Origin of the sequence: Actinomadura sp. NPDC048955, from assembly GCF_040649435.1 — a bacterium.
In the GTDB taxonomy this organism is placed as follows: Bacteria; Actinomycetota; Actinomycetes; order Streptosporangiales; family Streptosporangiaceae; genus Spirillospora; species Spirillospora luteofluorescens.
On sequence record NZ_JBEZJI010000073.1, the window covers coordinates 1 to 43,534 of the forward strand.

General features: G+C 72.4%; 40 protein-coding genes. 30 read left to right on the forward strand and 10 right to left on the reverse strand.

Annotated features, from left to right (window positions below; translation table 11 throughout):
• Nucleotides 1-1,384: 1,384 nt before the first annotated feature.
• Complete coding sequence (locus AB0C84_RS39890; protein WP_361076459.1) at nt 1,385-2,017, forward strand: hypothetical protein; 633 nt, start codon at nt 1,385-1,387, stop codon at nt 2,015-2,017.
• Nucleotides 2,018-2,645: 628 nt separating this feature from the next.
• Complete coding sequence (locus tag AB0C84_RS39895; protein ID WP_361076462.1) at nt 2,646-3,392, forward strand: phosphotransferase; 747 nt, start codon at nt 2,646-2,648, stop codon at nt 3,390-3,392.
• 319 nt (nt 3,393-3,711) lie between these two features.
• On the opposite strand, the gene add is transcribed toward AB0C84_RS39895, so the two are convergent.
• Nucleotides 3,712-4,692 carry an adenosine deaminase gene (gene add / locus AB0C84_RS39900; RefSeq protein WP_361076465.1) on the reverse strand — a complete coding sequence of 327 codons (981 nt, stop codon included), beginning with the start codon at nt 4,690-4,692 and terminating at the stop codon, nt 3,712-3,714.
• Nucleotides 4,693-4,850: 158 nt separating this feature from the next.
• Here add and AB0C84_RS39905 point away from each other — a divergent pair, with 158 nt between their 5' ends.
• Nucleotides 4,851-5,969 carry an NADAR family protein gene (locus tag AB0C84_RS39905; protein ID WP_361076468.1) on the forward strand — a complete coding sequence of 373 codons (1,119 nt, stop codon included), beginning with the start codon at nt 4,851-4,853 and terminating at the stop codon, nt 5,967-5,969.
• Nucleotides 5,970-6,180: 211 nt separating this feature from the next.
• Here the strand turns inward: AB0C84_RS39905 and AB0C84_RS39910 are convergent, their stop codons facing one another.
• Nucleotides 6,181-7,059 carry an A/G-specific adenine glycosylase gene (locus tag AB0C84_RS39910; RefSeq protein ID WP_361076471.1) on the reverse strand — a complete coding sequence of 293 codons (879 nt, stop codon included), beginning with the start codon at nt 7,057-7,059 and terminating at the stop codon, nt 6,181-6,183.
• Between the two features lie 269 nt (nt 7,060-7,328).
• On the opposite strand from AB0C84_RS39910, the gene AB0C84_RS39915 reads away from it, so the two are divergent.
• Nucleotides 7,329-7,745, forward strand: coding sequence for a hypothetical protein (locus AB0C84_RS39915; protein ID WP_361076474.1), 417 nt, complete (start codon nt 7,329-7,331; stop codon nt 7,743-7,745).
• A gap of 25 nt (nt 7,746-7,770) precedes the next feature.
• On the opposite strand, the gene disA is transcribed toward AB0C84_RS39915, so the two are convergent.
• The 4 genes from disA to AB0C84_RS39935 form a co-directional block, all read right to left on the reverse strand.
• Nucleotides 7,771-8,853, reverse strand: coding sequence for a DNA integrity scanning diadenylate cyclase DisA (gene disA, locus AB0C84_RS39920; protein ID WP_179845771.1), 1,083 nt, complete (start codon nt 8,851-8,853; stop codon nt 7,771-7,773).
• Nucleotides 8,854-8,967: 114 nt separating this feature from the next.
• Entirely contained in the window at nt 8,968-10,425 is a 1,458-nt protein-coding gene (gene radA, locus AB0C84_RS39925) for a DNA repair protein RadA (RefSeq protein ID WP_179845772.1), read from the reverse strand.
• A 61-nt stretch (nt 10,426-10,486) separates the two neighbouring features.
• Nucleotides 10,487-11,563 carry an alpha/beta hydrolase gene (locus tag AB0C84_RS39930; RefSeq protein ID WP_258944591.1) on the reverse strand — a complete coding sequence of 359 codons (1,077 nt, stop codon included), beginning with the start codon at nt 11,561-11,563 and terminating at the stop codon, nt 10,487-10,489.
• A gap of 36 nt (nt 11,564-11,599) precedes the next feature.
• A complete protein-coding gene (locus tag AB0C84_RS39935) occupies nt 11,600-12,298 on the reverse strand; it encodes a class I SAM-dependent methyltransferase (RefSeq protein ID WP_361076478.1) in 699 nt (232 codons plus the stop codon).
• A 129-nt stretch (nt 12,299-12,427) separates the two neighbouring features.
• On the opposite strand from AB0C84_RS39935, the gene AB0C84_RS39940 reads away from it, so the two are divergent.
• The 9 genes from AB0C84_RS39940 to AB0C84_RS39980 all read left to right on the forward strand — a co-directional run bounded on the left by AB0C84_RS39940 (nt 12,428) and on the right by AB0C84_RS39980 (nt 19,540).
• Nucleotides 12,428-13,315, forward strand: coding sequence for a sugar phosphate isomerase/epimerase (locus tag AB0C84_RS39940; RefSeq protein ID WP_258944589.1), 888 nt, complete (start codon nt 12,428-12,430; stop codon nt 13,313-13,315).
• A complete protein-coding gene (locus AB0C84_RS39945; protein ID WP_361076481.1) occupies nt 13,312-13,911 on the forward strand; it encodes a TetR family transcriptional regulator in 600 nt (199 codons plus the stop codon). Before AB0C84_RS39940 ends, AB0C84_RS39945 begins: the two co-directional genes overlap by 4 nt.
• Nucleotides 13,912-14,033: 122 nt before the next feature.
• A complete protein-coding gene (locus tag AB0C84_RS39950) occupies nt 14,034-14,783 on the forward strand; it encodes an ABC transporter ATP-binding protein (RefSeq protein WP_361076483.1) in 750 nt (249 codons plus the stop codon).
• The gene (locus tag AB0C84_RS39955) at nt 14,780-15,514 is read left to right on the forward strand and encodes an ABC transporter permease (RefSeq protein WP_361076485.1); all 735 of its coding nucleotides are present in this window, start codon (nt 14,780-14,782) and stop codon (nt 15,512-15,514) included. Before AB0C84_RS39950 ends, AB0C84_RS39955 begins: the two co-directional genes overlap by 4 nt.
• A 121-nt stretch (nt 15,515-15,635) precedes the next feature.
• Nucleotides 15,636-16,805, forward strand: a complete 1,170-nt coding sequence (locus AB0C84_RS39960) for an LCP family protein (protein WP_179845778.1) — start codon at nt 15,636-15,638, stop codon at nt 16,803-16,805.
• A 60-nt stretch (nt 16,806-16,865) separates the two neighbouring features.
• On the forward strand, nt 16,866-17,786 hold the full coding sequence (locus AB0C84_RS39965) for a proline dehydrogenase family protein (protein ID WP_258944584.1): 921 nt from the start codon (nt 16,866-16,868) through the stop codon (nt 17,784-17,786).
• 99 nt (nt 17,787-17,885) lie between these two features.
• Complete coding sequence (proC, locus tag AB0C84_RS39970) at nt 17,886-18,680, forward strand: pyrroline-5-carboxylate reductase (RefSeq protein WP_361076489.1); 795 nt, start codon at nt 17,886-17,888, stop codon at nt 18,678-18,680.
• A 73-nt stretch (nt 18,681-18,753) separates the two neighbouring features.
• The gene (locus AB0C84_RS39975; RefSeq protein ID WP_361076491.1) at nt 18,754-19,188 is read left to right on the forward strand and encodes a hypothetical protein; all 435 of its coding nucleotides are present in this window, start codon (nt 18,754-18,756) and stop codon (nt 19,186-19,188) included.
• A gap of 196 nt (nt 19,189-19,384) precedes the next feature.
• Nucleotides 19,385-19,540 (forward strand): hypothetical protein, encoded by a 156-nt coding sequence (locus AB0C84_RS39980; protein ID WP_361076493.1) that lies wholly within the window; start codon nt 19,385-19,387, stop codon nt 19,538-19,540.
• Here the strand turns inward: AB0C84_RS39980 and AB0C84_RS39985 are convergent.
• On the reverse strand, nt 19,537-20,535 hold the full coding sequence (locus AB0C84_RS39985; protein WP_361076496.1) for an alpha/beta hydrolase: 999 nt from the start codon (nt 20,533-20,535) through the stop codon (nt 19,537-19,539). The genes AB0C84_RS39980 and AB0C84_RS39985 overlap by 4 nt on opposite strands.
• 169 nt (nt 20,536-20,704) lie before the next feature.
• On the opposite strand from AB0C84_RS39985, the gene AB0C84_RS39990 reads away from it, so the two are divergent.
• From AB0C84_RS39990 to AB0C84_RS40035, 10 genes are all read left to right on the forward strand, one after another.
• Nucleotides 20,705-21,919 (forward strand): acetoin utilization protein AcuC, encoded by a 1,215-nt coding sequence (locus AB0C84_RS39990; protein ID WP_258944579.1) that lies wholly within the window; start codon nt 20,705-20,707, stop codon nt 21,917-21,919.
• Between the two features lie 22 nt (nt 21,920-21,941).
• Nucleotides 21,942-22,811, forward strand: coding sequence for a phosphatase (locus tag AB0C84_RS39995; RefSeq protein ID WP_361076500.1), 870 nt, complete (start codon nt 21,942-21,944; stop codon nt 22,809-22,811).
• Nucleotides 22,812-23,184: 373 nt separating this feature from the next.
• The gene (locus tag AB0C84_RS40000) at nt 23,185-23,388 is read left to right on the forward strand and encodes a helix-turn-helix domain-containing protein (RefSeq protein ID WP_021591693.1); all 204 of its coding nucleotides are present in this window, start codon (nt 23,185-23,187) and stop codon (nt 23,386-23,388) included.
• A 371-nt stretch (nt 23,389-23,759) separates the two neighbouring features.
• Nucleotides 23,760-23,858 carry an AURKAIP1/COX24 domain-containing protein gene (locus AB0C84_RS40005; protein WP_018654693.1) on the forward strand — a complete coding sequence of 33 codons (99 nt, stop codon included), beginning with the start codon at nt 23,760-23,762 and terminating at the stop codon, nt 23,856-23,858.
• Between the two features lie 49 nt (nt 23,859-23,907).
• Entirely contained in the window at nt 23,908-24,903 is a 996-nt protein-coding gene (locus AB0C84_RS40010; protein WP_361076528.1) for an NAD-dependent epimerase/dehydratase family protein, read from the forward strand.
• 32 nt (nt 24,904-24,935) lie between these two features.
• Nucleotides 24,936-25,883: a lysophospholipid acyltransferase family protein gene (locus AB0C84_RS40015; RefSeq protein WP_258944577.1), complete on the forward strand. Its 948-nt coding sequence runs from the start codon at nt 24,936-24,938 to the stop codon at nt 25,881-25,883.
• A 30-nt stretch (nt 25,884-25,913) separates the two neighbouring features.
• Complete coding sequence (locus AB0C84_RS40020; RefSeq protein ID WP_361076503.1) at nt 25,914-27,095, forward strand: low temperature requirement protein A; 1,182 nt, start codon at nt 25,914-25,916, stop codon at nt 27,093-27,095.
• Nucleotides 27,096-27,162: 67 nt separating this feature from the next.
• The gene (locus tag AB0C84_RS40025; protein WP_361076506.1) at nt 27,163-28,350 is read left to right on the forward strand and encodes a cytochrome P450; all 1,188 of its coding nucleotides are present in this window, start codon (nt 27,163-27,165) and stop codon (nt 28,348-28,350) included.
• A gap of 72 nt (nt 28,351-28,422) precedes the next feature.
• Complete coding sequence (locus tag AB0C84_RS40030) at nt 28,423-29,397, forward strand: ATP-binding cassette domain-containing protein (protein ID WP_361076509.1); 975 nt, start codon at nt 28,423-28,425, stop codon at nt 29,395-29,397.
• Complete coding sequence (locus AB0C84_RS40035; RefSeq protein WP_361076511.1) at nt 29,394-30,179, forward strand: ABC transporter permease; 786 nt, start codon at nt 29,394-29,396, stop codon at nt 30,177-30,179. Before AB0C84_RS40030 ends, AB0C84_RS40035 begins: the two co-directional genes overlap by 4 nt.
• Here AB0C84_RS40035 and AB0C84_RS40040 read toward each other — a convergent pair.
• From AB0C84_RS40040 to AB0C84_RS40050, 3 genes are all read right to left on the reverse strand, one after another.
• Nucleotides 30,176-33,346 carry a BTAD domain-containing putative transcriptional regulator gene (locus AB0C84_RS40040; RefSeq protein WP_361076514.1) on the reverse strand — a complete coding sequence of 1,057 codons (3,171 nt, stop codon included), beginning with the start codon at nt 33,344-33,346 and terminating at the stop codon, nt 30,176-30,178. The two genes, AB0C84_RS40035 and AB0C84_RS40040, sit on opposite strands and share 4 nt — an antisense overlap.
• Nucleotides 33,347-33,418: 72 nt before the next feature.
• Complete coding sequence (locus AB0C84_RS40045; protein WP_179845796.1) at nt 33,419-34,309, reverse strand: HAD-IB family hydrolase; 891 nt, start codon at nt 34,307-34,309, stop codon at nt 33,419-33,421.
• A 382-nt stretch (nt 34,310-34,691) separates the two neighbouring features.
• Entirely contained in the window at nt 34,692-35,369 is a 678-nt protein-coding gene (locus tag AB0C84_RS40050; protein ID WP_179845797.1) for a sigma-70 family RNA polymerase sigma factor, read from the reverse strand.
• A 134-nt stretch (nt 35,370-35,503) separates the two neighbouring features.
• Between AB0C84_RS40050 and AB0C84_RS40055 the strand changes: the two genes are divergently transcribed.
• From AB0C84_RS40055 to hemB, 7 genes are all read left to right on the forward strand, one after another.
• Complete coding sequence (locus AB0C84_RS40055; protein ID WP_361076518.1) at nt 35,504-36,853, forward strand: antibiotic biosynthesis monooxygenase; 1,350 nt, start codon at nt 35,504-35,506, stop codon at nt 36,851-36,853.
• A 1-nt stretch (nt 36,854) separates the two neighbouring features.
• A complete protein-coding gene (locus AB0C84_RS40060) occupies nt 36,855-37,106 on the forward strand; it encodes a glutaredoxin family protein (protein WP_258944570.1) in 252 nt (83 codons plus the stop codon).
• A gap of 230 nt (nt 37,107-37,336) precedes the next feature.
• Nucleotides 37,337-38,077 (forward strand): redox-sensing transcriptional repressor Rex, encoded by a 741-nt coding sequence (locus AB0C84_RS40065; RefSeq protein ID WP_361076522.1) that lies wholly within the window; start codon nt 37,337-37,339, stop codon nt 38,075-38,077.
• A 145-nt stretch (nt 38,078-38,222) separates the two neighbouring features.
• A complete protein-coding gene (locus tag AB0C84_RS40070) occupies nt 38,223-39,767 on the forward strand; it encodes a glutamyl-tRNA reductase (protein ID WP_361076525.1) in 1,545 nt (514 codons plus the stop codon).
• The gene (hemC, locus tag AB0C84_RS40075; protein ID WP_179845801.1) at nt 39,764-40,684 is read left to right on the forward strand and encodes a hydroxymethylbilane synthase; all 921 of its coding nucleotides are present in this window, start codon (nt 39,764-39,766) and stop codon (nt 40,682-40,684) included. The genes AB0C84_RS40070 and hemC overlap by 4 nt, the downstream gene beginning before the upstream one ends.
• Before the next feature lie 203 nt (nt 40,685-40,887).
• Entirely contained in the window at nt 40,888-42,417 is a 1,530-nt protein-coding gene (locus AB0C84_RS40080; protein ID WP_258944602.1) for a bifunctional uroporphyrinogen-III C-methyltransferase/uroporphyrinogen-III synthase, read from the forward strand.
• A 28-nt stretch (nt 42,418-42,445) separates the two neighbouring features.
• A complete protein-coding gene (hemB, locus tag AB0C84_RS40085) occupies nt 42,446-43,429 on the forward strand; it encodes a porphobilinogen synthase (protein WP_179845802.1) in 984 nt (327 codons plus the stop codon).
• The last annotated feature ends 105 nt before the right edge of the window (nt 43,430-43,534 follow it).

The following is a 43,534-nucleotide window of genomic DNA, read 5'->3' on the forward strand; positions in this document are numbered from 1 at the left end:
CCGGCCAGATCGTCATCGTCGGCACCGAGGGCTTCGACCCCGACAACACCGACACCGCCGAAAACGCCAAGTTCACCTTCAAGGGCGTGCCGAAGCCGTCGACCGTCCCCGACAGCCCGCCCCCCATCGAGGGCGCGGTGAACTTCAACAAGGACTGAGCAAGGCCCACGACACAGCGCTGCTCCTTCTGACCAAGAAGGAGCAGCGCTGTGTTTGTTTGCAGTGCTCTCCTCCTTCGGGCCTGGCGGCCCTCCATCGTCGGGCACTGCGTGCGATCGCTGGCATCGCTCCGGCTCGCCTGGCGGCTCGCTGCGCGATCAGGTTCTCGCTCCGCTTGAACCTGCCTTCGGACGCGATCGCGAGCGTCGAGGCTGTTGCGTGGTTGCGGTGCCGGCTGAGGTGGGTGTCTTGTAGTGCACTGCTCTTTGGGGCGCTGAGCGCCCCCTGCCGTCGGCCACTGCGGGCGATCGTTGGCATCGTTCTGGCTCGCCTTGCGGCTTGCTGCGCGATCGCGCTCTCAAGCTCGAACCTGCCTTCGGACGTGATCGCGGGTGTTGGGATCGTTGGGTGGTTGCGGCGTCGTCGGCTGAGATGGGCGTTGAAGTGCTCTCCTTCTTCGGACGTTGAGCGCTCTCTGTCGACGGCTCCGGGGCGGTCGTTGGCATCGCTCCGGTTCGCTGCGCGATCAGGTTCTCAAGCTCGAACCTGCCTTCGGACGTGATCGCGGCCCCCAGGCTGCTGCGTGTTGCTGCGGTGGCTGAGTTGGATGCCGATGGTCCCCGCATGGCCACCGTGAAGCACAACGGGTCTTAGGTGTTGTCGTCTTGGTGGGCCTTGTAGCCGGCCGTCAAGGTTTGGATCTCCCTGGAGGCTGTGGGCCAACCGTTCCGCCTCTTCGGACGGCAGTGTTAACTAGGCCCGTCGTTTCCGGCAGAGTCGCTCTACAAGTCCCGCCTGGCTGCTGCCGTGAAGCGCGGCGAGGGCGTGGGTGTTGTCTTGGCGGGCAGGCCCTCGCCTTGCCCGCTATTGAGGGAGCCCGGGTGTGGGGCCGCCTGGATTTTGGGTGGGCGGCTTCGCTGCCGTTGTGGAGCCGGTGGGGGCGTGGGTGCCGTTCTGGCTGTCTTGTGGCCGGACGGCGACGTTCGGGGCCGTCTGGACGTTGTAGGCGAGCCGCTCGCCTCTTCAGGCCCAGACCGGAGGGGCCGGCGGGGTTATCCACAGAACGTCGTTCGGCCTCTGATATCCGCCGTCCTCGCGGACCCTGTAGGTGACTCAGGGAGGACCAGCGTGCAAGTGAACCGCCGCATCCGTCACTGTCCGAACACTCCGTCCGCTCAACTCGGCGACATCCCCAACTGTCAGAGCCCGGCTCTATTGTTCGAACATGTATTCGATTACGGCGGGCTTCAGGCGGCGTGGCCGGGCCGTCCTCGGAGACGCGCGGGCACGGTCACCGGCCCAGCCTCCGATCTTTCGCTCGCGCCTGCAGGGCGAACTGCTCGCCCGGCTCCTGCTCGGACCCGAGCGCGAGGCCTCGATGCTGGATCTTGCAGTGATGCTCCGGACCGATCTGGCGTCCGTCATGCGCGAGGTGGAGCGGCTGGCCCATGCCGACGTCCTCACCCTGCGCCGCACCCTGGCCGGACGCATGGTGAGCCGCAATGCCGAGAGCCCCCTCTACGAGCCGCTGGCTCGGCTCATGATGCTCACGTTCGGCCCTGCCGTCGTGGTGGCCGAAGAGTTCGGCCGCCTGCCCGCAGTCCGTGAGCTCTACCTATTCGGCGCCTGGGCGGAACGCTACGAAGAGATCCCCGGTCCCCCACCCGTAGACGTCGAGGTCCTGGTGATCGGGGACCTCCCGCTGGACGCGGCCTTCGACACCGCCCAGGAGGCGGCAGCCCGCCTAGGCCTTCCGGTCCACGCGGTAGTCCGCCCCTTGGCCCAGTGGCGAGACGACACAGACCCCTTCCTACGAGAGATCCGTGAAGGCGAGGTGCTGATTGGGGTGCTCTGTTAATGGCAGTGTTCTCCTCCTGCGTGCCCTGACGGCCCTCCATAATCGAGCCCTGTGTGATCGCTGGCCTCGCTTAAGCTCGCTCGGCGGCTCGCTGCGCGGTCAGGCTCTCGCGAGCTTGAACCTGCTTTCGGACGTGATCGCGGCCCGGAGGTTGTCGCGTGGTTGGTGCGGGGGCTGAGGTTGCCGCCCTAGTGAACACGCCGCGGCCGTTGCGTTGTTCTGCCTCTCTGGCTGCCTAGGTGGCACGTGACTGAGGGCGCTTGCCTCCGCGATCCGCGCTGCTCGATGGCGAGCGGTGGCGGCAGTCGCCGGTGGACGGCCAAGGCTTCTCAGAGTCGCATCTAGCGCCTGACGGGATTCGTCCCGTGTGTGGCTTTGGGGTCGTAGCCAGTCTGGCTGGGGCAGTCACGGACAGGCCTTGAAGGCTGGCTCGTGTGGGCTGGGTGTGTCGACGGTGTGTGGGGTTGGTCGGCGGCGACATTGGTGAGTCGGGCAGCGTGGTGGGCTTGGCCTGGTCAGAGGGCAGTGTCTTACACGAGGCCGTCGGGTGGCGGTACGCGGTCAGCCGCGTAGTCGCAAGCGAATAACCAGGCGACTTCGGTGGGTGTCCCCGAGATAGTGGTCGCCCATGGATGAGGTCGAGGTCGTCGTCGCCCATTCCGAGCGTGCGACTCTGCGCGTCGGTGACGTGTTCCTGAAGGTGGACGCTGATCAGGCGCGCATCGATGTGGAGGTCGAGGCGATGTCCCTCGCGCCGGTCCCAACGCCGGAGGTGCTGTGGCACAAGCCGCCCGCGCTCGCGATCGCCGCACTTCCGGGGACGACGCTAGGTCGGCTCGGCGGGCCGTCGACCGGGTCGCCGGCGGCGTGGGCCGCGGCGGGCGCCACCATCCGGAAGCTGCACGACGCGCCGCTGCCGTCCAGGCCCGGCCGGGCGGGACGGAGCATCACCGCGCTGGCTGCGGAACTCGACGAGGAGTGCGAGCTACTCGTGACCAGCGGCACTTTGCCCGCCGACCTGGTCACCCGCAACCGCCAGGTCGCCGAGGCCGCGCTCCGGCCGTGGACTCCGGCCTTCACGCACGGCGACCTGCAGATCGCGCACGTCTTCGTCGACGGCGACGAGGTCACGGGCATCATCGACTGGTCCGAGGCAGGCCAGGGCGATGCCCTGTACGACCTCGCGACCTTCACGCTCGGACACGAGGAGCACCTCGGTGACGTCATCGCCGGCTATGGCATCGATGTCGACCTCGACGTGATCTACGCGTGGTGGTCGTTGCGGAGCCTGCTGGCGGTTCGCTGGCTGATCGAGCACGGCTTCGACCCCTTCGCGCCCGGCTGTGAGGTCGATGTGCTGGGAGCCTGGATGTGAGGCTGTGCGGGGGGGGTGACTGCCACGTGTGCGTTTTGACGCCTCGAACGGCGGCGACAGGTGCCCGTTCTCCGGCTGAGGCGCCGGAAGCACCACCGGCAAGCCGCCCTCGCGCTCGCCTAAGGCCGCGGCGGGCGTCCTGGCCCGCGTCGCCGCGCTGGCATGCGGCCTTGGCGGCGGGCGTCGCCGTCGGCGGGTCGCCGTGCGCGGTCGTTGGGACCGCGGCGGCGGCCGTTCGCCGTCGCCGTCTGCTCGGGCTGTGTGCGGTTGTTGTTCGGTGGTGGCGGGGGTGTTTCGGGACGCCGGGGTGCGGCGGGGGCTACGGCGGTGGGGTTGTTAGCCAGGTTTGGATTGCGTCTTGGAGGGTCTTCTTTGTTTGGGCTGGGGCGAAGGAGGCGGTCACGGCGGCTTGGGCCAGGGCGGCCAGGGTGGGGTCGTCGTAGGCGAAGGTGGTGCGGACGTGGGCGTACTCGGTGGCCAGAGGGGTGTTGATCAGGGCGGGGATGTCGGTGTTGAGGGTGACCAGCAGACCGGCTTCGCGGAGGCGGGGGAGGGGGTGCGCGTCCAGGGACGGGACGAAGCCCAGCGCGACGTTGGAGGACGGGCAGACCTCCAGGGGGATGCCGCGCTCGCGGACCTCGGCCACCAGGTCGGGGTCGTCCAGGACCCGGATGCCGTGGCCCAGGCGCTCGGTGCGGCCGGGGCCGAGAGCCTGCCGGATGCTGGCCGGGCCCTCGCCCTCGCCCGCGTGGTGGACGATGTGGAGTCCGGCGTCGTGGGCGGCGTCGAAGACCTCGGTGAACGGGTCGCCGGGGTGGGCCTCGTCGCCGGCGAGGCCGACGGCGACCACGCGGTCGTGGCGGCGGGCCAGGTCGAGGGTCCGCCAGGCGCGCTCGACGGAACGGCGGCGGGAGTGGTCGAGGATCAGGCGGCACTCGATGCCGAAGGCTTCCTGGCCCGCCTCAAGGCCCTCCAGGACGGCTGCCAGGGGCATGTCGAGGTCGCCGAGGCGTTCGCCGTGGGCGGCTGCCGTGAACGAGGCCTCGGCGTACCGGACGCCTTGGGCCGATTCGTCCTGGCAGAACTCGTAGGCGATGCGGCGGAAGTCATCGGGCCTCTGCAGGCAGTCGCGGACGAGGCCGTTCTGCGCGAAGAAGGAGGCGAAGTCGCCGAACGCGCCGACGTCGTCGGGGACCGGCACGCCGTTGGCGGCGCCGATCTCGCGGAGGGTGGCTCGGCGAACGGTGCTTTCGAGGTGGACGTGCAGGTGTGCTTTGGGCAGGGTCAGGAGATCGCGCACTGGCGTACGGTACGAGCCCGCGGCTTGAGTTGACGAACGAATTTTCGTTGACCGGTGTGGGGAGATCGGCCCATGATCGGCCGGATGTGCGGTCGTGTCGCACCTGGGTGGGGCGGCGGTCGTACGGCTGCGCTGGACGAGATTGAGGAGTTCTCGTATTGCTACGGATCCACCGGATCGAGGACGGGCGGCGCATCGAGGGAGTGGCGCGGCCCATCTTCATCCACAACGTCTCGTACCACCTCACGAACCTTCTGGTGTTCGCGGACGGCGCCATCAGCTGCTGGGAGTGGGTCGACCTGGAGGGCCTCCGCGAGAAGCTCGAATGCGGGTGGGTGGTGACGGAGGTACCCGATGGTGGTGAGATCAGCGCGTTCGAGCTGGGCCGGTGGAAGGCCGCCGAGCCGATGTTCGGCCTCACCCCGGAGATGCTGCTGGGGGAGGTGGCCGACGACATCGAGCGGCTGAACGAGCGTCCGGACTCCACCGACCGGTGCTTGGCGCTGCTGGACCGGTACCTGGAGTCGCGGGACGAGGCCGACCGGCTGGCGCTGCGCGAGGCGTACCTGGCGATCCCCGCGCACAAACGCCATTACTCGCTCGGCGACATGGACAACAAAGACCGCCCGCTGGTCTTCCTGTGCACCGATGTCGGTGAGCGCCCGATCGGTGGCTGGTTCGACGATGATGTGGTCACCGAAGCCATGCGGGAATGGGCGCTGGGCTACTTCGCCGAGGAGAAGCGCGCTCGCGCGGAATACGAGTCGAAGCGGTGGGTGGACGATCCGCAGGAACCTTCGAGCGGGACGATTCACCTTGGCGGGCGCGTGTTTCCGCGGGGGTGGCCGGAGGACCCGGGAATCGACGCGTTGCAGAACGACTTCCCGGCCCCGATCGAGGTCGGCGGCGTCCTCTACCCGTCGGTCACGCACGCCTACTGGGCTCTGTCCGCTGAGGATCCCCAGGTCCGGGAGCGGATCCGCGCGGCCGAACGGCCCTACGACGCCCAGAAGATCGCAGAGGAGGCGTCCCGCGTCCAGGGATGGCCGCAGGGCAGGACGGCGGTGATGGCCGGACTCATGCGTGCGAAATACGCGCAGCATCCGGAATTGGCGGAGATCCTGCTCGGTACGGGCGACGCGCCGATCGGGTACGGCGGGATCGACTCCGACCACTGGATCACGCGCGGAGATAGAGGCCGCAACTGGGTGGGGCGCCTGCTGGAGCTCGTCCGTTCTGACATTTGCGCCCAGAGGTCCGGCCTCCCGCTTTCTTAAAGGGCGGGTGTAAGTGCGCTCCGGTCGGACGGTAGCGTCCGGGGGCCCGCCCTTATATCTCGTCTACGCGGAAGTTTGTGTGTAGAGGGCTGTTTTTTGTGAAGGCAGGTGCGAGTGCGATCGGCCTGTGGCTGCGCTCGGTCGTCAGCTCCTCTGAGTCCCCTGGGGGTGGCTCGATCGAGCTGTTCATGGGGCCGTCTGGACCGGAGGGTCAGCCTGGGAGGGCGTAGCGGCCGTCTTCCAGGGGGTCGACCAGGCCGTCGGCGATGAGGGCGTCGAGGGCGCGTTCGCGTTGGACGGCGTCCGACCAGACGATGTCGAGGGCCGGTTTCTCGACGGGTTCGTCGGCGTCTCGCAGGACGGCCAGGAGGCGGCCACGGCATTGCCGGTCGGTGCCGGCGTAGGTCTGGCCCCTTCGCGGTGGCCCGTCGTAGGCGGGTCGGCCGTTCAGTTGCCACGCGCACTTGTCGATGACGGGGCAGTCGACGCAGCGGGGCGAGCGGGCGGTGCAGACCAGCGCGCCCAGTTCCATGACGGCGACGGCCCAGCGGGCGGCGGTCGGCGGGTCGAGCGGGAGGAGACTCTCGGCGAGCCTGACCTCGGCCTTGGTCTGCGTCTTCGGCGGGTACTCGGCGCCGGAGAGCAGCCGGGCCAGGACGCGGCGGACGTTGGTGTCGAGGACGGCGTGCCGCTGCCGGAACGCGAAGCTGGCGACGGCGGCGGCGGTGTAGGCGCCGATTCCGGGGAGCGCCAGGAGGTCCTCGTGGGAGGAGGGGACGTCGCCGCCGTGCCGTTCGGTGATCGCGCGGGCGGCCTGGTGGAGGCGCAGCGCGCGGCGCGGGTAGCCGAGCCGGCCCCATGCGCGGACGGCCTCGCCGGACGGTTCTGCGGCGAGCGCGGCGGGCGTCGGCCAGCGGGTCGTCCAGACGTCCCAGACGGGCAGGACGCGGGAGACCGGTGTCTGCTGAAGCATGATCTCGCTGACGAGGACGCCCCAGGGGGTCGCGTCCGGCGCCCGCCACGGGAGGTCCCGCGCGTTCGCGTCGTACCAGGCGAGGATCGGTGCGGTGTAGGCGGATTCGGTGTTCATGCGCGCCGCCATTGTGGCATGCGGCGGGTCGCCCGCTCTTCCCGGTTCGCTGAATGCATACTGCCCGCATGGGGGCGAACACTGAGCGCGACCGGGATGGCTCTGGGCTCGATCGATACTGGCGGCGGCGCGTGTGGGCGCTGGGGGGCGTTCTTGGGGCCGTCGGCCTGCTGGCCTGGACATGCCAGGGAGGAGGCGGGGCGGACGAGCCGCGCCGTGCCGCGGGTGCGGCCGAGGCCACGCGCCCTCCTCCTCCGCCGCCGAGCGCGATGCCGACGGTCACCGTCACGACGACGACCACGCCCGCGCCGGAGCAGGCCGACGGCGGCCCCTGCGACCGCGGTGACCTCGTGGTCAACATGTCCGCCGCGAAGAACGTCTACGCCGGGGCCGAGCGGCCGGAGTTCCGGGTCACGGTCGTCAGCACGGGTGAGGGCTCCTGCGCGTTCGACACGGGGGCGCTGGACGTCCGCGTCACTTCCGGCGCGGACCGGGTCTGGTCGTCGACCAAGTGCCGCAGGGGCGACGCGCCCAAGGCGACGCTCCGGCGCGGCATCCCCTACGTCGACGACGTCGTCTGGGACCGCCGGCGCGACTGCAAGGGCGCCGTCCGTGCTCGTCCCGGCACCTACGTGGCCACCCTGAAAGGCGTGAAGGCCAAGAAGCTGGTCTTCAGCCTTCGCTGACGCCTCCCGAGAGCCCCGCACAGGGTCAGACGTAGCGCTCCAGGATGGACGATTCGGCCAGGCGGGAGAGGCCCTCGCGGACGCTGCGGGCGCGGGATTCGCCCACGCCGCCGACGGCCTGGAGGTCGTCGATGCTGGCCGCGAGGAGTTTCTGCAGGCCGCCGAAGTGTTCGACGAGGCGCTCGACGACCATGCTCGGCAGCCGGGGGACCTTGGCGAGCAGCCGGAAGCCCTTGGGGCTGACGGGCAGGTCGAGGGCGTCGGGGCCGGCGAAGCCCATCACCTCGGCGACCGTGGACAGGTCGAGCAGTTCGTTGGCCGACAGGGTGTCGAGGGAGGACAGGATGGCGTCCACGCCGCGGGTGCGGGTGTCGTCGGACGGGTAGTCGCGGACGATCAGCTGCCGGTCGACGTCGACGCCGGAGACCAGCTCGTCGAGCTGGAGGGACAGCAGGCGGCCGTCGGTGCCGAGTTCGACGACGTAGCCCTCGATCTCGTCGGCGATGCGGCGCACCATCTCCAGGCGCTGGACGACGGCGCTGACGTCCCGGACGGTGACGAGGTCCTCGATCTCCAGTGCCGACAGCGTGCCGGACACCTCGTCGAGGCGCAGCTTGTAGCGTTCGAGGGTGGCCAGGGCCTGGTTGGCCTTGGAGAGGATGGCCGCCGAGTCTTCCAGGACGTAGCGGATGCCGTCGAGGTAGAGCGCGATGATGTGCATGGACTGGCTCACCGAGATGACCGGCAGGCCGGTCTGGCGGGCGACGCGCTCCGCGGTGCGGTGGCGGGTTCCCGACTCCTCGGTGGGGAGGGTGGAGTCCGGCACGAGGTGGACGGCGGCGCGGACGATGCGAGTGTGGCTGTCGTCGAGGACGATCGCGCCGTCCATCTTGGCGAGCTCGCGCAGCCGGGTGGCGGAGAACTCGACGTCGAGTTCGAAGCCGCCCGTGCACAGTTCCGCGACGGGCTTGTCGTAGCCGAGCACGATCAGGCCGCCGGTGTGGCCCCGCAGGATGCGCTCCAGTCCGTCCCGGATCTGGGTGCCGGGAGCCACCGCGGCCAGTGTGGCGCGGCGTCGTTCGTCATGACCCTTGTCGTGTGATGGCACCTGGCCCCCGGAGGTCGCTGGACGGGCGCCAGTTTACCGAGGCGGGCCGCGCACTGGTTCCTCCCCAGGTCGCAAGCGTGCGTTGTGTGGAGTAATACTCTGGCGGGACGCCCGTCAGGGCGCGGTAAACGCGACCTGCAGCGCTTGCTGGAGGCTGTCGACCTCCATCACTTTCATGCCTTCGTAGCTGCTGAGCTGCGGATCCGCGCGTTTGAGGGGCCCGTCGGCGAGTTCGAGGGAACCGCGCGGGATGACGGCGTACTTGAACCCGAGCCGGGCCGCCTCGGCCAGCCGCCGCTGGACGCCGGGCACGATGCGGACCTCTCCGGCGAGGCCCACCTCGCCGAGCGCGATGAGGCTGGTGGAGAGGGCCTGCTCGACGGTGGAGCCCGCCACGGCGAGGCCGAGGGCCAGGTCGACGGAGGTCTCGGCGAGCCGGACGCCGCCGACGGTGGAGACGTACACGTCCTGCTCGTGCATGGAGATCTTGCAGCGCTGCGCGAGGACGGCGAGGACCATCGCGACGCGGGAGGTGTCGAGGCCGGAGGTGGCGCGCCGCGGCGCGGGCAGGTGCGACTTGGCGACGAGCGACTGCACCTCGGCGACGAGGGGGCGGCGCCCTTCGAGGGTGACGGTGACGCAGGTACCGGGGACGGCCTCCTCGCGGCGGGTGAGGAACAGGCCGCTCGGGTCGGGCAGCCCGACGATGCCGACCTCGGACAGGTCGAAGCAGCCGAGTTCGTCGGTGGGGCCGTACCGGTTCTTCATCGCGCGGATCATGCGGAGCCGGGAGTGCCGGTCGCCCTCGAAGTACAGGACGACGTCGACCAGGTGCTCCAGCAGGCGCGGCCCGGCGATCGAGCCCTCCTTGGTGACGTGGCCGACCAGCACGACGGTCATGCCGCGCTCCTTGGCGACCCTGATCAGGTTGGCGGCGACCTCGCGGACCTGGGTGACGCCGCCGGGCGCGCCGTCGGCCTCGGAGGTGCCGATCGTCTGGATGGAGTCGACGACGAGCAGCCCGGGATCGACCGACTCGATGTGGCCGAGGATGGCCGACAGCTCCGTCTCGGCCGCGAGGTACAGCCGGTCGGTGATCGCGCCGACGCGGTCGGCGCGCAGCCGGACCTGCTCGGCCGACTCCTCGCCCGTCACGTACAGGACGTTCCCGCTGGGCGAGCCCTCGGAGCCCGCCGGGCCCCCGGAGCCTTCGGAGCCGCCGGACGCCGTCGAGGCCAGGGCGGCGACCTCCAGCAGCAGCGTCGACTTGCCGATGCCGGGCTCGCCCGCCAGCAGCAGGACGGCCCCGGGCACGATGCCGCCGCCGAGGACGCGGTCGAGCTCGTCGAGGCCGGTGGAGCGCGTCTGCGCGGAGCGCACGTCGACCTGCCCGATCGGGCGGGCCGGCGAGCTGACCGGCCCGGCCGACACGACCCGGGCCGGGGTCGCCGACGCGGCTTCGGTGACCGTTCCCCATGTCTGGCACTCGCCGCAGCGCCCGACCCACTTGGAGGTCTGCCACCCGCACTCCGAGCACCGGTAGGCGGCCTTGGCCGTCTTCGCCTTCGCCATGCGCGGAAGCGTAGGGCCGGGCACCGACAGTATTCATCCCGCGCCCGGGCGCGGCGGGGGGTCAGCTCTCCTTGCGGGCCCGTTCGATCAGGTCGCCGAGGTGGTCGGACACGACGCCGGGACGTTCGAGCATGGCCATGTGCCCGGCGCCGGGCACGACCTCCAGCCGCCCCGACGGCGCGCAGGAGGCGATCTTCAGGCTGTGCTCGACCGGGGTGAGCAGGTCGTTCTCCGCGCCGATGACCAGGGTGTCGGCGCCGCCGAGGGACGCGCACTCGCTGATCACCTCGGTGGTGATCATGGAGCGGAAGAAGTCGACGAAGGCGTCCATGCGGGTGTCGGCCATCATCTGCTCGGCGAAGGCGACCGCGGCGGGGCTGGCGTCCGGGCCGAAGGCGACCATGTCCTCGACGAGGGCGGCGGCGTCGCGGCCGAGGTGGCGGACGCGCTCGATGACGCCCGAGCCGGCGCCGAGCGCGCCGAGGGCGGCGGGCACGAGGCGGTGGGTGGTGCGCGCGATGAGCGCGGGCATGCCGAGCGTGACCTCGCCGAGGCCGCCGGACGAGGTGCACAGCAGCCCGGCCGCGAGGATCTTGCGTCCGACCAGGCCGGGGTTCTCGTCGGCGTACCGCATGATGGTCATGCCGCCCATCGAGTGGCCGACCAGGACGACGGGCGTCTCGGCGGGGACGGTCGCCTCGATGACGGCGCCGAGGTCGCGGGCCAGCCGGGGGACGGCGTAGCCGTCGCGGGCGCCGCCGTCGGAGCGGCCGTGGCCGCGGTGGTCCCAGAAGACGAGGCGGCCGAGGCCGCGCAGGGCCTTGCGCTGGAAGTGCCAGGAGTCCTGGGTGAGCGTCCAGCCGTGGCAGAACACGACCGCGAGGTCGGTGCGGTCCTCGCCGTCGATCTCGGCGTAGAGGCGGGTGCCGTCGTCGGCGCGGACGGGCAGGGGGCGGCCGCGCAGCGACCCGAACGGCTCGCCCGCGAACGGGTCGGGACGCAGTTGCAGGCGGCGCATGGCGCGGCGCTGGGCGACCAGCCCGGCGCCGGCGCCGGCCGCGCCGAGGGCGGTGGCGGCGAGGAGACCGCCGAGCGCCCTCCCGGCGGTGGCTCGGCTCGTGGCGGCGGCGCGACCCATGGTGCGTTCCTCCCGGATGGCCAACTGACTGGTAACTCAGGGGCAACGCCACCACAAATTCACGGCATAGTCCACCTCAAGGCCGGGGTGTTCGCGCAGGCAGGCGTCCGCGAGTTCGCGGGGGAACTCGATCCGCAGGACGGCGGCCAGGTCGTCGCGGCTCTGGAACGCCCACCGGATCGTCAGCGGCTCCCGGTGGAAGCCGCGCCGCGTCCAGAAACGCTCGACGGCGGCGGGGTCGTACTTCGGCAGGCTCCGCTGGAACCAGCGGCCGAACGTGGAGCGGGTGGCGTCGTTGTCGATGATGAGGATCGCGCCGCCGCGCCTGACGACGCGGTCCAGTTCGGCGAGGCCCGGCTCGCATCCGGGGCCGAAGAAGTAGGCCCATCGCGCGTGGGCGACGTCGATGGACGCGTCCGGGATCGGCAGTGCCTGCGCGGTGCCGGTGCGCACGGTGACGTTGGGAAGGTCCCGCGTCCGGCGCGCGGCGGCGGAGGCGAGCCCGGCGTGCGGCTCCACGCCGATCACGCGCCGCGCGTCCTCGGCGAAGAACGGCAGGTGGAAGCCGGTGCCGCAGCCGACGTCGAGGACGTCGGCGCCGTCCCAGGGACGGATGGCGCGCATCGCGGCGGCCAGCACGCCGTCGGGGTCGACGGCGCGGTTCTCCAGTTCGTAGACCTGGGGGGAGTTCCAGATGTTGGGGCTGGGCACGGCGCCCCGCGCGATCTCGGCCACGGAGACAGAGGGTAGCGGCGGCTCCGGTGGAGCAAGCGAGATCACTCCCGGCGAGTGTCTCATCACGCCCGTCGCGGCATAGGCTCTCTTCTACGACACAGCCGAGCGATCATTCATGGCGAGGAAGCCTTGGCACCGCAGCACAACGGCGCCCCTTCACCGGCGCTCCGCGTACCGGACGCGCCGATCACGCTGTCCACGGCGTCGGTGTACCCGGAGAAGGTCCCGAGCGCCTTCGAGATCGCCTCGCTGCTGGGCTACGACGGCATCGAGGTGATGGTCTCGACGGACGCCTCGTCCCAGGACCTGAACGTCCTGCGCCGGCTGTCGGACTACCACCAGGTCCCCATCAAGTCGATCCACGCGCCGTGCCTGCTGCTCACCCAGCGGGTCTGGGGACGCGACCCCTGGGGCAAGTTGGTGCGCTCCAAGGACGTCGCGGAGGAGCTGGGCGCGGAGGTCGTCGTCGTGCACCCGCCGTTCCGGTGGCAGCGCGACTACGCGAAGGAGTTCGTCGAGGGCCTCGCCCGCATGCAGGACGAGACGGACGTGCTGTTCGCGGTGGAGAACATGTTCCCGCTCAAGGCGCGCGGCGCCGAGGCGGGCATGTACCTGCCCGACTGGAATCCCGTCGACCAGGACTACCCGCACGTGACCCTCGACCTGTCGCACACCGCCGTCTCGGGTTCGGACGCCATCGACATGGCGGGGAGCCTGGGCGACCGCCTGCGCCACATCCACCTCGCCGACGGGGTCGGGATCACGAACAAGGATGAGCACCTCGTCCCGGGCCGGGGCAACCAGCCGTGCGGGACGATGCTGGAGAACCTCGCCGAGGGCGGCTTCAAGGGCCATGTCGTCCTGGAGGTCAACACGCGGCGCGCGTCCAGCCGGATCGAGCGGATGGAGGACCTTGCCGAGGCCCTCGCGTTCGCGCGCCTGCACCTGGCCGCCGCCGCCCACACGTGGGAGGTCACCTCGGCCGGGGAGATCACCCGCCGGGGCGTCCGCCGGTGAGCGAGGCGGGGGCCGGGACGCGCGGCCGGGGCCCGGGCCGCAGGCCGGGCCCGACCGAGACGCGCGAGAAGATCCTGGCCGCCGCGCGGGACCTGTTCGCCGAGAAGGGCTACGACGGCGCGTCGCTGCGCGCCATCGCCCGCGCCGCGCAGGTCGACCCCGCGCTGGTGCACCACTTCTTCGGCAACAAGGAGGGCGTGTTCGTCGAGGCGATGCGCTTCCCGGTGGATCCGAGCGTGCTGCTGCCGCACATCATGTCGTTCCCCCGCGACCGCATCGGCGAGGCGATGGTCCGCACGTTCCTCCAGGTCTGGGGGGACGAGGACCGCCGCGCCCCGATGCTCGCGATGCTCCGCTCGGCGATGACGAACGAGCGGGCGGTGGTGCTGCTGCGCGAGTTCGTCACGTCGGCGCTGTTCGGGCGGGCCTCGCAGGCGACGGAGGCGGCGCCGCTGGCGATCCAGGCGGCCGCCGGCCAGATGATCGGGCTGATGATCCTGCGCTACGTGCTGCGCGTCGAGCCCCTGGCCTCCGCCTCCGAGGACGAGCTGGTCGAGCTGGTGGCCCCCACCCTCCAGCGCTACCTCGCCTCCTGAGCCCGCGCGCTCCGCCGCCCCTCGACGTTCTTTGCGCTTCTGACGGGCCTCCTTGGCACGCCCCCTTCCGATGGGCCCTTCGGCCTCTTGACCGTGGCCCCGTGTCGGCCTAAATTCAACACATGATGAGTTCTAGTCCGGCGGATGCGTCCGCCCCCGCGGTGGAGGTGCGCGACCTGCGGATCGACCGCGGGGGCCGGGAGGTGCTGCACGGGCTCACCTTCGACGTCCCGCGCGGCTCGATCGTGGGGCTGCTCGGCCCGAGCGGCTGCGGGAAGACGACCCTGATGCGGGCCATCGTCGGCGTCCAGATCGTGCGGAGCGGCGCGGTGACCGTGCTCGGCGAGCCCGCCGGGTCGCCCGGCCTGCGGCGCCGCATCGGGTACGCGACGCAGACGCCGGCCGTTTACGCCGACCTGACCGTCGCCGAGAACCTGCGCTACTTCGCCTCCGTCCTCCGCGCGCCGCGCTCGGACGTCGCCCGCGTCATCGACGAGGTCGGCCTCGGACGCAGCCGCGACCAGACGGCGGCGACGCTGTCGGGCGGGCAGCTCAGCCGCGCCAACCTCGCCGTGGCCCTGCTCGGCGCGCCCGAACTGCTCGTCCTGGACGAGCCGACCGTGGGGCTCGACCCGGTGCTGCGGCAGGAGCTGTGGGAGCTGTTCCGCGAGCTGGCCGAACGGGGCGCCACCCTGGTCGTGTCCAGCCACGTCATGGACGAGGCGGGACGCACCGACCGGCTGCTGCTGATGCGCGAGGGCGACGTCCTCGCCGACGGCACGCCGGCCGGCCTGCGCTCGCGCACCGGCGCCCCCGACCTCGAAGGGGCGTTCCTCCACCTGATCCACGAGAAGGCCGGGAGCCCGTCATGAGCGCCGCCGTCACGTTCGCCACGATGCGGCGCATCCTGGCGCAGCTGAAGCACGACCACCGCACGCTCGCCCTGCTCATCGGCGTGCCGACGCTGCTGATGATCCTGCTGCGGTACGTGTTCGACCAGCCGGCGGCCTTCGACCGGATCGGGCCGATGCTGCTCGGCCTGTTCCCGTTCACCGTCATGTTCGTGGTGGCCAGCGTCGCCACCCTCCGCGAGCGCACGAGCGGCACCCTCGAACGGCTGATGACGATGCCGCTCGGCAAGCTCGACCTGCTGCTCGGCTACGCGCTGGCCTTCGGCCTGCTCGCGCTCGTCCAGGTAGCCGTCGTGCTGGCCGTGTCGCTGACCTGGCTCGGCCTCGACCTGAACGGCTCGCTGGCGTCCCTCGTCCTGGTCTCGCTGCTGGACGCGCTGCTCGGCATGGCCCTCGGGCTGTTCGCCAGCGCGTTCGCCCGGACCGAGTTCCAGGCCGTCCAGTTCATGCCCGCGTTCGTCCTGCCGCAGCTGCTGCTCTGCGGCCTGATCGTCCCGCGCGGGGAGATGGCGTCCTGGCTCCAGGCGATCGCGGACGTCCTGCCGCTGTCCTACGCGGTCGAGGGCATGCAGGAGATCAGCGCCAGTCCGGACTTCACCGGCACCCTGGCCCTGGACGTCTCCGTGATAGCCGCGTTCGTGGTGGTCGCGCTCCTGCTGGGCGCGGTGACCCTCCGCCGCCGGAGCGGGTGAGCGCCCGGCGAGCGACCCGCGAACGGGGGGCCGGGTTTACACGGACGCCCGGTTACGCCGCAACCGGACAGGTGGGCCGAAGTCGGCCATCCCTGCCCGGTGCTGCTGGTAGCTTCGCGCCATGACCTCCCCTGATCTTCACGGCTCCCAGGTGCCGCCGAGGCCCGACGAGGGGGCGCCCGCGCCCGCGGGGCCCGAGGCTCCGGGCGCTCCGGGCGCCCCGGGAGGGGACGCCGACGCCGCGTTCTGGGGCGGCTCGGACGGCGGCGGCGAGACGCGGCGCAAGCGGCGCTGGCCCCGCGTCCTGATCGCCGTGGGGGTGTTCGTGGCGCTGGTCGTGGCCGGTCTCGGCGGGCTGGCGTGGCAGCGGCAGTCGTCCTACAACGGCAACATCGACCGGATCAAGGGCGTGATGCCGGACGACGCCCAGAAGCGTCCGGGCGCCAACGTCGAGGGGACGGAGAACTGGCTGCTCGTCGGCTCGGACTCGCGGGCCGACGCGACGACCGGCGAGGGCAACCAGGTCTGGAAGCCGGGGCAGCAGCGCACCGACACGATCATGCTGCTGCACCTGCCGGCGGACCGGAAGAAGGCCTACATCATCTCGTTCCCGCGCGACTCGTGGGTGGAGATCCCCGGCTACGGGCAGCAGAAGATCAACGCGGCGTTCTCGTTCGGCGGGCCGAAGCTGCTGATCGAGACGTTGGAGAGCCTCACCGGCATCCGCATCGACCACTACGGCGCGATCGACTTCGAGGGCTTCAAGTCGATGACGGACGCGCTCGGCGGTGTCACCGTCAACATCAGGCAGGGCGTGTACGACCCGGCGCGCAAGAAGCGCTGGGAGGCGGGACGGCAGAAGCTGAACGGCGAGGACGCCCTGCTGTTCGTCCGGCAGCGCTACAACCTGCCGAACGGCGACTTCGACCGGATCAAACGGCAGCAGGCGTTCCTCGGCGCGCTCGCCAAGCAGGCCGCAGACCGGGGCACGCTCACCAACCCGCTCAAACTCGACCGGTTCCTGTCGGCGCTCACCAAGTCGATCAGCGTGGACGAGGGGGTGTCGGCGGGCGACCTGCGCTCGCTGGCGCTCGGCATGCGCAGCGTCCGCCCGTCCGACGTGATGTTCATGACGCTGCCGCACAAGGGCACCGGCATGCGCAAGCGGCAGAGCGTCGTGTTCCTGGACGGCGGGAAGGCGAAGGCCCTCTTCGAGGCGGTCAAGACCGCGCGGATGAAGGAGTACGTCCAGCAGTACGGCGCCGGTAACAGCCTCGGCACCGTGTCGTGAGCGCCCGGCCCCGGCGGCATAACCTGGGACGGTAGGTCCAGGGGACGAGGGGTTCGCACAGTGCTTCGTCAGGCGTTGCTGGTCGCGTCGCGCAGCGGCGGCGCGCGCAGGGTGGTGGAGACCGCGCCGTTCACCGGCGACGTGGTCCGCCGCTTCGTGGCCGGGGAGACGATCGACGACGCCCTGCGCGTCACCGGCGGGCTGACCGACGAGGGCCTGCTCGTCAGCCTGGACGTCCTGGGCGAGGACACCCACGACGAGGGGCGCGCAGAGGCGAACGTCGCCCACTATGTCGAGCTTCTGGGACGGCTGGGCGCCTCCGGGCTCGGGAGGCGCGCCGAGGTGTCACTCAAGCTGTCGGCCATCGGCCAGACCTTCGACGAAGACCTCGCTCTGGAGAACGCGCGGCGCGTGTGCGCCGCCGCCCGCTCGGCCAGCACGACGGTCACCATCGACATGGAAGAGCACACGACGGTCGACTCGACGCTGGCTACCGTCCACGAACTGCGGCGTGACTACCCGGACGTGGGCGCGGTCGTCCAGGCGTACCTGCGTCGCGCAGAGGAGCACTGCGCGGACTTGGCCTACGAGGGCTCGCGGGTGAGGCTGTGCAAGGGCGCCTATGGAGCGCCCGCGGCGGTCGCCTTCACTGACAAGGAGGAGGTCGACAGGTCGTACGTGCGGTGCATGAAGGTGCTGATGGCAGGCAAGGGCTATCCGATGCTCGCCACGCACGACCCCCGGCTGATCGAGATCGCCGGCGCGCTGTCGGTGCTGAACGAGCGCGACGACGACACCTTCGAGTACCAGATGCTCTACGGGATCCGCCCGCAGGAGCAGCGCCGCCTCGCCGCGGAGGGCGCGCAGGTCCGCGTCTACGTCGCCTACGGGCGCGAGTGGTACCAGTACTTCATGCGCCGGCTCGCCGAGCGGCCCGCCAACCTGCGCTTCTTCATGCGCTCCCTCGTCGGGCGCTCCTAGGGGGCTCCGAGAGCGGCCCGAGCGGCGGTCGCCGGGCGGCGCGGCCCGGCCCGGCGATAGGCTGGACGGGTCTTTGGAACCCCACGTCAAGGTATGTCGATGATCGCGATTCTGGGTGCCGGGAAGATGGGCGAGGCGCTGCTGTCCGGGGTGCTCCGGGCCGGCCGCCGTCCGTCCGAGCTGATCGCCACCGCGCGCCGGGAGGAGCGGGGCGCGCTGCTGGGGGAGCGCTACGGCGTGCAGATCGTGTCGAACGCGGAGGCCGCCGCGACGGCCGAGACGCTCGTCCTCGCGGTGAAGCCGCAGGACATGGGGGCCCTGCTGGAGGAGGTCGGCCCGCACGTGCCGGCCGACCGGCTGGTGATCTCTATGGCTGCGGGCATCACGACGGGGTTCGTCGAGGAGCGGCTGCCGGACGGGGTGCCCGTCGTCCGCGTCATGTCGAACACGCCCGTCCACGTCGACGAGGCGATGAGCGTCATCTCGCCCGGGTCGCACGCGGGCGAGGAGCACCTGAAGCTGGCCGAGGAGCTGCTGTCGCCGGTCGGCAAGGTGCTGCGCATCCCCGAGTCGCTGCAGGACGGCGCCACGGCCCTGTCCGGCAGCGGACCGGCGTACTTCTACTACCTCGTCGAGGCGATGGTGGACGCGGGCATCCTGCTCGGCATGCCGCGCGCCGCCGCGCTGGAGATGGTCATCCAGTCGGCCGTCGGCGCGGCGGTCATGCTCCGTGACTCCGGGGAGCATCCGGTGCTGCTGCGCGAGGCCGTGACGTCCCCGGGCGGGACGACGATCTCGGCGATCCGCGAGCTGGAGCGGCACGGCGTCAGAGCCGCCGTCCTGGAGGCGATCGAGGCGGCCCGCAACCGGGGGCGCGAGCTCGCGAGCGGCTGACCCGGGACGGGTGCCCCGGGGATGTCCGCCTCCGACCATTGAGCCGGGCCGGAGCCGCGTCCGTGTAGTAGGTATGGGACTCATACTCCGCCTGATCGTCGCCGCCGGACTGGCGGCCGACGCGATCGTGCACTGGAAGTTCGCGCCCGACATGGCCTTCGTGCAGGGCGGCTCCATCGACGGAGACCTGCTGTTCCGCGTCCAGGCCGCGGTCGCCGGGGTGGTCGCGGTGATCGTCCTCACCTACGCGACGCGCTGGGCGTACGCGCTCGCCTTCGTCGTCGCGGCCAGTGCGGCGGGCGCCGTCGTGCTCTACTACTACGTCGACGTGGGCGCGCTCGGCCCGCTGCCGGACATGCACGAACCCGTCTGGTACGCCGAGAAGACGATCAGCCTCGCCAGCGAGGGCGGCGCCGCGCTGGCCGCGCTGGTCGGCGTCTTCGCCGCCGGACGCGGCCGCCGCGCGAGCGACGAGATCCCCGACCCCGAACCCGCCGGCCGCTTCTGACCCGGGCCGCTGCGGCGATCATCTGACGGTCCCCTCCCAGGGCGCGGCACGCGAGAAGCCCGCGGGGCGACGCCCCGCGGTGGGGACCGAGCGTGACAAGGTCCGTGCGGGGCGTAGGAAAAGATCACGATTTCGGCGGTGTGTCCGGGTCCGCCGGGCTACCATCGAATTGATCTTGGAAGTCTGGGGGCCCCGGATGGAAGAACGGCGCGAGTGTCCGACCGGCATGCCGTTCCCGGCGTCCGCCCTGCACAGGGCGTTGCTCAAGGCGCGGGTCCCGCGGTTCATGGCCGACCACGCGGCCGCACTTCTGGCCGGGCTCCTGGAGAAACGGCCGGATCGCCGGGACTAGGCGGCCTTGGAGCGCTTCCTCGCCCTGGGGTGCTTGCCCGTCCCGCCCGTCACGGTCCGGACGAAGCGGGCGGCGTCGCGCATGGCGGCGTTCGCCTCCGGGAGCACGCGGTTCAGGATCTGGAAGACGTGCATCTGCCCCTTCCAGATCTGCAGGTCGCAGTGGGCCCCGGTGCGGCGCAGGGCGTCGGCGAACGCCTCGGCCTCGGTGCGCAGCACCTCGGCGCCGCCCACCTGGATGAGGACGGGCGGCATGTCGTTCCAGGCGCACGTGAGCAGGGCCAGCCGCGGGTCCTCGAACCCGGTCGGCCCCACGACGAGGCGGGCGATCCGGCGCGCCGAGGACGCGCTGATGTAGGGGTCGCGGGCTCGGCTCTGCGCGTCCATGGACAGCTCGCAGGTCAGGTCGACCCACGGGGAGAACAGCATGAGCCCGGCCGGGCCCGGCAGGCCCTGGCGGCACAGTTCGCCGGTCAGCGCGGCGGACAGGTGCCCGCCCGCCGAGTCGCCCGCGAGGACGATGCCGGACGCCGGAACGCCCCGATCGAGCAGCCAGCGGTAGGCGGCGACGGCGTCCTCCAGCGGGGCCGGGAACGGGTGCTCGGGCGCGAGCCGGTATCGCGGGGCGAGGATGGGCAGGCCCGTGTCGAGCGCGAGCCGCGAGGTGATGGGGCGGTGGGTGCGCGGCGAGCAGAAGACGTAGCCGCCGCCGTGCAGGTAGAGGACGGCGCCGGGGGCGTTCTCCTCGACCGCGTCGCGCGGAACGATCCACTCGCCCCTGACCGGGAGGCCGCCGTCGCCCCCGGGCGCCGGGTCGTTCAGCGACTCGACCCGCACGTGGGGGCTGTGCCGCAGCAGCAGGGACGCGGCGTCCACCGTCGAGCGCGCGGTGCGGATGCTGGTCGCGTGGCCGGGGAGGTAGTGCAGGAACGGACGGACGCCCAGACGGAGCGCGTTGCTGATCGCTCGGCTGCGAACGCTGGGGTCGCCGTCCAATTTGCACCCCCCGTAGGAGATATCTGCCTGGTGGATGTATGCCCGTTTCCGGCATGTAACTCACGTCACAAGTGTGTTGCGGGCGGCGGCCTCCGGGCGGGTGCCCCGCCGCGTCCGCGGGCCGGGAGCTGTGGGCCGGGTCACGTGCCCTGCGCGATACCGTGAGGTCATGAGCAGTCCCGATTCGTCCCAGTCCGCCGGTCCCGAGAACTGCGAACTGGAGATCTTCTGGGACGAGCGGCTCATCTCCTACGACTTCGGTCCCGGCCACCCCATGAACCCCGTGCGGGTCGAGCTGACGATGGCGCTCGCCCGCGGGCTCGGCGTCCTGGACCGCCCGAACGTGCGGGTCTCGGCGTTCGAGGCCGCCGACGACAAGCTGCTCCGGCTCGTCCACGAGGAGTCCTACATCGCGGCGGTCAAGCACTCCGGCGCCACCGGGCTGCCCGAGCTCGGGCACGGCCTCGGTACCCCCGACAACCCGGTCTTCCTCGGCATGCACGATGCGTCCGCCCTGGTCACGGGCGCGTCGGTGGCCGCCGCCGAGGCGGTGTGGACGGGCCGCGCCGAGCACGCCGCGAACATCTCCGGCGGCCTGCACCACGCGCTGAGCGACGCCGCCAGCGGGTTCTGCGTCTACAACGACCCGGCCGTCGCGATCGCGTGGCTCCTGGAGAACGGCGCCGAGCGCGTCGCCTACGTCGACATCGACGTCCACCATGGCGACGGCGTCCAGGCGGCCTTCTACGACGATCCGCGCGTGCTGACGATCAGCCTGCACGAGTCCCCGCGGACGCTGTTCCCCGGCACCGGCTTCCCGGACGAGACCGGCGCGGACGGCACCTCGGTCAACATCTCGCTGCCGCCCGGCACCGGCGACCGGCCGTGGCTGCGCGCGTTCGAGGCGATCGTCCCGCCGCTGCTGCGCCGGTTCCGCCCGGACGTCCTCGTCACCCAGCAGGGCGCCGACGGCCACGCGCTCGACCCGCTCGCCCACCTGATCCTCAGCGTGGACGGCCAGCGGACGGCGTACGCGATGCTGCACCGGCTGGCGCACGAGACCGCGGGCGGCCGGTGGGTCCTCACCGGCGGCGGCGGATACGAGCTGGTCCAGGTCGTTCCGCGCGCGTGGACGCACCTGCTCGCCGAGGCGGCGGGCGGCCCCGTCCCGCCGGGGACGGCCACCCCGGACGACTGGCGCGAGTTCGTCCGGCAGCGGACCGAGGAGATCGCCCCGCGCCGCATGACGGACGGGACGGAGACGGTGGAGGTCAGCAGGTGGGGGGACGGCTACGACCCGGGCAGCCCCGTGGACCAGGCGGTGCTGGCGACGCGCCGCGCGGTGTTCCCCGAGCACGGCCTCGACCCGATGACCGACGAGTGAAGGCCCCGGAGACCCGCCGCCCATGAACCAGACGACCCCCGCGTCCGGAGGCCCCGTGCCCACCAGGGACGAGCTGCGCGCCCACCTCGTGCGGACGATGATCGCCGGCGACGTGGCCACGCCGCGGCAGAACAACCTGCTGCACTTCCGGCGGATGGCGGGCGGCGACCCGTACTACCAGTTCGGCCTGGATCTGAAGCCGTCGTGGTCGGAGCGGTCGGTGCTGGAGATGATGGTCGAGCGGTGCGGCGTCGACCCCGATCCGATGCATCTGTACGGGGACGACACCATCGATCCCGAGATCACGCTCGACACGCTGGAGGCGATGGGGGAGCGCATCGGCCTCGCGGCGCGGCGCCGGGAGCGCGTGGTCCTCGCGACCGGGCATCCGTCCACGCTGACGCCGCTGTACCAGGCGGTCGCGGGGGCGCTGCGGGAGGCGGGCTGCCGGGTGCTGACGCCCGCGGCCGGCTGGACCTACGAGGTCGACGCCGGGTACGGCGCCTCGGAACTGCGCCGCATCGTCTACGCCGCGCCGGGCGTCGCGATGCTGGAGGGCGACGATCTCCGCACGCACCACACGCACGACCCGCATCCGATGGAGGCCATGCTCAGGGAGCTCGCCGCTAGCGGGTCCGGCGAAAATTCGGAAGCTAAACCAGATATCTGGCCGGATCTGGCCATCGCCGACCACGGGTGGGCCGGAGCCGCAGGGCAGGCGGGCATCGACACCGTGGGGTTCGCGGACTGTAACGACCCGGCGCTGTTCGCCGGGGCCGCCGAGGGCAAGATCGACGTGGTCGTCCCGCTCGACGACGGCGTCTCCGCGCACCACTACGCGCCCCTGACCGCGTACATCCTCGATCGCGCGGGCCTGCGGCCGGCCGGCTGACCGGGCCGCCGGGCCGCCCGTCCGGAGGCTTACTCCGGGGGGACTCCTGGGTGGCGGCTTCTCGCCTGTCACGCCCTGTGACAGGGCTGCCGTAACGAGGCGCATGAGCGTGCGGAGAGGCGTCTGGCGCAGCGGAACCGCCGGTCATCTCGGGGTTCTGGTTAACAAATGTTCGTCAGGACACGCGCGGTACCGTCGCGTCCACCCTCCGTAGGGAATCAGCACTGTATCCCCACGGTCAGGTCGGATACGGAAATGTGCGGAACTCCCCTCTTGCGACTGCCGGTACGCGATTTACGCTGGAGGAAGTACACGTGCGTGATCAAAGTCACCCGAAGGGCCGGTGCGCGGCACGTGTGGAAGAGGGCGTCCGATGACCTCAGGCGAGCGACCTCTGAGCGAGGTCAGGTTCCTGACCGTCGCCGAAGTGGCGGCGGTGATGCGGGTGTCCAAGATGACCGTCTACCGCCTCGTCCACTCGGGCGAACTGCCCGCGATCCGCGTGGGCCGCTCGTTCCGGGTTCCCGAGCAGGCCGTCCACGATTACCTGCGCGACGCGTACATCGAAGCCGGATAACGGGTAGGGGCGGGGCATGACCCCGCCGCGAACTCAGTACCCGGCCGTGCAGGGGGCGTCGGGAAGGTCCCGAGGGGCCGTCCCGAAGCTGGGGAAGCAGGACGAGGACCGGCAGAACGGTCCGGACACCGGACGGACGGGCGATGGCCGCAGGCCACGCCCGCCCGGAAGGGACGGTGCCCGGCGCCGTGCGACGCGCGGTGCCGGCCGCCGTCCGTGCCGGTCGTCCCCGGGCCGCGGGGCAGGCCGCGGCATGATCTCCACCCACGCAGCGGTACCCTGGGGCCTCGGACCGTGCGCGCTTGCCGAGACTCGCTCTCCAGCGGCACGCCCGTCTCCTGCACATCACCCGAGACTCCGAGCGAGGTTCCGTGGGCTCTGTCATCAAGAAGCGCCGCAAGAGGATGGCCAAGAAGAAGCACCGCAAGCTTCTGAAGAAGACGCGCATCCAGCGCCGCAACAAGAAGTAGCGACCACACCGGCCGTCCAGCCGTGAAGGGGTAGGGCCCAGTGTCGTCCATGCCCGCCGCCGCGGCCCGTGTCGTCCTCGTCACGGGCGTCTCCCGTTTCCTGGGGGCGCGGGTCGCGAACACCCTGCAAGCCGACCCGGGCATCGAGCGTGTCATCGGGGTGGACACGGTGCCGCCGGACGCGTCGCTCGGCCGCACCGAGTTCGTCCGGGTCGACATCCGCACGCCCGGCATCGCGAAGATCATCGCGTCGGCGGCGGTGGACACGGTGGTGCACCTCAACCTGGTGACGTCCTCCTCGGTTCCGCGGGCGAAGGTCAAGGAGCTGAACGTCATCGGGACTATGCAGCTGCTCGCGGCCTGCCAGCGCTCGCCCGACATGCGCAAGCTGGTCGTTCGGTCGTCGGCGGCCGTGTACGGCTCCTCCCCGATGGACCCGGCCGTGTTCTCCGAGCGGGACGAGCCCGTCGAGGCGCCCAGGTCCGGCTACGCCAAGGACGCCGTCGAGGTCGAGGGGTACGTCCGCGGGCTGATGCGGCGGCGCTCCGACCTGGCCGTGTCGGTGCTGCGGTTCGCGAACTTCCTCGGCCCGGGCGTCGACTCGCCCCTCACCCGGTACCTGCGCCTGCCGGTCGTCCCGACCGTGCTCGGGTTCGACCCGCGGTTGCAGTTCGTCCACGAGGACGACGGCGTCGAGGTGCTGCGCCGCATGACGGTCGAGGACCACCCCGGCTGCTACAACGTCGCCGGGGACGGCGTGCTGCTGCTGTCGCAGGCCCTGCGGCGCGCCGGGCGGCCCTACCTGCCCGTCCCGTCGCCGTCCATCTCGGTCCTCGGCGACATGGGGCGCCGCTTCGCGGGCCTGTCGGGGTTCTCGCCGGAGCTGCTGCGCTGGCTGACCTACGGCCGGGTCCTCGACACCACCGCGCTGGAACGCGAGCTGGCGTGGCACCCGAAGTACAGCTCCGAGGCCGCCTTCGCCGACTTCGCCGCCGCCCGGGGCTTCGTCCGCGGCGGCCTGGCGTCCCTGCTGGGACGGGCCTGAGCCGTTTGGACCCGCCTGAGAGGAGAGCCGAGATGATGAACGACGCGCACCCCGGGGACGATGAGGGCGCGCAGGTCATCCGGCTCGCCGCGGTCCGCGAGGACCCTCCGGGCGACGACGCGCCCGGCGACGGCCGTCCGGGCGAGCGCGGCCAGTTCGAACGGACCCTGGCCTCCGGACTGGCGTTCCTGCGGCGCCGGCTGACGGGCGAGTACGAGGTCGACGAGTTCGGCTTCGACCCCGAGTTCAACTCCACCGTCCTCCTTCCGCTGGCCCGCGCCCTCTACGAGCACTGGTTCCGCGTCGAACTCGACGGCCTGGAGAACATCCCCGAGGGCGGCGCCCTCCTCGTCGCCAACCACTCCGGCACGATCCCGCTCGACGCGCTCATGCTGTCGGTCGCCCTGCACGACCACGCCGACCGGCAGGTCCGCCTGCTCGGCGCCGACCTCGTCTACCAGATCCCCCTGCTCGGGCATCTGTCGCGCAAGGCCGGCCACACGCTCGCCTGCCAGGCCGACGCCGCCCGGCTGCTCGGCAAGGGCGAGCTGGTCGGCGTCTTCCCCGAGGGCTTCAAGGGCGTCGGCAAGCCCTTCTCCGAGCGCTACAAGCTGCAGCGCTTCGGCCGCGGCGGTTTCGTCGGCACCGCGCTGCGCGCCGGCGTGCCGATCGTGCCGTGCGCCATCGTCGGCGCCGAGGAGATCTACCCCAAGATCGCCGAGCTGCGCCCGCTGGCCCGCCTCCTCGGCCTCCCCTACTTCCCGGTCACGCCGACGTTCCCGCTGCTCGGCCCCGCCGGGCTCGTCCCGCTCCCGTCCAAGTGGGTGATCCGGTTCGGCGAGCCGATGACGCTGGACGGCTACGACGCGGACGCCGCCGACGACCCCATGACGGTCTTCGAGATCACCGACCACGTGCGCGAGAACGTCCAGCACATGCTCTACGAGACGCTGCTGCGCCGGGGCCCCGCCTTCCTCTGACCGGCCGGGAACGGCCCTAGAGTGTGCGCCATGGCGCCGCTCCGCACCCCCATGGTCGCTCGCGACCTGGGTGAACCCCACCGCGTCTCCAGCCCCCTGGAGCTGCTGTTCGACCTGACGTTCGTCGCCGCGGTGTCCCAGGTCGCCGGGCGGCTCGCCCACGCCATCGAGGGCGGCCACGTGGAGGACTCGCTCGCGCCGTTCCTCATGACGTTCTTCGCGATCTGGTGGGCGTGGATGAACTTCACGTGGTTCGCCTCCGCCTACGACACCGACGACGTCGCGTACCGGCTCATGACGTTCGTGCAGATGGCGGGCGTCCTCATCCTCGCGGCCGGGGTGCCCGACGCGTTCGACGGCGACTTCACCACCGTGACGATCGGCTACCTCGTCATGCGCGTCGGCCTGGTCGCCCTCTGGCTGCGGGCGGCCGCCGCGCATCCCGAGGGCCGCGCCACGGCCCTGCGGTACGCGATCGGGCTGTCGGTCGTCCAGGTGTTCTGGGTGGCGCGGCTCGCCCTGCCGGACCAGGGCCCGATGTGGGTGTTCTTCGTCTGCGCGGCGCTCGACCTGGCCGTCCCGCCGATCGCGGAGCGGCCCGGCATGACGACCTGGCATCCGCACCACATCGCCGAACGGTACGGGCTGTTCACGATCATCCTGCTGGGGGAGAGCGTGCTCGCCTCCACGAACGCGGTGCAGGACGCCGTGGAGCACGGGATCGGCGGCGCCCTCGTCACGATCGCCCTCGCCGGGCTCGCCATCCTGTTCGCGCTCTGGTGGATCTACTTCTCCGAGCCGGCGGGCGAGGGCCTTGAGCGCCGCCGCGACCGGTCCTTCCTCTGGGGGTACGGCCACTACTTCGTGTTCGCCGCGCTCGCCGCCATCGGCGCCGGCCTGGAGACGGCGGTGGCCTCCTCCGGCCGCCACATCGAGGCGGGGACGCTGCTGGTGGCCGGCTCCGTCACCGTGCCGGTCGCCGTCGTCCTGGTCATGCTGTGGGTGCTGCACACTCCGATGCGGCGCATGAACGCGTATCCGGGGTCACTCGTCGCCGCGGCCGTCCTGGTCCTCCTCGCGACCTTCGCCGCCCCCGCCGTGGGCATCCCGGGGACCCTCCTCCTGACGGCCGCGCTCCTGGCGCTCCTCCTCACCACCACGCTCGCCCGTCCGGCGTCGAGGCCCCGGACCGCCGAGCTGCCCCCCGCCTGAGGGCGGGACGTCCCCGACGGCTCGTGTCATCCTGGCCAACGGAACACACCCTGTGCGGGGAGGCCGCGTGGAGGACGGGACGGAACGCAGCGAGGCAGGCGGACCGCAGGTGGGCTTCGATCCGTTCGCCGGACCGCGGCCCGCCGGGACGGCCCATGAGCGGATGGACGAGTTACGCGAGACGCATCCGGCGTTCCGCAGCACCGCGGGGCCTGGCTTCTGGGTGCTGACGCGGTACGACGACATCCTCGCCGCCTTCCAGGACCCGGAGACGTTCTCCAGCCGCGCGATCGCCGTCATCGACCCCGACCCGGCGCACCAGTGGATCCCGGTCATGCTCGACCCGCCGCTGCACACGACGTGGCGGCGGTTGCTCCGGCCGTTCTTCACCCCCGTGGCCGCCGCCGTGCTCCAGGACCGGATCACCCGGCACTGCGCCGCCCTGATCGACGGTTTCGCCTCCCGCGGCTCGTGCGACTTCGTCGCCGAATTCGCCCGCCTGTACCCCACCGCCATTTTCCTGGAGCTGGTCGGCCTGCCCACCGAGAGGCTGGAGGAGTTCCTCGCGTGGGAGCGCGCCATCCTGCACTCGCAGCCCTCCACCGGCGGGCGGGCCGAGGCCATGGCGGCGCTGACGGACTGCCTCACCGAACTCGTCCGGGACCGCCGCGCCCGTCCGCGCGAAGACCTGGTCAGCGCCGCGACCAGGTTCGCCGTCGACGGGCGGCCCGTCACCGACGACGAGCTGCTCCAGCTGTTCATCCTGCTCTTCCTGGCCGGCCTCGACACCGTCGCCGCCCAGCTCTCCTACACGTTCTGGCACCTGGCGAGGCAGGACGCCGACCGAGCCCGCATCGCCTCCGACCCCGACGTCATCCCGGACGCGATCGAGGAGTTCCTCCGCGTCTACGCGCCCGTCCTGCCCGCCCGCAAACTCACCCGCGACGTCGAGCTGCGCGGCTGCCCGATGAAGGCGGGAGAGATGGTGATGCTCCCGACCGCCATGGCGAACCGCGACCCACGGGCCGTCCCCGCCGCCTCCACCGTCGACATCGACCGCCCGCCGGCCCGCCACTTGGCCTTCGGCGCGGGGCCGCACCGCTGCCTCGGCGCGCACCTGGCCCGGCTCGAACTCCAGATCGCGCTGCGCGAATGGCACGCCCGCATACCGGACTACCGCATCGCCCCCGGCGCCGCGCCCGTGGAGCACGCAAGCCTCGTCCTGGGCCTGGACACACTGCCCCTGACCTGGTGACTTTCAGGCGCGCGGGCTGGTTGAAGCCGGTGTGAAAGCGGGCTGAAGGCGGGGGCGCGCACGCTTCGGGGCATGAACATCGAGGCACGGCAGACGGCCATCAAGGTGGTCGGCCTGCGCAAGGCGTTCGGGGACAAGACCGTCCTGGACGGGATCGACTTCGAGGTGTCGCGCGGCACCGTCTTCTCGCTGCTCGGGCCCAACGGGGCGGGGAAGACGACGGCGGTGCGCATCCTGTCCACGCTGATCCGCGCGGACGGCGGCGAGATCAGCGTCGCTGGGCGGGACCTGCGCGCGGACCCCGACGGGGTGCGCCGGACGATCGGCGTGACCGGGCAGTACTCGGCGGTGGACGGGCTGCTGACCGGGCGGGAGAACCTGATCCTCATGGCGGACCTGCACCGGCTCGGCAAGGCCGCCGGGCGCCGGGCCGCCGACGCGATGCTGGAGCGGTTCGACCTGGTGGAGGCGGCGGGCAAGAAGGCCGCCGACTACTCGGGCGGGATGCGGCGGCGGCTCGACATCGCGATGACGCTGATCGGCGGCCCGCAGATCATCTTTCTGGACGAGCCGACGACCGGGCTCGACCCGCGCAGCCGCCGGACCATGTGGGAGATCATCCGGGGCCTGGTCAGGGACGGTGTGACCATCTTCCTGACGACGCAGTACCTGGAGGAGGCCGACCGGCTCGCCGACCGGATCGCGGTGCTGGACGGCGGCCGGCTGGTCGCCGAGGGCGCCCCGGACGAGTTGAAGCGGCTCGTCCCGGGCGGGCACGTCCGGCTGCGGTTCGCCGACCTGGCGGCGCTCGACGCGGCGGCGCGCACGCTCGGCTCGGTGACGCGGGACGACGACGCGCTCGCCCTCCAGGTGCCCGGGGACGGCGGCGTCGCCTCCCTGCGGACGCTGCTCGGACGGCTGGAGGCGGCGTCGGTCGAGGTCGCCGAGCTGTCGCTGCACACCCCCGATCTGGACGACGTCTTCCTCGCCCTCACCGCCAAGCCCGGCGAGTCCGGCACGACCCACGAGAAGGTGACCTCGCGATGACCACGCTCACGCATGCGGCGGCCGACTCCGCGACGATGCTGCGCCGCAACCTGCGGCACGCGCTGCGCTACCCGTCGCTGACGATGGCCGGGATGATGATGCCGATCATGATCATGCTGCTGTTCGTCGGCGTGTTCGGCAACGCGCTCGGCGACGGCGTCGGCGGCGCGGCCAAGGGCGACTACATCCAGTACGTCGCACCGGGGATCATCCTGATGGCGGTCGCGTCCGGCTGCATGGCGACGGCGGTGTCGGTCTGCGTGGACATGACCGAGGGCATCGTCGACCGGTTCCGGACGATGTCGATCTCACGGTCGTCGCTGCTCACCGGGCACGTCGCGGGCAGCATGATCCAGACGCTGCTGAGCACCGCCGCGGTCGTCGCCGTCGCGGTCGCGATGGGCTTCCGGACGAGCGGCGGCGCGCTGGACTGGCTCGCGGCCGGCGGCCTGCTGGTGCTGCTCACGTTCGCGCTGACCTGGCTCGCGGTCATGCTCGGGCTGCTGGCCAAGAACCCGGAGGGCGCGAGCAACACGCCGATGATCATCCAGTTCCTGCCGTTCGTCGGCAGCACGATCGTGCCGCCGGAGTCGATGCCGGCCGGGGTGCGGTGGTTCGCGCAGTACCAGCCGTTCACCCCGATGATCGAGACGCTGCGGGGGCTGCTGGCCGGGACGCCGAGCGGCCGGGACGCGGCCGTGTCCGTCGCCTGGTGCGTCGGCCTCGCCGTCGTCGGCTACGCGTTCTCCAAGCTGCTGTTCGACCGGAAGGCGCCCCGCTAGCCCTGTCCGAACTCGCGCGCGAGCCCCGCGGCGGCGGCCCGCAGCTCCTCCCGGCCCAGGCCGGCGTACTCCGACACCGCGTCGGAGTACGCCGGCCCGTCGGCGTCCTCGGCGGCGCGGGTGATCGCCGCCGTGGACATGGTCGGCCGGAACGACCGGACGTGGTGGAGGCGCTGCGCCAGCGCGATGGCCCGGGCCGCCCGTGCCCGCACGTCCGGCGCGGCGCCGGGATCGGCGAGGTCGACCATGGCGAGCGCGAGCAGCAGCCCGCCGCCGACGGGCAGGTCCATGTAGAAGGAGGGCATCGGGAACGGCGGGCCGTCGACCAGCGCCGCCAGCTTGGCGGGGAGCCCGGCGACGATGTCCTCGACGAGCGCCGTGCGCCCGTGCCGGGCGTGCGCGACGACGGTGACGCAGTGGGCCTCCACCGTCCACGGATCGAGGCCGGTGAGCGGCATCGGGCCGTCCTCGGTGGCGAGCCGCGCCACCGCCTCCCGCCAGAGGCGCAGGCCGGTGTCGACGTCACCGCGGCCGAGGGCGATCTCCGCGCGCGCTCCGAGGTTGAAGGCGGCCGTGCCGAAGGACTCGTCAGGCCCGTCGACCAGCGACTGGTCGAGCCGCCGCTCGGCCTCGTCGTACTCGCCGACCGCCATGTGGCCCGACGCGAGCGCCCACATCAGCCCGAACATGTCGGGCCACCTGTACCGCTCCAGCAGCTCCAGCGATATCCGCAGGTGGTGCAGGGCCCGCTCGGCCTGGTCGAGCTGCATCAGCAGTTCGCTGAGGCGCGAGTGGGCGAGCAGGCGGCACCACGGGATGTCCGGCGCGCCGGACATCCCGATCATCGCCTCGGTCGCCGCGAGCGCCCCCGCCACGTCGCCGTCGCGCTCGCGCAGGTAGCCAGCGGCGCAGTTCGCGATGGCGGCGACGAGCGGCTCGTCCCGGGCGCACATCTCGTCCAGGGCGGAGCCACCGGGGGCGAGGATCTCCGGCAGGGCGGCCAGCACCGTCGCGATCGCGGGGATGAGACCGTCCGGCGGCGGGGGCGGGAGGCGGCGCAGCGCGACGAGCGTGCGGGTCGCCTGCGGTCCCTTGAACAGGCTCGTGGCGAGCACGCTCACGGTCAGCGCCGTCCGCGTGATCTCGACGTCCCCGGGGCCGGGACGGTGGCGGCTGAGGAGCCCGGCGGTCTCCTCGGCAAGGACGAGCAGCCGGCTGTAGGCCGCCTCCAGCGTCCACACCCCGCCGAGGGCGGCGGTCACCGCCGCGACGGCCGCGCCGTCCCGGCGGGCCAGGCCGTGGCGGAGGGCCTGCTGGAGGTTGTCCTGCTCGACCCGCACGCGTTCCACGGGCCCGAACGGCTCGGCGCCGAACAGCGCCTCGTGGTGCGCCGCGCCGAACTCCCGCGCCCAGGCGAGCATGCCGCCGACCGCGGGGTCCGTCTCGCCTGCGGCCTCCCGGTGGGCCGCGCTGAACTCGCGGACGCTCTCCAGCATCCGGAAGCGGGTCTCGGGGCCGCCTTCCACGGGTTCCAGGAGGGACTGGCCGACGAGGTCCTCCAGGATCTCCAGCGCCCCGCTGCCCAGGACGCCGCCGCCGAGCACGTGCCGTGCCGCGTCCGCGGTGAAACCTGCGGGGAAGATCGACAGTGACCGCATGGCGGCCCGGCCGGACGGGGAGAGCAGGTTCCAGCTCCAGTCCACGACCGCGTGCATGGTCCGGTGCCGGGACGGCGCGTCGCGGGCGTGGCCGCGCAGCAGGGCGAACCGGTCGTCCAGACCGCGGGCGATCTCGGCCACGGACATGACGCGGACGCGCGCCGCCGCCAGCTCGATCGCTAGCGGCAGCCCGTCCAGGTGGCGGCACAGCTCCTCCACCGCACCGGAGGGCAGGCCCGCGCCGGGACGCGCCGCGTGCGCCCGCTGCCGGAACAGCTCCGCCGACGTCGGCGGGTCCAGCGCGGGCAGCGGGTACACCGACTCCGACGACAGCCCGAGCGGCGCGCGGCTCGTGGTCAGGATCCGCAGGTCCCGGGTCATCGACACCAGCGCGCCGGCGAGGCCGGCGGCGCCCTCGACGACGTGCTCGCAGTTGTCCAGGACGAGCAGGCCGGAGCCGGGCCCGAGCACCTCGGCGATCGCCGAGACGAGGTCGGCGGGCCCGCCGGCGCGCCCGCGGACCCGCGGCGACTCGCCGACCCCGAGGACGGACGCGACCTCGCCCGCCACGTCCTCGTCCCGGGCGACGCCGGCGAGGGGGACGTAGTGCACCGCCCGCTGCGGCGCCTCCCGCGCGACGGTGTTCGCCAGCCGCGTCTTGCCCAGCCCGCCCGCACCGACGATCGAGGTGACGCGGGACGCGCGCAGCAGGTCCAGGACGGCGGCGAGATCCCCGGCCCGGCCGAGCAGCGGGTTCGGCTCGTGCGCCACGCCGCGCCGCACGGCGGGCGCCTCGTCCTGGAGCAGCTCCTGCTGGACGCGCTGGAGCGCGCCTCCCGGATCGGTGCCCAGCTCGTCGCGCAGGGAGCGCCGGTAGGACTCGTACCGTGCCAGCGCCGCCGGCGGCCCGGCCGTCGCGGCCTCGCACCGCAGCAGCTCCGCGAGCACCTCCTCGTCGCGCGGGTACTCCCCGGCGGCGCGGGCGAGCGCCTCGAAGCCCTCCGCGTGCCGGCCGAGCCGCGCGAGGGCCAGCGCGCGGGCCCGCGTCAGCGTCCAGTAGGTCGGGATCCGTGCCGAGCGCAGGGCGGACACCGGGTCGTCCGCACCGTCCGGTTCGGGCGGTCCGTCCCAGAGCGCCAGTCCCGCCTCGGCGTCGCGGAGCGCGCCCGCGTGGTCGCCCTCACGGGAGCGGCGCGCGCTCGCGGAGGCGGCGAGGACCACCGCGGAGGCGTCGACCGCGGACTCGTCCAGGCCGATGCGGTACCCGGTCGGCATGCTCGCGACGACGTCCGCGCCCAGCTGCGACCTTGCCCGGGACACGACCACCTGGAGCGCCTTGGCCGGGTTCTCCGGGCGCTCCCCGGGCCAGAGTCCCTCCACCAGCCGGACGACGGAGACGCCCGCCCGCGGCTCGCCCGCGAGGAGCGCGAGCAGGCCGCGCAGGCGCGGGCTGGTGACGTCCCGCCCGCGGCAGGCGACCCCGGACAGCAACCTCAGCTCCACGGACACGGGGACAGAGTAGGGCGTGCGCGGCGGACGCGATGGGTCGCGTCCGCCGGCCGGCGGACCGGAGGGCGTCGGTCAGTTCGTCCGGTAGTGGCGGCGCAGCGCGATGCCCGCCGCGACGCCGCCCGCGAGGGCCCCGGCGCCCGCGGCGGCGGGCAGCGCGACCATCGTGACCTTGCGGCCCGTGCGGAAGTCGTGGATGGGCCAGCCGTGGTCCCGGGCGTGGGCGCGCAGCTCGGCGTCGGGGTTCACGGCGTGCGGGTGGCCGACGGCGGTCAGCATCGGCAGGTCGTTGATCGAGTCGCTGTAGGCGGAGCAGCGCGCGAGGTCGAGCCCCTCGCGCTGCGCCAGGGCCCGCACGGCCTCCGCCTTCGCCGGCCCGTGCAGCAGGTTCCCGACGAGCCTGCCGGTGTAGACGCCCTCGCGGGTCTCGGCGACCGTGCCGAGCGCGCCGGTGAGGCCGAGCCGGTGCGCGATCGTCCGGGCGACCTCGACGGGCGTGGCGGTGACGAGCCACACCTGCTGCCCGGAGTCGAGGTGCTGGAGGGCGAGGGTGCGGGTGCCGTGCCAGATGCGGTCGGCCATCACCTCGTCGTAGATCTCCTCGCTCAGCTTGACGATCCCGCTGACCTTCTGCCCGGCGACGAACGTGAGCGCGGCCTCCTTGGCGCTGCCGATGTGCTCGGAGTTCTCGCTGCCGCGCAGCCGGAAGGCGGCCTGCCCCCAGGCGAACATGGCGAGGTCGCGCATGGTGAACAGCTTGCGGGCGGCGAGGCCGCGCGCGAAGTAGTAGATGGACGCGCCGCGCATCATCGTGTTGTCGACGTCGAAGAACGCCGCCGCGGCGGGGTCGGGAGCGGGGAGCGGGGCGAACTCGGCCGCCGCGGCGGCGGCCACCTGACCCGCGCTCTTGTGGTCCTCGTCCCTGCCGCGTCCCCAGAAACCGGGCTGCCAGAATCGCCGCATGAGGCGAAGCCTAGTCAACCGCCTCCCCGCGGCCGTCCCCGCGGCCGTGATTGCGACAGTCCTCACTCCTGTCGCTCGCGGCCTCCATCAACCGCTCGCGCAGCACGGCGCGGAACCGCGGGTCCGGTCCCGCGGCGCTCTCCCGCAGCCGGGCCAGCGCGTTCCCCTGCTCTGCGATCTTTTCCCGCCTCGTCAACACCGGGCTCTCACTGGCCGCTCCCTTGCGGACTCGTGGCGCGAACGCTCCTGTCCGCTTGAACGATCGGAAGGTGGGCCGGGTTACGGCCCGAAAGTTCATTAATAAACTATCTAACGGGCCGGAAGCACCGCCCGCCGGTACGGCGGTCCGGGGTTCCGGCAGGTCGGTGGTCCGGCGGATCGGTCAGCCGCGCAGGTCGTCCGGGAGCATACGGGCCAGCGAGCGGACCGCGCGATACTGCAGCGCCTTGATCGCGCCGGGCTTCTTGTCCATGATCAGCGCGGTCTCGGCGACCGACAGCCCGTGCAGGAAGCGCAGCACGACGCACTCCTGCTGTTCGGAGTTCAGCCGCTGGACGGCCCGAAGCAGGGTCCGGTTGGTCATCGCGTCCAGGACGGCCCGCTCCGGCCCCTCCTGCGGGCGGTCCGGCTCGACCAGCTCGGCGGTGCAGACCTCCAGCCGGTAGCGGCCGGACTTGAAGTGGTCGGCGACCAGGTTGCGGGCGATCGTCACCAGCCAGGCCCCGAAGTCCTTGCCCTGCCAGTGGAAGTCGCATATGCGGCGCAGGGCACGCAGGAAGGTCTCGCTGGTGAGGTCCTCGGTGAGCGCGTGCGTCCCGACGCGGTAGTAGACGTACCGGTAGACGAGCTCGACGTAGTGGTCGTAGAGGGAGCCGAACGCCTCGGCGTCGCCGTCCCGCGCCCGCAGGACCAGGGCCTTGAGCATCTCGGCCCGCTCGGCGGCCTGGTCGGCGGCGCGGTCGGAGGCACGGTCCCCGGCCCGGCCGGCCGGACGCGCGAGAGGGCCGCGGGAATGGCGAGGAAGCGGGATGACCCCGGCATCGAGGGTCAAGCTGCTCATGCAGTTCTCCTCGGGGCTTACGCGACCTCCGGCGTGAAGTGCCACTCTAGATACCGAAAGGTACGCGAGGCAATGGTGCGTTCCTTGGCCGCGGTTACCCGTCAACCCCCCGGATCGGGCACCATGGGTGCGCGATGGTCGATGCTCTTCTCGCGTTGCTGGCGACCCTTGGTGCCCTGGCGGCCACCGGGTTGCTGGTTCAGCGCGCCTACAAGGACCGGCTGCTCTATCTGATCGCCTGGTCGTTCACGCAGGTCGGGCTCACGCTCGCGCTGCTGTCCATGAGCCTCGGCTTCATGATGGGGTTCAACGGCGCGTTCTTTCGCGTCATGGAACTCGGCGCCGCGCTGGTCGGCCCGGTGTGGCTCGCGCTCGGCATGATCGAACTGATCGCGCGGTACGTGCAGGTCCGGTTCGGCGCCTGGCTCTTCACGATCTCCTACACGGTCGTCGCGATCGTGATCCTGATCCTGGACCCGCTCAAGGGCTCGCTCGGCAAGAGCCTGCCGAAGCCGAGCGCCACCTACGACGCGCTGCCGCTGCTGCTGATCGACGGCTCGCACGTCGTCGCCGTGCTCGCGCTGGCCGGGTGCACCGGGGTGACCGCCTGGCTGGCCAGCAAGCGCGACCAGGAGGCCGCCGAACTGCTCATCCCGGTGGCGCTGGTCGCCCTCGCGGGCGTCCTGGTGGTCAGCGGCACCCGCGGGTTCCTGCCCGCGCCGCTCGCGGTGATCGCGCTCGGCGCCGCCGCCGGGCTCGTCTGGTACGGCGCGATGCGCACGATCCCCGTGTACGACGAGGACGCCGAGGGCTACGACGAGTACGGGGACGAGCCCGCGACCGGGTACGAGGAGCAGGGCTACAGCAAGGCGGCCAAGGGGGCCAAGGCCGAGCCCGTCCCGGCGCCGACCCCGCCGCCCGACCCCCGGCGCGAACTGCGCTTCCCCGAGCCGGCCTCCGAAGAACTGCGCTACCCCGAGAACACCAGCATCCCGGAGCAGCCCGCCTACCCGGCGCACGGCGACCCCGCCGGGCCCACGACGGTGGACGGCCCGCTCGCCGGTCCGCTCGCCGGTCCGCTCGACCGGTCCCCGCTCGACCGGTCCCCGCTCGCCGGGCTCGCCAAGCCGGGCGCGCTCGGCGGCGACCTGGCGAACGCGTGCGGCCAGATCACCGTCTACACGCTGCTGGACGGGCGCGAGGACGCCTTCGACCGGCTCGCCGCCGACCTGGTGAAGGCCGCGCTGGCGACCGAGCCCGAGACGCTGGTCTTCGCCTGCCACGAGGTGGTCGGCGGCCCCACGCAGCGGATCTTCTACCAGCTGTTCCGGGACCAGGCCGCGTTCGCCGCGCACCGCCGCCAGCCGCACCTGCAGCGCTTCCTGGGCGAGTCGCGCACCCACGTGATCGCCACGAACGTGATCGAGCTGAAGCTCGGCCCCGCCAAGGTGCCGCTCCCGGCGCCGGAGTTCCCCGGGAGGTGACATGGCGCGCGACATCATGATCACCCTGCTCGGCAAGCCCGGCTGCCACCTGTGCGAGGACGCCCGCGCGGTCATCGAGCGCGTCGCCCGCGACCTGGACGTGCCGTGGGAGGAGCGCGACATCACGCGGTCCGAGCAGGACACCGAGCAGTACTGGGAGCAGATCCCCGTCACGCTGATCAACGGCGTCCAGCACGACTTCTGGCGCGTCGACGAGGCCCGCCTGCGCGCGGCGATCGCGGACCTGCGCTAGCCCTCCGCCGCGGCCGCCCGCGCCGGTCCGGCCGCCTGCCAGGGCATGTCTGGTCGGTCACACCCGTCCGCTTCGTAGCACTTCGCCCGTATGCTGAAAAGGCCCTGATGGCCGCCCTTTCCGGGGCGCCGTCCGGTGCGCGCGCCGTCCGCCGAACCGGGGGGCGACTTTGTGCGCGTATTCACAAGGGCTTAACCTGGGGGACACACCGTCGAGCCGAAGAGCAGGCCGTGACACCTCGACAGAACCGCCACCGCGACCGCGCGGGCCGCGGCATCCCCGAAGCCACCGTGGCGCGGCTCCCGGTCTACCTGCGGGCCCTCACCGGGCTCCAGGAGCGCGACGTCGCGACCGTCTCCTCCGAGGAGCTCGCGGCCGCGGCCGGCGTCAACTCGGCCAAGCTCCGCAAGGACCTGTCCCACCTCGGCTCCTACGGCACCCGCGGCGTCGGCTACGAGGTGGAGTACCTCGTCTACCAGATCTCCCGCGAGCTCGGCCTCACCCAGGACTGGGTCGTCGCCATCATCGGCGTCGGCAACCTCGGCCGGGCCCTGGCCGGCTACGGCGGTTTCGCGTCCCGCGGCTTCCGCGTGGCGGGCCTGCTCGACGCCGACGAGTCCATCGTCGGGCAGGAGATCTCCGGCATGACGGTGGAGCACACCGACCGGCTGGAGGACATGATCGCCGGGCACGGGGTGTCCATCGCCGTGATCGCGACCCCGGCCGGGGCCGCCCAGGGGGTGTGCGACCGCGTGGTCGCCGCCGGCGTGACGAGCGTTCTGAACTTCGCCCCCGTGGTGCTGTCGGTGCCCGACGGGGTGGACGTGCGCAAGGTCGATCTGTCCATCGAGCTGCAGATTCTCGCGTTCCACGAGCAGCGCAAGGCGGGCGGGCCCGACGGCTTCGCCTCGCTGGCGCCCGCGGAGGCGCCGGCCGGCGCTGCGCAGTACGTGGAAACGGTGGAAGCATGAGGGGGACAAATCGGGGGGCGTGGAGGATCGCCCCCTCATCGACACGTCTGAGCGGAGCGGTTCAGGGGGCGGCGGACGGCCCCTTCTCACCAGGAGCTCGCACGGCGCGGGTGGGCGGAGACTCGGAAGATGCTGGAGACGGCGAATGAGCATTCTGGTCGTAGGCCTCAGCCACCGAAGCGCGCCCGTGGCGGTGCTGGAGCGGGCCGCGGTCGCCGGTGACGATCTCGTCAAGTTGTTGCACGCCGTGCACGCCTCCCCGAACGTCGCGGAGGCCGCCATCGTCTCGACCTGCAACCGGGTCGAGATCTACGCGGTCGTCGGCAAGTTCCACGGCGGCGTATCGGCGATCTCAGAGCTGCTGGCCCTGCACTCCGGCGTCCCGATGGACGACCTGTCGCGGCACCTGTACGTCCACTACGAGGAGCGGGCCGTCCAGCACGCGTTCGCCGTGGCGTGCGGGCTGGAGTCGATGGTCGTCGGCGAGGGGCAGATCCTCGGGCAGATCCGGCAGGCGTTCCGGCTGGCCCAGGAGGAGGGCACGCTCGGCCGCGACCTGCACGACGTCCTGCAGCAGTCGCTGCGGGTCGGCAAGCGCGCCCACCACGAGACGGGGATCGACAAGGCCGGCGCGTCGCTGGTCAGCGTGGGCCTGGACGTCGCCGCCCGGCACCTCGGCCCCCTCGGGGGCGTCCGCGCGCTGGTGGTCGGCGCCGGCTCGATGAGCTCGCTGGCCGCCGCCACCCTGAGCCGCGCCGGGGCGCGCGAGATCGTGGTCGCCAACCGGACCCCCGCGCGGGCCGCGCGCCTCGCCGAGTCGCTGGACGTCCCGTCCCGCGCGATCGAGCTGGCGGAGCTGGACGCGGCCCTCGCCGAGGCCGACCTCGTGGTGTCGTGCACCGGCGCGGCCGGCCTGGTGATCACCGCCGGGCAGCTCGCGGCCCGCGGGATCGGGGCGGACGGGCGGCGCCGCTTCCTGCTCGACCTGGCGCTCCCGCACGACGTGGACCGCTCCGTCCGGGACCTGCCGGGCGTCGAGCTGGCCGGCCTGGACGACCTGCGCACCGCGCAGGAGGCCGCGCAGGCCATCGGCCCGGAGGCGGTCGAGGCCGTGCGGCGGATCGTGTGCACGGAGGTCGAGGCGTTCCTCAGCGCCGCCCGCGCCGCCGCGGTCGCGCCCACCGTCGTCGCGCTGCGCAGCAAGGCGGCCGAGGTGGTGGAGGCCGAGCTGACCCGGCTGACCGGGCGGGTGCCGGAGATGGACGTCCGGGCCCGCAAGGAGATCGAGCAGACCGTGCGGCGCGTGGTGGACAAGCTGCTCCACGCGCCGACCGTCAAGGTCAAGGAGCTGGCGGCGGCGCCGGGTGGCGACTCCTACGCCGACGCGCTGCGCGAGCTGTTCGACCTGGACCCGAAGGCCCCCGAGGCGGTGGCCCGGGCGGACATGGGCGACGCCGAGGTCGGCGCCGCCTGGGATCCGAACCCCGACTGCGCGGATGCCGACTGTGTCAGCCCCGCGTCCTTGCCGGGGCAGGAGGCCATGTCAGAGGCGCTGTCAGAGGCGGTGTCCGACGCCATGTCCGAGCCGCCGGACGGTGTGAACGTCGAGACGGTGAACGCGCAGGCCGCGAGCGTGCGGGCGGTCAGCGCCCGCGACGCCGTCCCGGCGCACGAAGGAGAAGAAGCGTGAGTACCGGGAGCAGGGGCCCGCTCCGGCTGGGCACCCGCAAGAGCCTGATGGCGACGACCCAGTCGCAGGGCGTCGCCGACGCGTTGTCGCGGCTCACGGGGCATGCGGTGGAGCTTGTCGGGGTAACGACGCAGGGTGACGTCTCCAAGGCACTGCTCGCCCAGATCGGCGGCACGGGCGTGTTCGTCAACGCGCTCCGCGACAAGGTGCTGTCCGGCGAGGTGGACTTCGCGGTGCACTCGCTGAAGGACCTGCCGACGTCCGAGACGCCCGGGATCGCCCTCGCCGCCACCCCGGCCCGCGACGACGCCCGCGACGCCCTGTGCGGCCCCGCCAAGCTCGCCGACCTGCCGCGCGGCGCCCGGATCGGCACCGGATCGCCGCGCCGCGTCGCGCAGCTGCGCGCGCTCCGCCCGGACCTGGAGATCGTCCCGATCCGCGGCAACGCCGACACGCGACTGCGCAAGGTCACCGACGGCGAGCTGGACGCCGTGGTGCTGGCGCACGCGGGCCTGAAGAGGATCGGCCGGCTGGACGCGGTGAGCGAGGTCTTCGACCCCGACCAGATGCTGCCCGCCCCCGGGCAGGGCTCGCTCGCGCTCGAATGCCGCGCCGACCGGGACGACCTGCGCGCCCTGCTCGGGACGATCGACGACGCCCCGACCCGGCGCGCCGTCACCGCCGAGCGGACGGTCCTGGCGGTGCTGGAGGCGGGCTGCTCCGCGCCCGTGGGAACATACGCTGCCGAAGTAGATGAAAGGCTGCATCTGACGGCGACCGTCGCGGCGTACGACGGCAGCAGGCAGGTGCGGCTGTCCGCAAGCGGCCACCCGGACGCCGCGGAGCAGCTCGGACGCGATCTCGCGGACCGGCTGCTCGCGCAGGGGGCCGACCAGTTGATGGGGGAACGCGAGTGAGCCCCGCCGCGAAGAGCGCCACGGACAAGAGCACCGCCGCCGACCAGAGCACGATCGACCCGGCCGCCTCCGGCGAGGCCGCCACAGACAAGACCGCCACAGACAAGACCGCCCAGACCGCGAAGGCCGCGAAGGCCGGCAGGCCCGCGAAGAGCGCGGCTCCGGCCGCGCCGCGCCGGACGGCCGGGCCGGGGACGGTCGCGATCGTCGGGATGGGGCCGGGCGACCCCGGCCTGCTGACCCTGCGCGCCGCCGCCGAGCTGGAGCGCGCCGACACCGTCGTGGTGAGCCGCGCCCACTGCCCGGCCGAGATCCTGACCCACTGCCGTCCGGACGCCGAGATCCTCGACACGGCGGACGGCGACCCGGTGAAGCTCGCCGCGCGGGCCGCCAAGGCGGGGCGCCGCGTCGTCCGGCTGTTCCGCGGCGACCCGGGGGTGGCCTGCAACTACGCCGCCGAGGGCGGTGCGCTGGCCAAGGCGGGCGTCCCGTTCGAGGTGGTGCCCGGCGTGTCCTCGGTGACCGCCGTGCCCGGGTACGCGGGCATCCCGCTGACCGACGCCGCGAACCGCGAGATCCGCGTCGTCGACGCCTCCGAGGGCGGCGTCGACTGGGAGCGGTTCGCCGCCCCGGACGCCACGCTGGTCGTTCTCGGCGCCGAGGGCGCGGTCGCCGAGGTGTGCAAGGGCCTGGTCGCGGCGGGACGGCCCGACTCCACCCCGGCCGCCATGACGAGCCTCGGCACCACCACCGAGCAGGAGACCGTCGTCTCCACGCTGGCCAGGCTGGCGCCCGACACCAAGGGCATGGAGACGCCCGCCCTGATCATCGTCGGCGACGTCGTGAACTGGCGCGACAAGCTGTCCTGGTTCGAGACCAAGGCGCTGTTCGGCTGGCGGGTCCTCGTGCCGCGCACCAAGGAGCAGGCCGCCTCGCTGTCGGACCAGCTCCGCGGGTACGGGGCCGTCCCGGACGAGGTCCCGACGATCTCCGTCGAGCCGCCGCGCACGCCCCAGCAGATGGAGCGGGCCGTGAAGGGCCTCGTCACGGGCCGCTACGAGTGGGTGGTGTTCACCTCCACGAACGCGGTCAAGGCGATCCGGGAGAAGTTCACCGACTACGGCCTGGACGCGCGCGCGTTCGCCGGGCTGAAGGTCGCCGCCGTCGGCGAGCAGACCGCCGCCGCGCTGGTGGAGTTCGGCGTCCACCCGGACCTGACCCCGTCCGGGGAGCAGTCCGGAGAGGGCCTGGCCCGGGAGTGGCCGCCCTACGACGAGGACCTCGACCCCATCAACCGGGTGCTGCTCCCGCGCGCCGACATCGCCACCGACGTGCTCATCGCCCGGCTCACCGAGCTCGGCTGGGAGTGCGAGGACGTGACCGCCTACCGGACGGTCCGGGCCGCGCCGCCGCCCGCGCCGATCCGCGAGGCGATCAAGGGCGGCGGGTTCGACGCCGTGCTGTTCACCTCGTCCTCCACGGTGAAGAACCTGATCGGGATCGCGGGCAAGCCGCACAACGTCACGGTGATCGCCGTGATCGGGCCGCAGACCGCCAAGACGGCCGAGGAGTACGGGCTGCGCGTCGACGTCATGGCCGAGAAGCCGTCGGTGTCGGCCCTCGCGGAGGCGCTCGCGGAGTACGGTGCCAAGCGGAGGGCGGCCCAGATCGAGGCGGGCGACCCGCTCCGCAAGCCCAGCCAGATGCGCCGGGGCGCCCGGCGCCGGAAGTAGACCCGGCAAGCAGAGACACAGAGGGATCATGTCTGCACAGTTCCCCGTCGCACGCCCGCGGCGGTTGCGGCGCACGCCCGCGATGCGCCGGCTCGTCGCCGAGACCCGGCTCAGCCCCGCGGACCTGGTGCTGCCCGTGTTCGTCAAGGAGGGCATCTCCGAGGCGCAGCCGGTCGCGTCCATGCCGGGCGTGTTCCAGCACACCCGCGACAGCCTGCGCAAGGCCGCCCACGAGGCGGCCGAGGCCGGCGTCGGCGGCCTCATCCTGTTCGGCATTCCGGCCGAGAAGGACGGTGCGGGGTCCGCCGCCGACGACCCGGACGGCATCGTCCAGCAGGCGCTGCGCGACCTGAGGTCCGACCTCGGCGACGCGATCGTGGTCATGACCGACCTGTGCCTGGACGAGTACACCGACCACGGGCACTGCGGCATCCTCACCGCGTCGGGCGAGATCGACAACGACGCCACGCTGGAGCGGTACGCCTCGATCGCCCTGGCCCAGGCCGAGGCGGGCGCGGCGGTCGTCGGCCCGTCCGGGATGATGGACGGCCAGGTCGGCGCGATCCGCGAGGCCCTGGACGGCGCCGGCCACTCCGACATCGCGATCATGGGGTACTCGGTGAAGTACGCCTCCGCGTACTACGGCCCGTTCCGCGAAGCCGCCGAGTGCGCCCCGCGGTTCGGCGACCGGGCCACCCACCAGCAGGACCCGGCCAACGCCGACGAGTCGCTCCGCGAGGTCTTCCTCGACCTCGACGAGGGCGCCGACATGGTCATGGTCAAGCCCGCGGGCGCCTACCTCGACATCGTGCGGCGCGTCCGCGACGCCGTCGACGTCCCGGTGGTCGCCTACCAGGTGAGCGGCGAGTACGCGATGATCGAGGCCGCCGCGGAGAAGGGCTGGATCGACCGCGAGCGCACGATCATGGAGTCGCTGGTGTCGATCCGCCGCGCCGGAGCCGACATCGTCCTCACCTACTGGGCCACCGAGGTCGCCCGCCGCCTGGCCTAGGCTGTGTTTCACAGTCCCGGCCCACTTCGCTCGCCTGGCGGCTCGCTACGTGACCGGTACTGGGCGAACGCGGCATCGCTTCGCGATCTGCCCGGCTCCGCTCGC

Coding starts and splice junctions, on each gene's coding strand:
- AB0C84_RS40035 (WP_361076511.1), top strand. CDS start 29,394: ATGACCACGCTCACGCATGCGGCGGCCGACTCCGCGACGATGCTGCGC.
- AB0C84_RS40000 (WP_021591693.1), top strand. CDS start 23,185: ATGACCTCAGGCGAGCGACCTCTGAGCGAGGTCAGGTTCCTGACCGTC.
- AB0C84_RS39980 (WP_361076493.1), top strand. CDS start 19,385: ATGGAAGAACGGCGCGAGTGTCCGACCGGCATGCCGTTCCCGGCGTCC.
- AB0C84_RS40060 (WP_258944570.1), top strand. CDS start 36,855: ATGGCGCGCGACATCATGATCACCCTGCTCGGCAAGCCCGGCTGCCAC.
- AB0C84_RS40070 (WP_361076525.1), top strand. CDS start 38,223: ATGAGCATTCTGGTCGTAGGCCTCAGCCACCGAAGCGCGCCCGTGGCG.
- AB0C84_RS40020 (WP_361076503.1), top strand. CDS start 25,914: ATGGCGCCGCTCCGCACCCCCATGGTCGCTCGCGACCTGGGTGAACCC.
- AB0C84_RS39915 (WP_361076474.1), top strand. CDS start 7,329: ATGCCGACGGTCACCGTCACGACGACGACCACGCCCGCGCCGGAGCAG.
- AB0C84_RS39960 (WP_179845778.1), top strand. CDS start 15,636: ATGACCTCCCCTGATCTTCACGGCTCCCAGGTGCCGCCGAGGCCCGAC.
- hemB (WP_179845802.1), top strand. CDS start 42,446: ATGTCTGCACAGTTCCCCGTCGCACGCCCGCGGCGGTTGCGGCGCACG.
- AB0C84_RS39910 (WP_361076471.1), bottom strand. CDS start 7,059: ATGAACACCGAATCCGCCTACACCGCACCGATCCTCGCCTGGTACGAC.
- AB0C84_RS40050 (WP_179845797.1), bottom strand. CDS start 35,369: ATGAGCAGCTTGACCCTCGATGCCGGGGTCATCCCGCTTCCTCGCCAT.
- AB0C84_RS40055 (WP_361076518.1), top strand. CDS start 35,504: ATGGTCGATGCTCTTCTCGCGTTGCTGGCGACCCTTGGTGCCCTGGCG.
- AB0C84_RS39955 (WP_361076485.1), top strand. CDS start 14,780: ATGAGCGCCGCCGTCACGTTCGCCACGATGCGGCGCATCCTGGCGCAG.
- AB0C84_RS40015 (WP_258944577.1), top strand. CDS start 24,936: ATGATGAACGACGCGCACCCCGGGGACGATGAGGGCGCGCAGGTCATC.
- AB0C84_RS40030 (WP_361076509.1), top strand. CDS start 28,423: ATGAACATCGAGGCACGGCAGACGGCCATCAAGGTGGTCGGCCTGCGC.
- AB0C84_RS39995 (WP_361076500.1), top strand. CDS start 21,942: ATGAACCAGACGACCCCCGCGTCCGGAGGCCCCGTGCCCACCAGGGAC.
- AB0C84_RS39950 (WP_361076483.1), top strand. CDS start 14,034: ATGATGAGTTCTAGTCCGGCGGATGCGTCCGCCCCCGCGGTGGAGGTG.
- AB0C84_RS39975 (WP_361076491.1), top strand. CDS start 18,754: ATGGGACTCATACTCCGCCTGATCGTCGCCGCCGGACTGGCGGCCGAC.
- AB0C84_RS39930 (WP_258944591.1), bottom strand. CDS start 11,563: ATGGGTCGCGCCGCCGCCACGAGCCGAGCCACCGCCGGGAGGGCGCTC.
- AB0C84_RS40045 (WP_179845796.1), bottom strand. CDS start 34,309: ATGCGGCGATTCTGGCAGCCCGGTTTCTGGGGACGCGGCAGGGACGAG.
- AB0C84_RS39890 (WP_361076459.1), top strand. CDS start 1,385: ATGTATTCGATTACGGCGGGCTTCAGGCGGCGTGGCCGGGCCGTCCTC.
- AB0C84_RS39990 (WP_258944579.1), top strand. CDS start 20,705: ATGAGCAGTCCCGATTCGTCCCAGTCCGCCGGTCCCGAGAACTGCGAA.
- AB0C84_RS40010 (WP_361076528.1), top strand. CDS start 23,908: ATGCCCGCCGCCGCGGCCCGTGTCGTCCTCGTCACGGGCGTCTCCCGT.
- proC (WP_361076489.1), top strand. CDS start 17,886: ATGATCGCGATTCTGGGTGCCGGGAAGATGGGCGAGGCGCTGCTGTCC.
- radA (WP_179845772.1), bottom strand. CDS start 10,425: ATGGCGAAGGCGAAGACGGCCAAGGCCGCCTACCGGTGCTCGGAGTGC.
- AB0C84_RS39895 (WP_361076462.1), top strand. CDS start 2,646: ATGGATGAGGTCGAGGTCGTCGTCGCCCATTCCGAGCGTGCGACTCTG.